The following is a 56,614-nucleotide window of genomic DNA, read 5'->3' as shown; positions in this document are numbered from 1 at the left end:
AAGACAACAACGAACGGGATGCGTTGCGGGCTTTGTCGTAAGACTTCACCGCGTCTGTGAGATTGCCATTAGCAGCTTCCCGATCACCTTTTGCGAGCAAGGCATCTACAGAACCAAGGTTAAAAGCGTCGCTCGATTGGGCTGCAGCCGTAGGGCCTGCTCCCTGAGCAAGGCTGCTGCCTTGAGTAAGGGGCAACGCAAAACCAACCACCAAGCCTGAAAGCAGCAATAAACGACGCATAAAAGCCAACAGAAATCTTCAATACATAAACTTTATTTGGTTATTGAAGAATTACCCACCCAAGTGCGGGCCGCTTCCTCAGCTGAACGCATTTCTCTCGCTAACCGTATTGAAAGTTCAGCGGCAGCTTTTTTACCTGTACCCGCAATTAATAGAGGTGCTCCAAAACAAAGAGCCGCCCGGTCGCGAAAGCGTGGTATTTGATGGCTATAAGCCAAACCCACTGGCACCACAGGCACCTCCAGGCCTTTTATCTGCGCCAAACTGGCAAGGCGGGGTAAGCCAGGTTCCAGCTCCAGCTCCTCTTGATCGCGGCTGATTTTGCCTTCCGGAAATACAACTACCTGTTCGCCATGGGCCAATAAATCCAAGGCGTAGCGCAGGCTGCCGGTGCCTGGATGGCCTTGATCAATCCCAAAACAACCCAAACGCTGCAAAAACCAACCCTGCAGCCCTTGCATTTCAGTGGTGGTAACCATGAATCGACAATCGCGGCCATGAATGCGCCGCCCTGCTGCCAGCGGCAACATCAAGGCATCCCAGCGAGCCCGATGGGTGGGGGCAAGCAATACCGGCCCACCCCGCGGTAAATGTTCAGCGCCCAGCACTTTTGTTGCCTTGAAATAGCAACGCAAAGCAAGATCTTGAGTGGCCCACATCGCAGCTGGCGCAAGCCAGGGGGCCACAACACTACTGATTGGATTGGCCATTGGAGAACCATATCCAGCGGTTGGGTTCCTAGGATCAATAACTGGACAGCAATTGCGATGGCCAGTCTCGGCGTCAATATCGATCACATTGCCACCGTGCGCCAAGCTCGCCGCACGGTGGAACCAAATCCAGCGAGTTTTGCTCTACTAGCTGAACTGGGTGGTGCCGATGGCATCACCGTGCATTTAAGAGAAGATCGCAGACACATCCAAGACCGTGATGTGGAATTGCTAAAAGCCACCGTGCGCAGCCGCTTAAATCTGGAAATGGCGGCCACCACTGAGATGATCGGGATCGCACAAATGCTTAAACCAGCGATGGTTACGCTCGTGCCAGAACGGCGCGAAGAGGTAACAACTGAAGGGGGCTTGGATGTGGTTTCTATGGGCACCTTGTTAAAGCAGCAGGTGCAAAGCCTTCAAGGCACAGGAATTCCTGTGAGTTTGTTTGTGGATGCCAATTCAGAACAACTACGGGCCTGCCGCGACAGCGGGGCCCTCTGGGTGGAACTGCACACCGGCTGTTACGCCGATGCCCCATGGGGAGCAAAGCAAGCCCAAGAACTAGCCAAGTTGATTGAGGCCACCCAGCACTGCCGTGAAATGGGGTTAAGGGTTAATGCTGGCCATGGCCTCACATATCAAAACGTGGAGGCAATTGCTGCTATTCCTGGAATTGAGGAACTGAACATCGGCCACACAATTATCGCGAGGGCATTAGCAGTGGGCCTTGAGCAGGCAGTACGCGATATGAAAGCTTTAGTGGTGAATCCACGCCCGCTAGAGCAGAATCCAGGCATCGGCAAAGAATTTATCTAATGAGCACCTATTACTTCGTAGCGGCAAGCGAAGCCTTCTTAACTAAAGAAGAACCGCTTGCAGAAGTTCTTTCAGAACGGCGCCGCAATTACGCGGAGAATAATAAAGAAATCGATTTTTGGTTAATTTTAAATCCAACCTTCTTGGATTCTTCTCAGTTTGCAAATCAAGCGACTTCTGTGCCGAGACCAGCTGCAGCCGTAATTTCAACCGATCGTAGTTTTATTGATTTTATGAAGTTGCGATTGGAATTCGTTTTTAAGGGCGAGTTTGAAGCGCCATCCGCAGCAATTCCCGACCCCCTTGCACACGGGGCTTGAGCTCTTCATGGAGCGCTTGGAATTCAAGGGATTCCCCCTGGACCTGCTTAGAAAGCAGCTGTTGAAGGCGCTCAAGCTCATCAGGATGAAGCTCTCCGTTATCCCTCCATTGAAGATCTGTGGTCAAGGTGCTTTTTATAAGTATCCAGATTGTGTCAGGGAATCAACGCGGATAGCGGCATTGATAACCAAAAAAACCTTGAAAAAAGCTAAAGATCGGCAGAAAGAATTATTCGTTGCTTTGCGGCCTTGTTTCGCTTAATCCAAAGCAACAGCATTGAAAGCCTGGCTGAGGCTTTGGCCCAACAGCTAAAGGCCAACACACCAAAAGACCCCTTTTGCGCCCAAAAGGTACTGGTGAGCACCAATGCGATGGGCCGTTGGCTTGCTCTTGCCCTTAGTGAGCAGCTTGGGATTTGCGCTGGCATTGATTTTGATTTCGGTGGTCGCTATTTCCGCAACCTGGTGCGGCAGTTAGCAGCACAACCAAACCACTGCATTGATCCCTGGGAGCCTGATGCCATGCGTTGGCGCTTGGCTCAATTACTTTTTCAGCTGCCTCAAAATGCCATCTACAACCCCCTGCATCTTTATTGGCAGGCGGATAAAAATAAAACAGATAAAAACAGGCCCAAGCTGAATCGCCAGCAGTTGCAATTCCTTTTGCAGCTAACAGATACCTTCGATCAATACGGGCTTTATCGAGCCGCCGCAATGCGGCGCTGGCTAGCAGAAGAAGATCTTGATTTTCAAGGCCAACCACTGCCGGCAGATCAATTGTGGCAACCACACTTATTAAGGGAATTACACAGCCAAGCCAAGCTGTTGGGTTTTAATCACCCCAGCGAACGCTTGCTGGCGGCACCCCAGCAGATAGCAAATGCAACATCTTTAAAAGAGCAATGGCATGAAGAAGGACCATTGCAGGTGTTTGGTTTATCGAGCTTGCCGCCCGCCTTTTTAGATCTATTGGCAACGATTGCAAGCCAAGGGCCACGGGAGGTGGTGCTCTATTTGCTTAGCCCCTGCGATTGCCCCTGGGGCGCTACGCCTGCCCCTATCGATAAAAACGACAGCAGTGTGGAACAGCTAGAAAAAATGCTGCTCCATGAAGGGCATCCGTTATTGGCAAATTTGGGGCGCACCCTGCGGGATTTTGATTGGCAACTGGAACTGATATCCACCAACCTCGAAGAAAATTTCCACAGGCTTTCACTAACGCCTGCCCCGATCGCAAAAGAGTTGAATCTGCTCGATCAACTGAAGCTGGATCTCGCCACTGGAAAGCGCCGCTCCCCTTTGAACGGCCAGAGGCAACCATTGCTAATAACAACTGCACAGCTGAACTTGCAGGTAATCCATTGCCATGGCGATCGCCGCCAGGTAGAGGAAGCCCATGATGCAGTGCTCGCCTTAATGGCTAGCGATCCCAGCCTGCAACCCCGTGAAATATTGCTGCTCACAACCGATGTAGCCCGCTTTGCCCCCCTTGTGCTGGCCAGTTTCGAAAGACCCGGCGGTATCAGTGATCCGCGCCACTTACCAATACGAGTTACCGATCGCACCTTGCGCCAACGCAACGCAAAAATCGATCTCCTGTTTCGCTTGCTTGCCCTTGCCGGCAGCCGCTATGAGCTGGAGGCAGTGCTCGATTTGCTACTGCTGCCGCCAGTGGCCGAGGCGTTGCAGCTAAATGAACTTGAAGCTCAGCAATGGCTGCGTTCAATTCAAGCGCTTGGCGTTACCTGGGGGCGTGATGCCGAGCACCGCCAAAAATGGGGTTATCCCATTTGCAGCCAATACAGCTGGCAGTGGGGTCTTGATCGGCTGCTGCTGGGCTTATTGCTGGAAGATCCTTTTCCAATTGGCAACCCAGCCGATGGGGAATGGCAAGGTTTAGCTGCCCATGGCGATCCCATGCTCACGCCGGCATTAGTGCTGGCCTTGATCGCGGCCTGTGAATCCCTTTTCAGGTTTTTAAGGCCCCTTGAAAGTGCGCAAACTCCTGAAGCTTGGGTGGTTGCTCTAACAAATGCAGTGCAAGGGCTTAGCGGCAGCGGAGGGCCTAATAACTGGCAAACACCTGAACTATTTGAACTGCTCAAACCTTTACGAGCAGCACCTGAAAATGCACCTGCCCTTGAACGCGAAGCAGTAGTACTACTGCTGGAGGAAGCAGAAGCCCAGGAGCAAGGGCGTTATGGCCATGTGAGCGGCGCCGTTACCCTCAGCGCCCTTGAACCGATGCGCTCAATTCCCCATCGCGTGGTGGTGCTGCTCGGAATGGATGAGGAACGGTTGCCGCGGCCTGATCACTCCCCTCAATACAACTTAATTGCAGCAAAGCCATGGCGGGGTGATCGCAGCAGGCGGCAAGAAGATCGAGCGATCCTGCTGGAAACATTGCAGGCCAGCCGCCACCATTGGATTGCCACCTTCACAGGCACAGATCCATGCACCGGTGAGCAACGCAATCCGGCAGGTCCCCTTGCCGATCTAATTAGTTGCTTAGCAAGCGAATACCGCAGCAGTGCCGGCAAACCAATAACTGATCTGTTGTTGCGATATGCAGCGCCGCTGCGGCAACTTCCAGCAAACCCAAAATTACCTTTAGAAGCGATCTGGCCGCCAACTTTAAATTGGCCAAAAAGTGATACAAAAACCATTGAACTTGCTAGTTCAGAAGAATTGCAGCAGTTTTTTAATGATCCTGCCAAACAGCTACTGCAAGCCCATGGCATTCAGCTGCAAAGAAAACCAGAGCAACAATTTGATCCAGAGGAAACAGAATTAAATGGCCTCAGGCGCTGGGAACTGGGGGAACATTTTTTAAATCACGGTTCTGAAGATTTGCAGCTCGCTGCCCTGCAACGCAGGGGGTTATTGCCTGCTGGTCCTGCGGCTCCAGTTGTTAGCGCAGATCTAGCGCGGCGCAGCCTCCAGTTGCTGGAAATACAACAGCAACTGGAAGAAAGCCACCCCACTGGCTTGTGTTTAACCGGCAGTGGCCAGCTAAAGCCAAAAAGACTGCTGCAAGGCTGGATTAACCATCTTTTTGCAAATCAAATAGCTCCGCGTTACACCCATTTAATTGGCCCTCAAGGCAGCGGTGAAAAAGAAAAACTGCTGGCCGTTGCACTCGCGCCTTTAGAGCAACCAACAGCGATAGAACACCTGGAATTGCTGCAACATTTGCGCCGCGAAGGTCTTTGCCGCCTTTTGCCTTTTGAACCCCAGCTGAGCTGGTGGTTGCTGCAAGAAAAGCAAAATCCCGGAGGGAATAAAGCAGATATTGAGCGGCTGCAGTGGCCAGATTCAATAATTCAAATCAATGCTGGAGAACCACCAGAACTTGAAATCTGGTGGGCTCAGGCTGAATGTTGGAGCTTGGTGGAACAGATCCTGCTGCCCCTTGCAGCAGCGATCGCAAAAGATGAACTTACAAGAGAAGAAATGGCGTGAAAAACATCATTGAATCAAGTGAAAATCTGGTTGAGCTTGATTTAAACGGGCCGTTAATTAATGGCACAGAAGTGCTTGAAGCTAGTGCTGGCACCGGTAAAACCTATGCCCTAAGCCATCGGGTTTTGCGGGCTATCGCCGAGCAAGGGCGAACGGTGGATTCAATTTTGGTAGTTACTTTTACACGCGCTGCTGCAGCTGAAATCCGCCGCCGCATCCGCGCTCGCTTGGATCTTGCCGCTACGGCCCTTGCCATGGCCATCGGCGAAAACATTGAAGCAGCTCCCCCCCTCGATCCCACCTTGGCGGCCTTGGTTGCTAGCTGGCATCAAAGCCCAGATCCCTATCAACCTCTACTGCGTTTGTTGGTGGCCCTTGATCAAATGGATCTTGCCCCAATCCACACAATTCACGGCTTCATAAACAACCTGATTCGCGATAACAGTTCACTCCTAAATATTGATTCCCAGGTGGGATTGCAGGAAAACAACCAGGAATTGCTCTTAAAACTTGTTACCGATTGGCGACGCTGCCACATATCCCATAGCCCTAGCCCCTGGCAAGCCTGGGTGCAAAGCCACAGTGATCTAAGGGCTGAACCGCTGTTGCAGCTAGCCCAGTTGGTAGACGACGACAGGGATATGCAACTGCAATCCAATTCAATAAATATCGAACCAGCCAGCCATTGGGCTGAACTAGAGCAGCGTTTCTTTACTGCTTTTTGCATACATGGAGATGAGGCGGCAGCATTATTAGTTGCCCTATGCAAAGGCAAAGGCAACGAAACACCAACAAAATTATTAGCAAAAACCAGGCTCGCAGAATTACCAGCCCTGCTCAAAACAGCGCGGCAGCAGTTTTTTGAAGCGCCATCCCAAACCACTGCAAAAACCTACCGACTGCTGTGCCAAGCACTTGCCACCAGTCGTTTGCGCCAGGTGCTGGCCGATCCCGATCAAGCGCCCCAAGCTGGCCTCCATCAATTAGCAGAAGAGCTTTGCTATGGGCCGGCAGAAGTTTTTACTCAGCATTTTTGTGAGGATCTAAAACAACAGACGAGCAGCCAAAGGCAAGCGGAAAATCTGCTCAGCTTCTCCGATTTACTCGAGCAAGTAGATCCAGCAAAACTGCAATCAGCACAATTAGAAGCTCTACAAAATTGGGCTAAATGCAAATTTAGTTGTTGCTTAATCGATGAATTTCAAGACACCGATCCAATCCAATGGCGTTTATTTGCAGCCCTATTTGATGGGGTGATGCCAGTTACTTTGATCGGTGATCCCAAACAGGCCATCTATCGCTTTCGTGGCGGCGATATCCGCACATACCGCCTTGCCACCAGCGGCAACGATCGCCTGCGGGCTGGCCTTAATACCAATCGTCGTAGTGATCCCCAGCTACTTGCGGTGCTGAACCGTTTATTTAGTGGTGGCGATACTTTTGGCACCGCAAAGATTTCGTATCGCGCTGTGCATCCGCCCGCCGATACCCCCCAATTTCAATTGCGCACTAGCGCCGCTAAAACCGCAGTAGCACCAGTTCGCCTGCGTTGGATCACCAATGGGGATAAACCAAGCGCCACTGGCACTTTGGTAAGTGCGATGGCAGCCAGTGTTGCCAGCGATCTCCAGAATTGCCTTGATCAAGCTCTTGAAAAACTCGATCAAGGCCACTGGCGGGCAATTCATCCGGGTGATCTTGCGGTATTGGTGAGCCGCAACGCTGAAGCCCTTGCTGTTCAAAGGGAACTACTCAGCCGCGGCATCCCTGCACGCATCGGCAGGGGCGGCAATATCTGGTGCACTGCAGAAGCTGGCAGTGTGGCAATTGCGCTTGGGGCTCTCGCCGCTGAGGGTCGCCAGCCGGCAGCCCTTGCTTTAGCACTTTCCCCCCTTGGTGGATTCAACGCAAGGGAGCTATCGGAGTGGCAAGATTTTGAGCAGGGGTTATGGATGCAGAAGCTGCATAAAGCCCGCCAGCGATATTTGCAGCTTGGGCCCTTACCAGCGCTGGAGGTGTTGATAAACGATGGGCCTGGGCTTTCTCGCCTTAACGCATGCCTCGGCGGCCCCCAACGGGTGAGCGATTTATTGCAACTAGGCGAATTACTTCAAGAAAACTGGCAAAACCAAGGGCAACCTTCCGCCGCACGCCTGGGGATCTGGCTTGCCCAAAAGCGTTGCAGCAGCGAAGGCGATAACAACAGCCAACAACGCCTAGTGGCGGCAGGAGAGATGGCTTGCATCAGCACAGTCCATGCAAGTAAAGGCTTGGAGTTCCCCTTGGTTTGGTGTCCCACCCTCTGGCACAGCAGTGGGGGACCCGGAGCAGAAAAACCGTTCAGGGCTTGGGATCAAAGCCTGGGTGGGCGGGTATTGGAAGCAAGCCGCCGTGATGGCAGCAGCCCTCGGCTGGAAAGACGCCAGGAGGCAGAGCTGGAGGCGTGGCAGGAGGGCTTGCGCTTGGGCTATGTGGGGATTACCCGTGCTTGCCATCAGCTGAGCTTTGATTGGGGCCGAATCCGTGACAGCGCAGCCAGTTTGCCCGCCTGGTTGCTACATCCCGAACTGCGGCGTATGGGGGCTCAGCAGCCCTGGGAAGCGATCGCTAAAGCGATTAAAGAAGATTCTTCGCTGCAACAGGTGGTGCAGCGCCGTTGCCTTGAACTTGGCATTGAATTTGAGCTGGTGCCTCCTCAAAATGCAAAAACAAGCTCGCCGCTCACCAAAAAACAAAAACAGACAAAGCCAATTTCTGTAGTTATTTCACCAGCAATACGGCAAAAATCAAATAAGTGGGATTGGGGGCGCTGGAGCTATAGCCGCTTGGTAGAGGCGAGTTCAAACAAAGGTGAATACAGCAAAGCTGAATACAGCACAAGTGAATACGGCAGAGAGGAGGAAGGTTTTGATCCTGATAAAAGTAGTTCCAGTGAGGAGGTTGGCGCTGCAGAAAGCCCCCTCTGGAGTGCCTTACCTGCTGGTGCAGCATTTGGCACCCTTGTGCACGAGGTGCTGGAAAAGCTGGATTTTGATGCGGATCTCAATGGTTCAGAAGCGCAACTAATCCTGCGTAACGCCGTGGCTGGTTCTGGCTTCAACGCAAACCTAGCGCTGCAGCTAGTGCCAGCCCTTGAGGAATTGTTGCAGCGCCCCCTTGGCGGTCCGCTTGAAAAGCTACAACTCAACCAAATCAAACGCCACAACACCCTGCGGGAATTGCCTTTTGATCTGCCCCTCAGCGGATTTAAGAATGGCCCGCCCCAAGATGTGCTGGGCCAGGCCCTAAAGGAACTCGCTCAACATCCCAACAGCAACTTGCGTAACTACGCGCAAAAACGTATTGAGCAGCGCATTCCCCAATGGCGAGCTGGTTTTTTAAACGGTGTGATCGATTTGGTGTTTAGGGCTCCAGATACAAGCGGGCAACTGCAATGGGTGGTGCTGGATTGGAAAACAAATCGCCTTAGCCAAACGGTGCAAAGCCTGATGGCAGCGAAGGATTACTGGCTCCAAGCGCAGCTTTATCGCCGCGCCATAAAAATATGGCTTGGTTTGCGGCTTGGTTTAGATCCACAGGATGAATGCCAGGTGCATGCCCTGATGCTGTTCACCCGCAATGGTGAAACCGCCTGGCTGCTTGATCAAGGCACAAATCCATGAGCGCCGAGCGTTTGATCGCCCTGGCACCTGCTTTGGTGCAACAACAAGCAGCAGCGCTTAAGCCGTTGCTAGAGAATTTTTTCAGCAACCTGGCCTTAGCCAAAGAACCGTTGGAACTTGAGGCCAGCAGCCTTGATCCAGAACTGATTTGCGCCCTTAGAGCACTGCCGTTTGTGCTTGAAAACTCTCCAAATGGAGGATTCCGGCTCTGGAGTTGCAAGGGCCATCGCATGCAAAAAGAGGTGCTTGCTGAACTTTGCGAACGGCTGCAAAGCCAAGGGGGGCTGCTGGTAACAGGTGGTGCGGGAAGCGGTAAAACCAGCCTGGTAAAGCAACTAATACAAGAAACAAGCTCCGGCACAGCTATCGCCTTAATGGCCCCCACAGGCAAGGCCGCTGCCCGGCTGCGGGAAGCGCTAACGCCCCTGGCGCAAGGAATCAACTGTGGCACGATCCACCGCTGGCTTGAAGCCAGTGGTGACGGGCAGTTTCGCCGGGGCCCGAGGAAACCACTGGAACTAGACACCGTGGTGATTGATGAATTTTCAATGGTGGACACAGCCCTGCTAGCTGCTTTGCTATCGGCGTTGCCCACTCATACAAGGCTGCTGCTGCTTGGGGATCCAGGCCAATTGCCGCCGATTGCAGGAATAGGAGCATTGGCCCCTTTAGAAATAATGCTGGCGGTGCAAGCGCCGCAATGCTTGATCAAACTCAAGGGCTCTCATCGCTTTAATGAACACACAAGCTTGGGGCAATTTGTACAACAGCTAAGGCTTTCAGAAGCAATGCTAAATACCAAAATATTTCACAACTTATTAATAAATATATCAAAATCAGATAATTTAAACTGGCACAATCTAAGCATTGGCTGGCCTAAAGAAATAATTGAAAGGCTGCGAAAACACAAGCAAAACCTGCAATTAGCTGCAGAAAATCAAAATTTAGCCGATCAAGAAGCCCTTAATGAACTTTTGGAGCTCATGCTATTAGCGCCAAGAAGAAAAGGGCGCCACGGGGTAGATCAGCTAAATGAACGCTGGCTTGATTTAGATAAAAACAACCCCTTCAGTTGGCCCATCGGAACACCTTTATTAATTAACCGCAATAACAACGAGCGCGGCTTATCAAATGGTGATTTAGGCCTGATTCGACCAGATTTTAGCGGCGGCAAAGTAGCGGTTATCGCCAGTGGTGATGGGCCCCAACGCCTTCCGCTGGAGTTGCTTGGAGGGGTGGAGCCCGCCTTTGCAATTACGGTGCACAAGAGCCAGGGAAGCCAAGCGAAACAGGTGATCGTGGTGATTAATGAGCTGGAAGGCCTTGATCCAAAGCTGCTATACACAGCTCTCACCCGCGCCCAGACAAGGGCAGACCTTCTTTACCTTGAAGATCCAATTTAATTTCTTAACAAAACCGCAGCTAAGCCCCGTTAGCACTAATGCTGTAGTTGCACTGGTTTCAAACATTGGAGATTCCCCCTTTTATCGGCGTACCACTAACCCCCACCCCACCCGCGATGTATCGCGATTGCATGCGCACTCAATTAGGTATCGATGAATGGTTAAGTGGACCGGGCGCCCTTGAGGAAGAACTTCCTGTTCCTCCAGGTCTAACTGCCCAACAAATTTATATCGCCCAACTTTTCTGCGAATCAATTGGCGATGATGGAGGTTAGTTTTCCAGCCTCTGATCATGGGGCGCCCCAATCAGCAACCCGCACAGATCGCCCCTGGGGCTGGTTTGAAACCTTGGCGGTAGGGGAGGGTTATTTAATAAAAAGGCTGTGGATCGCTCCGGGCCTGCGTATTTCGCTGCAACGCCACAGCCATCGCAGCGAACATTGGTATGTAGCCCTTGGCGGAGGCTATGTAACTATTGACAGCCAGCAATTAGAAGCTCAAGTTGACAGCACATTTGCTGTGCCCTGCGGAGCTATCCATCGCGCCCAAGCAGGATCTGAAGGGATGTTGATTGTTGAAATCCAAAGGGGAAGCCTTCTCATCGAAACCGATATTGAACGCTTTGCCGATGATTACGGCCGCTGCGCATCAAGCGCTAGGTGATACATTGGAAATGTTGAAAGTCCATCTGGTGAAGGCAAGGCAGATCAAAAAGTGGGTTCTGCCGGCCTGAAGCAAGGAATTTCAGGCCCCCCTGCGGCGACATTCGCCTTTTCTCCCGTGACAACCACGCCTCAATTTCCGCTGTCTAGCGAACTGAATCCTGAGGATTCAGACACTGCAACAAACATCGCAATTTCCATCGAAACAATTTCTCAGATCACTGCTGAGAACACTATTCAGGATCCTGATAAAATTTCAGAATTAATAGCTGAAATTCAGTCTTCCGAAAATCAGCCTTCTGAAAAACAAGTCGTTGCCAAAAAGGCTTCTACAAAAAAATTAAAAGCAGAAGAAGCTCAATTGCAACAGGCCGCTGAGAATCCTGAATTAGTTGCAGCACCAGCTTCTGGTTTTGCACTATTTGGTTTACCTCAAAATCTGCTTGAAGCCCTAGAACGCTGCGGCTATCAAGAACCATCACCAATTCAGGCGGCGGCAATTCCTGAATTAATGCTGGGTAGAGACTTAATCGGCCAAGCCCAAACCGGTACCGGCAAAACCGCAGCTTTTGCCCTGCCGCTTTTGGCCAGGCTTGATATTGAAGCGCGTCATCCCCAAGTATTGGTGCTGGCTCCAACCCGCGAGCTTGCTATTCAAGTAAGCGAAGCCTTCCAGCGTTATGCCTCCTGCAGTCCGGGAGTGCATGTTTTAGCCCTCTACGGCGGCACTGATTTCCGCGATCAAATTCAGAAGTTACGCCGCGGTGTACATGTAATTGTTGGCACCCCAGGCAGGGTGATGGATCACATGCGTCAAGGCACACTTGATGTTTCCAAGTTGCAAACATTAGTGCTTGATGAAGCCGACGAAATGTTGCGAATGGGCTTCATCGACGACGTTCAGTGGGTGCTAGAGCAACTACCAACTAAGCGGCAAGTGGTGTTATTTTCTGCCACCATGCCAAATGAGATTAGGCGGATTTGTCAACAGCATCAAAAGCAACCAGCTGAGATCACAATTCGCACTCGCCCAGCTGATGCTAGCCGCATTCGTCATCGCTTTATTAGTGTTCCCCATCACCAAAAACTACCTGCACTGCAGCGGGTATTAGAAGCCCATGGCCGTGGTGGCGTCATCATTTTTGCCCGCACCAAAGCAGTAACGGTGGTAGTGGCGGAAGCCCTTGAAGCCTGCGGCACCGCCTGCGCTGTGCTTAATGGTGATATTCCACAAGCCCTAAGAGAACGCACAATTGAACGCCTTAAAGATGGCAAGGTTGACGTACTTGTAGCCACCGATGTGGCAGCCCGCGGGCTTGATGTGGAACGGATTGGCCTTGTCGTTAACTACGACGTTCCATTCGACAGTGAAGCCTATGTTCACCGCATTGGCCGCACCGGTAGAGCCGGCCGTGAGGGGGATGCAATTTTATTCCTATCTCCGCGGGAACGCCGCTTGCTCTACGGGCTTGAAAGGGCAGTGGGTTGCGCAATTGAACCAATGGAAGTGCCATCTGATTCAGAAATAAATCAACAACGTTTGGATCAATTACAAGAAAAACTAACCAAACTTCTCACTGAACCTGTAGCTAACGAAAGGCAACAAGAAGTTGCTCTAATGGCTGAAATAATTCAGCGTTTAAGCCGCGAAACCGAGGCAACCCCTGAGCAATTAGCTCTTGCAGCTTTACGTTTATCTCAAGGAGATCAACCTTTATTGGTGGTTACGCAACCGCAAAATTCAGTGTCCCGTATGGGTCGCAGCGATAGACCAGATCGGCCAGAAAGAGGGGAGCGGGTTGAGCGGCGCGGCGCACCAGGAGGTGGCCGTGGCTCAGACGTACCCGAATCTCACATGGAACGGTTTCGGGTGGAAGTTGGCTGGCGTGATCGCATCAAACCCGGTCATATCGTTGGCGCAATTGCCAACGAGACTGGTTTAGAAGGTAAAAAAATTGGTCGGATCAACATTTTTGATGATCACAGCACCATCGATCTGCCAAAGGGCATGCCCCCGGAATTAATGCGAACCCTTAGCCGCGTGAAGGTAATGCAAAAGGAACTGCAAATCAGCCGATTAGCAGTGGGCTGATTCGCACCTGCCCCCTCACAGCAGACAAAACGGCTCTGATGGCTTTATATCAATTGGTATAAAGCCACACAGCTATGGGCGCACTAAAAATTTTGATAAGTGCCTGCATCAGCACATTTACAATTTCTACGGCTCCAACAGCAGTAAGCGCTGCACCTTTTAGCGAAGAAACAGCCATCCAAAACCTTTGCCTAATCGGTTTTCAAACGGCATTTGCCCAAGCAGGCCAAACGCCACCTGAAGGAATGGGTGCATTTACCTGTCGATGTTTGATTCAACGGCTGCAAGGTGGGGAATCCTTAAACCCCGCCCGGGAAAGCTGCAAGCTGGAAGCCAGCCGACGTTTTCGGATCTTGCCCAAGGGCTAATACCTAAATGATTTATGGGCACTGAACAGGCTTTTTCTAAAACCGGTTCACTCAGCAATAAATCCATCTGATCGTGCACTTCTAGTTCTCCATTGTCATCCCAGGTGAGAACCCAGGGCAGGGGAGCCCGTGATGTCATGGCCACCTCCATTTGTTTGTTTGAGTTTGCTGACAATGGCAGCGATTTCCCCTGGTTTTGCTCCCTTACTTATTTACTTCCAACTGCAGCAACGAAACTTCATGAGTACCCCATTTTTGCAGAAATTTTTTATTGGTTTTATCGCTTTAATCAGCTGCCAAGTATCTCCCTGCCTAGCAAATTCTGTTACAGCTGAATCGATTTGGGATAAGGCCAATGCAGAAGAGAGAGCCCGCAGCCAGATCCCTGCCAATGCCACAGTTACAAGTACTAACTGCGAAAGCTTTCAAGTACGCAACGACCTGCGTTATCGCTGCACCCTGGAATACAACCAATGAGCTTGCAACTGCCACCTTTTGAACCCATACCAGCTCCAAAAAAGGAGTGCCAATTAATCGAAGTAGCGGTGGCAAGCCTGCATCCCACCCAAATGTGTGTGGGCTTAGCAGAAGTGCTGCACAGGCGCGAAGATTTTGCCGCTGATTCCATCGAAAAACGGCGCAAATACTTAAAAAGTAAACCGGTACCAATGGTGCTTAGCGGCGGTGGCGAATATTGGATGGTGGATCGCCATCACCGTTTGCGAGGTTTATTGGAACTCGATCCAGCCGCCACAGCTTGGGGCTATGTGGCCTTGGAGCTCACCTGCAAGCAACCCGAACAAGTGCTGGCGGCTTTGCAGCAAAAAGGTTGGCTTTATCTTTACAACGGCCGCGGGCTAGGACCGCAGCCGTTATCAGCCTTGCCAAGTGGTTTGAGCGGCCTTCAAGACGACCCCTTTCGCAGCCTGGTTTGGAAGCTGAAGCAGGAGGGCGTAATTGAGGCAGCTCCTTTGATTCCATTTCATGAATTCCGCTGGGGGGCCTGGTTAAGGCGCAAATCGCTACCGCCATTTAGCTCTAAGCAGCTTGATCCCGCCTTACCGGCTGCCAGGGCCTACGCAAGATCAGCTGCAGCTTCGAGGCTTTCAGGCTGGAAAGGCTGATTATATTTGTTAAATTTGGGTAAAGAGGCTTAAGAAGTGCCTAAAGCGGGTGCTAATCAACCAGCAAAACGACCACTCGTATTTTTGAGCTTGGCTACGGCCATGGCAGGAGGCTTAGCTTTTGGCGCCTTTTTGCTCGAACCAACCCTTAATGCACTCAGGGGCTTGGATCCAGGTGCGGCGATGCCGCACCTATTTTTGCGACCACCTCAAGATGTGTTGGTTTTGGGCACCGATGGCTCTGGGGTTCTTACTGATGTGATGGCAACTCTGCATCCCACCCAGAAGGGATTGCACTTAATGCAAATTCCCCGTGATACCTACATCAATTCTCCAATTCACGGAGAGATAAAAGCAAATGCATTATTTGCACTCGGGGGGATTGAAGAAACTGAACGCGAAGTATCAAATCTCCTAGGAAGGCCCCTGCAGCACCATATTTTGATCAATTTAAAAGCGATTAATAAAATGGGCGATGCTGTTGGCGGGCTGGAGCTAAACGTACCAAAAGCGATGTACTACAACGACTCAAGCCAAAATCTAAGTATTGCTCTTGAACCAGGCTTGCAAACTTTAAAAGGTAAGGATCTTGAGGGGTTTATACGCTTTCGCCACGATAAACTGGGCGATATTGGCCGCATGGAGCGCCAAAAATTAGTTATTACAGCTCTGCTAAAAAAACTTGCAACTCCTGAAATTCTTGCCCGCTTACCGCAATTAATTTATGTGCTGGGATCTGATATTAAAACTGATCTCAACCCAATTCAAATGGCCAGTTTGGCAACAGCAGTAGCAGGTAAGCCTCTAATTTCTGCAAGGCTGCCAGGTACCCCCGGTTACCACAACAACATCAGCTATTGGTTTGTGGGCTCTCCCCCCCAGAACTAGCAAACATCCGGAAAGCGGAAAACAACAAAGCCATCCCAAACAAGGTGCCGATCACCCAAACGGTATCCGACGGCCATTCCACAAGCACCATGCCACCAAGCAGGCAAGTAATAATCCCGTCAAGAAGCACTAAATTACGAGCGGGGCCAGCAGCAGCGGCGGCGGCAGCTAGTTCCATTACCCCTTCCACCACAAGCAAAACACCTAAGAAAAGCGTAATGCTGAAGGTGCTATCCACTGGGAAAAGTAAAACATAAATACCACCCACCACATAAAGCAAAGCTGATAGGAGGCGAAAAATCTTTGCCCCCAAATCAGAGGCAGCGCCAAAACGCAGCAGCTGGCTAACTCCAGCCGCCATGGCTACAGCACCAAATACAAGCGTTACTGCCGCAGCAGATAAAAACGGAAAAACAATCGAAGCTGCTCCAGCAACTAATAAAAGCAGTGCAGTAACGATGCGCAGTCCATTCGAAGAGGGAACGGCCATTTCATTAAGCTTTGAACTAATCCTAAACCACTTGAACTGGCAGGCCATGTCCACCTTTTCACAGAACCAAGCTATGGATGAATCTTTAAAGCGCAAATTAAAGAAGATGCCTAAAAGTGCCCCACCACAGCCAGGCTTGGAAGGCGAAATCCAAATAAATCAAGCAGAAGAAGTAACTCTTTCAGAGGAGCTTGAATTGCGTGGTCAAAATATGAGAGGAGAACAGTAAAAAAGATGCTGTCGCAAGATTTGCGCTCCATCTTGAAACTCTGCCTTGCTGCACTCCTGGCAGGCAGTTTTTCTCTCGCAACATCAGGTATTAGTTACGTGTGGTACCCGTTGTTAGCAGTAGTTTTATGCACTGATGATACAGATTCTCAAGTACTTAACAACATCAAAGGCAGGGTACTTGGCACAGTTTTAGGCGGTGTGGTGAGCGGATTTATTCACACTGTTAGCCACGGCTGGTGGGGGTTAACCATTGCTATGGTCGTATTGATTCCATTATTAAGACTATTAAATTGGCAATCGGGGTTAAGCTCAGCGGTGGTAGTTAGCTCAATGTTATTCTTAGTGGAAGATTACTCATTAATGGGCTGGGGATATGTATTTGCTCGCACCTTAGATACCTTAGCCGGTATTTTAGCAGTGATAATCGTAACTTTATTATTTTGGCGCATTGACAGACCCAAAAACTTATTAAATCAAGAGAAAAACTTAAAAAATTTACTTTGCAATCGTCTAGATCAAACCAAACAATGGTTAACAAGCTCTAATAAAATTGACCTAGATATAATGCCATTAAAAGGCTCTCAACTATGCCGAAAATTCAACGCCATGGCAGGGGAAGAGCTGCGAGCTCACCCCAAAAACCATCGGAGCCATTGGCGCCAACGGGCCTTGCTTTGGGATCAACTAAATCATCACAGCATGGAATTCATTCTACTGGCAGCCCAAATGCCAGCAGGTTGCTTGGTTGGGCAGAACTGGCTTGGTCGTGATGTAGTAGATCGTGAGCAACTTAGGCAATTAGGCTATGAATTAGCAAAAAAATATATGTTATCGCCATTGTTAATCCTTGCCCTCCAAGATGAGTATAAACGTGTTAAATGCACGATCCATAGCCTCAAACTAGCCAGCCAAGCTGATTCAACATGGCACTAAAACACTATCTAATGTTGCGTACTGATTTGCGCATGGCCATAAGCATTGGGCTTTCAGCTGGTTTAATAATTGCCCTTGGCTTACCAGATTCCATTTATGGTCCATTAGCTGTATCTGCAAGCCTTGGTGGCACCGTTGGCAACAGCTGGCGACTGGCACTACAAAGGATTTATGGCACTCTCATTGGTGCTGCGGCAGTGGCATTGTGTTATCACACCCTTTATCAAGCTGTACCAATACCAGTGGGGGTAGCGATCACCCTTGGACTGACGGGCTTGACATGTAAATACCTGGGCCTGCAAGTGGGTTACAGGGTGGGGGGATTAGTGGTGGTAATGGGATACACAGCCCATGCCATGGAAATCAACCTTTGGATTCCCATGCGCATCATTACCACCTTGATTGGCCTAGGGGTTGCATTATTTGCGATCAATTGCTTTTGGCCGAACCGCGCATTGGCTCAACACCAACTTCAATCAAAACTAATTTGGGCCCAATTAGCAACCGCTTTTCGAGAACGGGCCCACTTACTTAGCAACAACATTGAACTAAATGCCCAGGAGCGAAACACATATCGCGATCTGTTACTACAAAAAATGATCACGTTGCAAAATCTCCGCCCGGATGCAGCAGCAGAACTAGGAACCGATCGGGTTGGCCGTCTACGGCTCCAAGTTTGGGATTTGGAAGATCTGGTGTTTAGCCAATTTCTTAGTGCCTACTCCACATTGATGCGTCTACCGATGTTGCCCATGCAAGGAGCAGGGTTACAACGACTCCTCGCTGCCGAACTTGCGGTGCTGGAGGCCCTTGCTCAACGCTGTGAAATCTGGCGGCAGCAATGGCCCTGGGGCAAGGGCTTAGGGCAAACTATTAATGGGCTGTTGCCTTTAGAGGCAGAAAAAAATGAACTTCTGGCGGCAGAACAGGGATTATTTGATGATGAACTTGCCCAACATGTATTGGTAAGCTCCACCGGTGGCAGGCGAGCCAGCCTCTGCTTGCAACTAATCAGCAACGCTCAGCAATTTGAAGCAGCTTGGGCTGAAATTCATTAAACAAATTTGACGATCAAACCACTTAAACTAAGTTTCAAATGATGCAATTGATGCCACTGAGAAAGTGGGTTGCCATGGGCCTGCTGCTGGTTCTCACACCAGCTATTGCCCATGGATCTCCAGCGGTGGAACCATCAATTCCGTTGCTTGAGCGTTCCTGGGAAGAATTAAATCGCTCCTTAAATGCTTTGGATCGCTTGCTACCAGCCGATCCCAGCTTGCCAGCGAATGAAATCAATATCGTGCCTGCCATACCCGCAACCTTGCTAGATGCAAATCGCAACAATGGCACCACTGCCCTCAGCCTCAAGGAAGCCCTAATAATTGGGTTTAACCAAAACCCCAATCTGCAAACGCAACGGCTTGCCGTTGCTGCAACCCTAGACAATCTCCAAGTACAACTAGGCAGCTATTGGCCCCGCATTTTGGCGGCGGCAGGGGCTGGCTACAGCCAATTCAATCAAGGTTTTGATGTACCGGCAGGAACCACACTTTTTCCAACTAACAGTGTGTTTTATGTGCCCACTGGGGCACAAGCCACCTTGTCCGAAGGGCAGCGCAACCTAGAGGCAGGCCTTGAACTCAACTATGCCCTGATTGATTTTGCTCGCACCCCTGCTGTACAAGCAGCTCGGGCCCGGTTACAGCAAGCCCGCCAAAACTATGCCAATAGCCAAAGGGAATTGCAGCTGCGCATAAGTGAGGCTTACTACGAGCTACAACGCAGCGACCAGCTGGTGAGAATTCGTGATGCTGATCTGCGTAACGACCTTGTGGTCCTTAAAGATGTATTGGCCTTAAAACAAGCTGGCCTAGTGCCGAGGCTTGATTTGCTGCGCCGGCAAAGCATTGAGGCAACTGCCCAGGAATTATTAGTGCAAGCGCTGGCCGATAGGGCAGTGGCAAGACGCAAATTAGCGGTGGTGTTAAACCTTGCCCCTGAGCTCACACCAGTTGCTGCTGATCCAATTCAGCTTCAACCGCGTTGGCCCTTCAATTTAGAAACCAGCCTGCTGGAGGCCTACCGAGACAATCCCGAATTAGAAGCTCTTCTTGCCACTCGAGAGGCACTACTTAGAGACCGCGATCAAAGCGCCGCCCAACTTCTACCAAAGCTAAGTTTTAAGGCCAGCGGCGGTGCCGGCAGCCAACAAACATCACAATTCAACGTGAGCGGTAATTGTTGCGGCACAACAGTTATCCCCTCCCTAAATAACAATTACAACAACTGGTCCCTCGGCTTGAGTTTCCGTTGGTTACTTTTTGATGCCGGAAGCACTGCAGCCCAGGTGCGTTTATTAGGGCGGCAGGCGGAGATTCAAGGCCAACTTTTAGTGGCACAACGCAACGATATCCGCCTAAGACTTGAAACCGCCTTCTTTAACCATGAAGCCAGCCTGGCTAAATTAGTTTCGGCGCGGCGGGCCGTTGCCGCAAGTTTAGAAGGCTTCCGCGATGCCAAATTGCGTTATCAAACCGGCCTTGCCAACGAGGTAACCCTTTCCCTTACGCAAGATCAATTGGTGCGTGATTTAGTGCGCCGGCTCGATGCCACTATCGATGTAAATATCAGCTATGCAAAATTACTTAGGGAATTACTACCTGTGAGTCGAGACCCCGCTGAAGTGATCACACCGCAGTTAAGTATCAAGCCTTAATTAATATCTATTAAGAATCAGAGCCCGTTTGTAAAAATCTTTCGACTCTATAACCAAGTATCACTAGTAATACAACCAACCAAAACCAAAGTTCTGGAGCATTGGCATTTAACAAGACAACTAAAAGCACAACTTCAGCCACTAGCCAAGGCAGCTCACGGCGCAATAATGAATTAGTTGAGATACCAGCCATCACCAATTCACCTCACCATTATCAACTGAACCACTGCGATAACCACCAGTAATTGAACGCAGTGCCGGCACAAGATATGAAATAGGCGTGCGCCATTCCACATAGGCATGGGTTGTCATAGTTAGGCCCGAACGAATTGGAAATACACGGCTACCTTTTGAAAGGGTCCAAAGAAAACCATCGAGGCTGCGGGGATTGCGCAAGAGTTGTAATTCTGTTCGCATCACCGGGCCACTACTAACAAGATCTTTAGCAAATTGGGGATTACCTGTGGTGGTACTTATATCTTCCTCTGTAGCAGGCAGGGTATTAACAAATTTAACCTTGGCTACCAAACCACCAAAACGGCTGCGCTCCTTCCAATCCGGCACCACTTCCACCCGTAATGTTTCCGGCAATCGACGGGCATCAGCAGGCTGAAAATAGGCCACGGCCCCTAAGGCTGATGAACCATCACTGCGACCGATAGTGCCAAGTCTGCCTCCCAGCTTTACCGTTTGCCCAGAGATCACCTGCAGATCAAGTAATTGGCCGTCACGGTCTGCTAGCACCTTTCCATCGTAGGCAAGCCGAGCTTCTGTTACTTCAAGCGAACGGCGCAAATCATCAATCTGCATTCTTCTTTCTAAGGACTGAGTTTCAATTTGGAGCTTTACTTTTTGATAATCTGTAAGGATAGACTTCTCGCGAATTTTAACCTCATCTAAGCTCACATCAGTATCTACAAAACCCTTTTCGGCCTGCACGAGCTCCTGGGCCAACGGCGCCACAACTTCCCGCTTACTAAGCCATCTAAGATTCTTTAGCTTACTTGCATATAGTGCTCGTAATTCGCCATATCTTTGGCGATCACTACTTAATTTAGTTAGTGCCACCTCCACCGACTTTTGCTCAGTATCCAACCTTAATTTATCCCTTATATCTAAGAGTTTGTTGTGGGCTTTTAGTTCTACTAAATTTAATCGTTGGCGTTGCAATTGCTTCTCAAGCACAGGTAAATACAATTCCATTAATACTTGCCCCTTGCGCAGCCGATCACCTCTTGATACATAGATTTTCTTTACTTGACCCTCAGCCCTAGCATTAAGCAAGCCGGCATTATTGGGCCTTAAAAACACACCGCGACCGATCACTTCAGTGGGAATTCGCCAAAACAAGGCCCACGCCAATACACCAAAACCAACCAGCCCTAAGGCAACTGCCAGCTGCTGCCGTTGGCTGAGCTTGCGCCAATCAGGAATCAAGCCATTAGCCAAGGGCCCAATCATCATTACGGACTAAACCGTAAATGTCAGCTGGGGCAGGGGCGGTTCGCCAGCAGCCCCAAACGCTCAAGATTGCCCCAATTGTTATCCAACAAAGCCTGGGCAAAAAACGGCATCAGGGCAGGCACCAAAGCAAAAGCCGTGCTGAAGCCAGCGCACACGCTCAAAGCTTTTTCTTGCTGAAACGCACCGGCCTTGAGCGCACCGAGCAATGGCAAGCCATCGCGGCTAAAGCTCACAGGGCGTTGCAGCCACAGGCTATTGCTTTGATCAGCCTCAGTTATCGATGGCAAAAGCAAATCAAAAGCAGCGGCAAGCACCCTGCGATCTTGCTGTTCAGTTGGGGCAGCATTTATCTGGCATTCAAACCAGGAGGTTTGCCCCACCAATAAACCCTCTCCCCCCGGCGCGGGTGCTAAGCCAACATCAAGCAAAGCTGTGGGGCCTGCCTGCCACTGGATTTGCTCCTTCTCCCTACGCCTACTTTGCAAGGGCATCACAACCCGCTGGCCCTTTAGGCAGTGGCCTGGGAGCTGTAGTGCCCCCGCCCAGCTCAGCTGCAATAGAGCAGGCAACGGCAAGTTCATGTGCTCAAGCAGTTCGGCCGTTTTGGCACCAGCACACACCACCGTGTGATCAGCACCTGCAATAGCCTCCACCAGGGGCTCTCCATAAAGGCTGCCCCTGCGTTTAATACCCAACTGCCCGTAGCAGCTTTCCAAACCGCGCAGCAACTTCAAAGGATCCAGCCGCAGATAAGGCAAAACAACAGCGCCACCGAGGGCAGCCCCCGCCAGTAGCGGTTCATATTCCTGCAATTCAGCCCCTGAAAGCCGATGCAAGCCTTGGGGAATAACAGCTAATGCTTGCTGTAGTGCAGCTTCCCCAAGGGCCGCATGCCAATGGAGCAAAAGCTCCGCTTTGTGCAACCCCAAATCGCCATAGCGTTGCTCCAGCCTTTGCCATTGCTCCGGCGCTTGTTTTTGAAGCAAACCCAGCTCAGTTTTGGCGCCAGCCCACCAAGGCACACCTCCGTAGCTGATGGCGGTGGCGCTGCTGCTGGGCCCTGCACCTGAAAGAACAACCTCGGCCCCCTGTTCAGCGAGGGCGATCGCCAACAATCCCCCCACCAGCCCTGCCCCCAACAGCAGAAAGCGGCTCCCCTTAGCCACTTCAGGCCTCCCTAATAATTAAGCGTGAAGGAGGTAACAACACTGCGAAACATCGCTGAAACCCTTTCCCAGCGAGCCTCATTTGTGCTAGCAGCAAGGGTGTATAGCTTTCCTTTATCAGCAACCACCGTGGCAAATTCATGGCGATCGCGATCGGCCAGGTGCACTTTGTATTCAAGGTCGTAGAAGGTGCGGCCCTGGTCGGCCCGTTCGCTTGCTTCCACTAAATCCGCCTCACGGCCGCTGCCTACAGGGGCGATAACGGTGCGGCCAAGTTTTTCTCCCACCGCCACCGCGCTACCTAAATCCTCAAGGCGTTTATCTGGATCCACCGGTGCGATTACCAAACTAAGGGTTTCATCGCTGTTGATTAGGTCGTGGAAAACCACCTCAGGGCCATCACTAATCGCTACCCGAATCCAGCCGGTGGGATAAAGGAAGGCGTAGCGCCCATCAGAACTGCTGTAGCGATTTAAGCCAGCTGCTGCTGCAGAACAACCCACCAGCAACACCAGTAACAACAAGCAAATAAGGCGGGGGATGCCACGAAACAAAGCCGAAACCTTCATGGGAGAGCCAAGCAACAGCAAGATGCTGCCATTCTTGCGCCGAACACTACCTAGATTCGAATTAATTGTTTTAAAGCACTGTCTGCCTTCACCCGCCCCCTGGCTCGGCTGATTGAGCAGTTCGAGCGGCTGCCTGGTATTGGGCCCCGCAGCGCTCAAAGATTGGCGCTTTATTTATTGCGCCAACCAGAAGAGCAAAGCCAAGCATTTGCTGAGGCATTGCTGGCGGCGCGCCAACAGGTGGGCCAATGCCTGCGATGCGGCCACCTTTCTGCCGAGAGCTATTGCAATATTTGTGTAAATCAAGAACGCAATATCGGGATAATTTGCGTGGTTGCAGATTCTCGCGATCTTCTGGCCATTGAGCGCACCAGGGAATTCAAAGGCAACTACCACGTATTAGGTGGCTTAATTTCGCCAATGGATGGCGTTGGGCCGGAAACACTAATGATTCAAGCTTTAATAAAACGCCTCGATCCAGAAGTGGTGCAGGAAGTGATCCTTGCTCTCACCCCAAGCGTTGAAGGCGACACCACAAGCCTTTATCTTGCCCGCCTACTGCGGCCTTTTTGCAAGGTAACTCGCATCGCCTATGGCCTTCCGATGGGCAGCGAATTGGAATTTGCCGATGAGATCACTCTGGCAAGGGCGCTAGAGGGTAGAAGAACCTTTGAATGAAATAACCAATATGGAAAAACAAAAACTAAGCCGCTACAGCGCGATACCACCAAAGCAACGTTTACCTAGCTGGCTACAACGACCAATTGGTAATGCCTCCCAATTAGAAGCGGTACAAGCGGTGGTAAAGCAGCAACGGCTGCATACGATTTGCGAGGAGGGCCGCTGCCCAAATCGCGCCGAATGTTATGCAGCAGGCACAGCTACTTTTTTATTAGGAGGACCCATCTGCACCCGCAGTTGTGCATTTTGCCAAGTAGAAAAAGGCAGTGCCCCTAAACCAGTAGATCTCAAAGAAGCAGAGCGCGTTGCTGAGGCAGTAGAGGTTTTACAACTTAAATACGTTGTTCTCACTGCTGTTGCTAGAGATGATTTAGATGATCATGGTGCAGGATTATTTACAAATACAATCACAGCAATTCGGCGCAGAATGCCTGAAATTGCAATTGAAGTTCTCACCCCCGATTTCTGGGGTGGCCATAAAGATTTCAATGAGTCTTTAAAAAGACAACGGCAAAGGTTGCAACAGGTATTAGATGCAAAACCAGTGTGTTTTAACCATAATTTAGAAACTGTTTATCGGCTGCAAGGGGAGGTGCGCCGCGGAGCCACCTGGGAAAGATCTTTGGGATTATTGGCAGCCAGCGCTGAACTTGCCCCTGATATTCCTACCAAAAGTGGCTTAATGCTGGGCTTAGGGGAAACAAATGATGAAGTGATTGCGGCATTGCAAGCATTGCGGCGGGTTAATTGCGCAAGGGTCACTATCGGTCAATATCTACGCCCTTCCCTTGCCCATATTCCCGTGGAGCGTTATTGCAGCCTTGAAGAATATAAAGAGCTTGAGATTATTGCCAAAGATCTAGGTTTTAGCCAAGTTCGTAGTGGTCCATTAGTGCGAAGCAGTTATCATGCCGCCTAGAAGAAAATTTTACGGCCACCTCAGGGCCATATTGATGAGATGTGTAGCCATTATCTAAACTTGCCCCATTATTCCAAGTTTGACCAAAACAACGCATTGAAATATTTAAACTTGTATTATTTTCAACGGCATCAAAACCCTTGACCGTAGTGCTGGAATCCGCCTATGGGATGAGTGCATAAAATTCGGCCGTAGCTGCCCAATTAGAATTTGGAGCTGCTACCGCAGGGGGAAGATCCGTTACAGCTTGAAAATATCAAGACCCAATACACCCAACACACATCTAAGCCAATCGAATCAATCACCAAAGCGTCCAAATGCAAGCGAAATAAATGCTTAATCTTTCTAGAATTCGAATTATAACAATTGGCAAACAACGGCCAGGCTGGTGGCAAGAAGCTGCCTCAATGTATTCCAAGCGTCTTCCAGGTCTAGAAATCATTGAGCTGAAAGATACGACTGTTGAAAAAGAAGGAATCGCAATTATGAATTGCCTTAAAAACAACGAAAAGCTATTACTTTTAAGTGAAGAGGGTGCTCAATATAATTCGCGTGAATTCGCCCAAAAGTTAAATAACCTTACGGTTAATCGAATCGCAATCGCAATCGGTGGCGCCGATGGCCATAGCAAAAGCTTGAAGGAGAAAGCAAATTTGATTATTAGTTTATCTACTCTTACTTTTCCCCATGAATTGGCAAGATTAATTTTGCTTGAACAGATTTATAGATCGAGCACAATTTTGCAAGGCGGGCCATACCATCGCGATTAAAAATATAATTAGGCCCTCTAAAAACCCAAACGGCGAGTACTGATGGCATAACCCTCAGCGCAATCAGCCATCATTAACAATCCAGAGCCACCCCACACAATCCGCAAGGGCAAATCGAATAAACCAGCACCCAACTCACGCGATGGGCTAAAACCGAGCTTTCGAAAATAACGTAACAACTTGCGATGTTGCTGTTCATTATCGCGAATTGCCAAGATCTGGGCTCTACGGCATGGGGTTTGCTCTAGCGCCCAGGCAAAAGTAGCAGCCCAAATAAGGTTGCCAACCCCCTGGGTTTGAGTACCTTGCACCCGCATCGTATCTAACTGCAATCCCGAACCAATAGGTATAGACCAACCTTTCAACTCTCCAAGTAGCAGCATGCGATCCCCTTCCCTGCGGGCCACCCCAACCCGCAATGTTTTCAGGCCTCCAAAACCACCAATCTGCAACCGCAACAGCAAACCAAGCTGGGCTCCGTAGCTTTCTAAGGCGGCGAGATCAGGCATTATTTCTTACCAATATGCCTTTCATTGCGGGCTGCTGATAATTGCATTTGTTGTTGACGATCTGAAAACCGCTCACGATCCTTTTCATTAAAATGTTCCAGGCAATGGCAACAACTCACCCCTTTTTCATAGCTGGGCAGGGAGCGATCTGCAGCAGCTAAAGGCATTCCACAAGCAAAGCAAAGGCTATATTCACCAGGGTTAAGTTGATGATTTAAGGCCACCCGCTGATCAAACACAAAACAATCCCCTTGCCAACTGCTTTGCTCGGGTGATACTCGCTCCAGATATTTAAGAATTCCCCCCTCTAAGTGGTGAACATCTGTAAAACCTTCAGCTAACAAATGGGCAGTTGCTTTCTCACAGCGAATACCGCCGGTGCAAAATAAAGCTAGCTTTTCAGCCTTGTGCTGCTCCATTAAGGGCTTTAGATGCCGCTCCACCCAAGCTGGAAAATTGCGGAAATTTTCAAGTTCTGGATTAATTGCACCTGGAAAAGTGCCAATACCAATTTCATAACTATTACGTGTATCAATAACTAACGTGTTGGGTTGGTTAATAAGTTCATCCCACTGCTCAGGCGCCACATATGCGCCCACCTGCTGCTGAGGATTCACTTCAGAGAGACCAATTGTAACGATCTCCTGTTTAATTCGCAATTTAAGGCGATGGAAACATTGACTCACACTCCAACTATATTTAACTTCTAAATCTTTAAATTCTTTTTCTTCTTGCAGTAAACAAATGAATTCTTTTATGCCAACTTCTGGACCGCACAATGTGGCATTTATTCCCTCTGGCGCCAAGAGTAAAGTTCCTTGTAAATGTTCTAGCTCTGCTTTATCAAGCAAGCGCTTGCGCAGGCTCTCTAACTGGTTGAGGGCTGTGAATTTATAAAATGCGGCTACTAGGTAAGTCAAGGATTAATCAAGCAAGGATGAAGGGCTGCACCCCTGCGGCGGCAAGCAGGGCCCGATCGGTTTCCACCTTTGGATTAGAGGTGGTGAGCAAAGTATCACCATAAAAGATAGAATCTGCCCCCGCCAATAAGCAAAGAATCTGAGCTTCTTGGCTTAATTGTTCCCTACCAGCACTCAACCTCACTCGGCTGTAGGGCATCAAAATACGAGCGACTGCCACCATACGCAACAAATCAAGATTTTCATAGGGTTGCTGGTGCTCCAAGGGGGTGCCTTCAACAGCTACCAAGCCGTTTATCGGCACGCTTTCAGGGTGAGGATTAAGGCTTGCTAAAACTTGCAACAACGAGGCACGATCCCTGAATGTTTCGCCCATGCCGATAATACCTCCGCAGCAAAGGTTGATCCCTGCCTGCCGCACTAATTGCAAAGTATCTAAGCGTTCTTGATAGGTGCGGGTGGTTATTATTTCGCCGTAATGTTCAGGGCTGGTATCAAGGTTGTGGTTATAAGAAGTGAGCCCTGCTTCAGCCAACCTATGGGCTTGATCAGCGTTCAACATGCCCGCGGTAACGCAAGCCTCCATCCCAAGCTTTCGCACCCCCTTCACCATTTCAAGCATTGCTTCAAAGGGGGCTCCAGCGCGAATTTCCCGCCAGGCCCAACCCATACAAAATCTTTGCGCCCCTGCTTGTTTTGCTGCTTCTGCCCGCTCAAGAACAGCTGCCACCTGCAGCTCTAGCTCCGGCCGACCACTCACATCACTGCTGTTGTGCATCGATTGAGGGCAATAGGCACAATCTTCTTCGCAACCGCCAGTGCGCACACTTAACAGGGAAGCCAGCTGCACTCGATAGCCTGGATTTGCTTCACGGTGCACCTGCTGGGCTTGCCAAAGCAAATCCACCAACGGCAATGAAAGCAAAGCTTCAATTTCACTCAAGCTCCAGTTGTGGCGTATTTCAACTGTCATGGCTTCACCTCTAATACCCCGCCGAAACGACGTCGCCTGCCTTGATAATCCCGCAAAGCTGCTTCTAAAGCAGCCCCATCAAAATCAGGCCAAAGCACTTCCGTAACGTGAAACTCAGCGTAGGCGAGCTGCCAAAGCAGGAAATTACTTAGGCGATATTCACCACTTGTGCGAATTAGTAAATCGGGATCACGATCTCCTGCTGTATGCAATTCCTGGCCCAGTAAATGTTCATTAATCGCTTCTGGATCCAATTCGCCTCGCTTAACGCGGCGAGCTAGGGCCCTAGCTGCTTGTACTAATTCATCTCTACTGCCGTAGTTAGTGCACACATTGAAGTGAATGCCGCTGTTGTTTTGTGTTTTAGCTGAGGCGGCAGCGATTAGATCCTGCAAGCCTTCTGGCAATGCGGTGAGATCACCTAGAAAGCGAATCCGTACCTGTTCATTTTGTAAAGCTTCCAATTCCTTAGCAAGCACTCGTTCAAACAAGGTCATTAGGAAACTCACCTCTTCCCCAGGCCTAGCCCAATTTTCGGTGGAAAAGGCGTAAGCGGTGAGGGTGCCGATGCCCCAGTTGTTGCAGAGCCTCAGAGTGGTTTTCAAAGCCTCTACCCCCTTGCGATGGCCCATTACCCGCGGCAAACCGCGCTGACAGGCCCAGCGGCCATTGCCATCCATGATCACCGCTACATGAGCTGGCAAGCGGAGGGGATCTAAGCCTTCAGGCAAGAAAGTTTGTTTGTTGGGGCATGGCACCACCACCAGGGGCCGGCTCATTGGGAATTCCTGGGAACAGATTCGGCTAGTTCAGCGCCGGATTTTGATTTTGAAAGCGTACGCGCCTGGCGCCTACGCCGATCACTCGACTGCAGTTGCAATGCCTCTCCCAATAAAGCCCGCAACCTTTCTCTAGTAATAGGGCGTTCAAACTTACCTTGGCAGGCAAGTGAAATTGTGCCTGATTCTTCACTCACCACCACGCATAAACAACGCTCGTGCCTTTCTGTTAAACCCAGGGCAGCCAGATGACGGGTGCCGTGGCGGGTAATGCTTTGGCGGGAAAGGGGCAAGATCACACCTGCTGATGCAATGCGATTGGCCTGAATTAATACCGCACCATCATGTAAAGGGGTTTCAGAAGAAAACAAATTCAGCATTAAATCAACCGAAAGAAAGGCATCGATCTGAATGCCGGGATTAAGAAAATCTTCTGGCCTGAGATCACTGCCAAGATCCAAAACCACCAAACCACCACAACGACGTTTTGAAAGTTGGCCAACCGTGTCCACCAAAATATCTACGGTGCTGGAATCTTGCTTCCCAGATTGACGGCTTCCAAGCAACACATCCAAACGTCCTGTACCGAGCAACTCCATCAGCCGCCGCAATTCCCCTTGCAATAAAATCGCCAAGGCAAGGCCGCATACCAACACCAAAGCTTCCATTAATTTGGAAGTGAGGGGAAGATCACCGAAGCGCTGCAGCAACCAACCCACAGCCACCAGCAATAGATACCCACGCAGCAGCCATAAAGTGCGTGGTTCAGTAACGCGGCCCAGTAAAAGGAATCCGAGGCTGGCAGCGAAAAGTAGGTCGATTATCAACCGCAGCCAGAGCATCTCAACCACCTCTTGTGGATAAATTTCAACTTAGCGATTTCAATCGCTCTGGCAGCACGTCGTAGCGCAGCAACTCGTCTGGCCTTTCGCGTCGCTGCACCAATTCAGCGCGGCCATCAGCCACCAACACCGCTGCAGGCCTTGGAATGCGGTTGTAATTGGAAGCCATCGAAGCGTTGTAGGCACCAGTGGCGAGCACCACCAACACATCGCCAGGCTTACTGGCAGGCAAATCAAGGTTGCGCAACAGCACATCCCCAGATTCACAGTGCTTACCAACCAAAGTAACTTTTTCCACTGCTGGGGCAGCGGCTTGATCAGCCAGGCAGGCCGTGTATTCAGATTGATAGGTAATGGGCCTGGGGTTATCACTCATGCCCCCATCTACCGCCACATATGTACTGAAACCAGCTATTTCTTTCCTGCTTCCAATTTGATAGAGCGTTATCCCGGCGCTCGCCACTAAAGAACGGCCTGGCTCACAAAGCAAGCGTGGCAAATCAAGCTCCCGCTCCTTGCAGGCCCCCGCGATTGCTTCCGCTACCACCTGAACCCAGCAATCGATGCTGGGGGGATCATCGGAGTTCACGTAACGAATACCAAGGCCACCACCCACGTTCAAATCGGTAACGTTATGGCCGAGGGAACGGGCAAGAAGCAGAGCATCAGCCAGAACCGCCGCAAGATCGCGATGGGGGGTTAATTCAAAAATTTGTGAGCCGATGTGGGCGTGCAAACCACGCAAATGGGCCCAGCTGCAGTTGGCTAAGAAACGCAAAACCGTTTCCAGCTGATCGGGATCAAAGCCAAACTTGCTATCTAAATGACCAGTGCGGATGTATTCATGGGTATGGCATTCAATACCAGGGGTAAACCTCAAGAGCAGGGGAACTTTGCTGGAATGACCCTGGCAAAGCTCCTGCAACAACTCAAGATCACGCCAATTATCTACTACTACAGCCACCCCATGCTGCAGAGCTAATTGGATTTCTTCAGCTGATTTGTTGTTGCCATGCAAAACAATCCGCTCAGGTGGCATCCCCCCTTCCAAAGCGGTTAGCAATTCCCCTGCTGAAACTGCATCAAGCCCAAGACCCTCTGATGCAACAAGGGCTGTAATCGCCAAACTGCTATTTGCTTTGGATGCGTAGATAGCTAAAGAAGGGCCTGGGTAGTGGCGTAGCAGAGCCTCTCGATAAGCAGTGCAAGCCTGCCTCAGGGTTAGTTCATCAAGCACATATAAAGGTGTACCAAAACGAGTTGCTAGATCTCTAAGCAAGCAACCACCAACACGCAAACGCCCCTGGGAATCAAGCTCGCTGCTTATTGGTGCAAGATTGCGATTAGGACTTTCCAAATCAATATCCCCATCTGCCCAGGGCAGCGAAGTTTTAGGCAACCCGGGGGAACTTGCCATGCTGATCACGATGCCATCAGAACCATCAATCCATTCTTTCAGCACTTCGGCCCCAACAAAGCTTGATTTGAACGCAATCGATGCTTGTTTTGCTCTTGATCAGCGGGTTTTCGCTGGCTTTTGGACCGCAAACCAATGGCATCAGGAACTGCAATCAAAAAGCAATCTTTGCTTTGGCTATTGGTGCGTTGAGAAACCAAATCAGCTGATTGGCTTGATCTGCGGATGCGTAGTAGCAGATGAGCTTCAGATCAGCATGGTGGCTGTGGATCCAAATAAACAGCATCAGGGGCTTGGGAGCAGCCTGCTGCAGGCGTTGCTCGCATGCGCCAAAAGCATGGGTTGCAAGGAGGCCAGCCTTGAGGTTTCAGCAAAAAACAAGGCCGCGATCGCCCTATATGAGCAAGCGGGCTTCACAACCTGTGGAATCCGTAAGAGCTACTACCGAAATGGCGACAATGCATTGCTTAAGGTGAAACGTTTTTGTGAAGTTTTGACGTAGTGATTACCGGCCAAAATAATCAGTAGCAGCCAATACTTTTTATTGATTTCAGTTAAAACATTCTTCAAACCGCAGTGATCGGATTTCCCCCCACAACAACCCACTAGTTCCTGATAGGTTTGTTGCATTCGAAGGCTCAGCCTCAAACCATGTTCGAGCGGTTCACCGAAAAAGCCATCAAAGTGATCATGTTGGCCCAAGAAGAGGCCCGTCGTTTGGGCCATAACTTTGTGGGAACTGAGCAGATATTGTTAGGTTTGATCGGAGAAGGCACCGGAGTTGCCGCAAAAGTACTCAAGTCGATGGGCGTAAATCTCAAAGATGCCCGAGTGGAAGTTGAAAAAATCATCGGGCGCGGTTCTGGTTTTGTTGCTGTTGAAATACCGTTCACCCCAAGGGCAAAAAGAGTACTTGAGTTATCACTCGAGGAGGCACGTCAGTTAGGTCATAATTACATTGGTACTGAACATTTATTGCTTGGATTAATTAGAGAGGGTGAAGGCGTAGCTGCAAGAGTTCTTGAAAATTTAGGAGTAGATCTTGCAAAGGTGCGTACTCAAGTAATCCGCATGCTTGGCGAAACAGCCGAAGTGAGTGCAGGTGGCGGAAGCAAAGGTTCCACCAAAACACCCACCCTTGATGAATTTGGTAGCAACCTCACCCAATTAGCTGCAGATGGAAAGCTCGATCCGGTGGTGGGTAGACAAAATGAGATTGAACGAGTGATCCAAATACTCGGACGCCGCACTAAGAACAATCCAGTCCTAATTGGTGAACCAGGTGTTGGCAAAACAGCTATTGCGGAAGGCTTAGCTCAACGCATAATCGATGGCGAAATTCCAGATATTCTTGAGGATAAACGGGTACTTACGTTAGATATTGGTTTGCTAGTTGCTGGTACTAAATACAGAGGAGAGTTTGAGGAACGTCTTAAGAAAATAATGGAAGAGATCCGTGGTGCGGGAAATGTAATTTTAGTAATAGATGAAGTACACACTTTAATTGGTGCTGGAGCAGCTGAAGGTGCAATTGATGCTGCAAATATCTTAAAACCTGCTCTCGCTAGGGGGGAACTCCAATGTATTGGTGCAACTACTCTAGATGAATATCGTAAACACATCGAAAGGGATGCCGCATTAGAAAGAAGATTCCAGCCAGTAAATGTTGGTGAACCCTCAGTTGCTGAAACTATTGAAATTTTACAAGGCTTAAGGGAGCGCTATGAAACGCACCACAGGTTAAAGATCTCCGACGAAGCCCTCGTAGCTGCAGCAACCCTTGGTGATCGCTACATCTCCGATCGTTTCATGCCTGATAAGGCAATTGATCTAATTGATGAAGCTGGCAGCCGGGTGCGTTTACTTAATTCCAAATTGCCGCCAGCTGCAAAAGAACTAGACAAACAGTTGAGGGTTGTGCAAAAAGAAAAAGAAGTGGCCGTACGGGAACAGGACTACACCAAAGCTGGTGAATTACGCGATAAGGAGGTGGAATTGCGTGAACAAATGCGTGGTATCACCCAAGCCCGTCGTGATGAATCAACACCAGCTCCTGATGGAGAATCCACTGAATCCGATTCTCCCCAAGTTTCTTCTTTTGAGGGAACGCCAGTTGTAAGTGAAGAAGATATTGCTCAGATTGTTGCCTCATGGACCGGCGTACCGGTACAAAAACTAACTGAGACAGAATCAGTAAAATTATTAAATATGGAGGAGACCCTCCACCAACGCTTGATCGGGCAAGATGAAGCAGTTAAAGCCGTTTCAAAAGCGATTCGCAGGGCCCGAGTTGGTTTAAAGAATCCAAACCGGCCGATTGCAAGTTTTATCTTCTCTGGCCCCACTGGAGTTGGCAAAACTGAACTCACAAAAGCACTAGCTGCATATTTCTTTGGCAGTGAAGAGTCGATGATTCGCTTAGACATGAGTGAATACATGGAGCGCTTTACAGTAAGCAAGCTGATTGGTTCACCTCCTGGCTATGTGGGCTTTAACGAAGGCGGACAGCTCACAGAGGCGGTACGCCGTCGCCCTTATAGCGTTGTATTGTTCGATGAAATCGAAAAAGCTCATCCGGATGTCTTTAATCTTTTGCTTCAATTACTAGAAGACGGCCGCCTCACAGACTCCAAAGGACGAACTGTAGATTTTAAAAATACTTTAATAATAATGACCTCTAACATTGGCTCTAAAGTTATCGAAAAAGGTGGCGGCGGTTTAGGTTTTGAATTTGGTGGCGGAGATGCTCAAGATAATACATACAATCGAATTCGTTCATTGGTTAACGAAGAACTGAAGCAATATTTCCGCCCTGAATTCCTCAATCGACTAGATGAAATAATTGTATTCCGCCAACTCAACCGCGATGAGGTGAAACTAATTGCAGATATAATGCTGCTTGAAGTGTTCAAACGAATGCAAGAAAAAGGTATTAGTTTGTCGGTAACAGAATCATTTAAAGAACGTTTGGTAGAAGAGGGTTACAATCCAAGTTATGGAGCTCGTCCATTGCGTCGGGCAGTGATGCGCTTACTAGAGGATTCTCTGGCAGAGGAATTCCTTTCCGGTCGCCTTACAGAGGGTGATGCAGCCCTAGTTGATGTTAACGAAGAAAAGCAAGTTGTAATAAGACAAACCACTCTGCCCCAAGAGGAATCTGAGCTAGCAAGCGCAAACATCTAGCTTAGGGATGAGTTTAGATTCCATTAATTCCCATAATATCGCCCCTGTGCATTTACTACGGGGGCCTGGGGCTTGGCCTGAAGCACTACCTCTAATAAACGGTTTGTGTGGAAGGCCTTTACTCTTAGGTAGAAGCGCTTCTACAAGGTTAATTCGCAAACAATTAAGTGAGGATTTAAGCAATCAAAACCTTGCCGTTGAGAATGCAGAATTACATTTTGATTGCTGTGATTTAGATCTAGCACTTGTAGAAAAGCAAATTAAATTAAGCAATTGTGACGCGGTAATTGCATGCGGTGGCGGAAAAGTTCTTGATGCTGGCAAACTAATAGCTAATCATCTTGATCTTGTCTGCATCACTGTTCCTACCAGCGCGGCCACCTGCGCAGGCTGGACCGCCTTAGCCAATATTTATTCCGCAGCTGGTGCTTTTCAAGCAGATGTATCACTTAAACGTTGCCCTGATTTACTGATATTTGATCACCAACTCATCCTCACAGCGCCACCTCGCACCTTGGCCAGTGGCATCGCCGATGCAATGGCTAAATGGTACGAAGCATCAGTAAGCAGCGGCCAAAGCAGTGATGGCTTGGTGCAACAAGCTGTGCAACAAGCAAGGGTATTACGCGATCAATTGCTTTTAGAAGGGGTTGAAGCATTACAAGATCCTGGCTCTGCTCCTTGGTGCCGAGTGGCGGAAGCAAGTGGCCTCACCGCTGGTTTAATCGGGGGCCTCGGTGGCGCCCGTTGCCGCACTGTTGCAGCCCATGCCATCCACAATGGGCTAACCCAGCTAGCTGAATGCCACGGCTCCATGCATGGCGAAAAAGTTGCTTTTGGGGTGCTCGTGCAACTGCGTTTAGAAGAGCAGATTGGTGGCAGCGGTTTAGCTGCTCAAGCGCGCAGACAGCTTCTGCCTTTCTTTAAAAAATTGGGCCTGCCAGTAAATCTGCAAGAATTAGGGCTTGGTAAAGCCAGCCTTGAGCAATTGCATCAGATATGCAAATTTGCCTGCAAGCCGGGTTCTGATTTGCATCATTTGCCTTTTCCTGTTGGCGCCGATGATTTGTTGGCAGCTTTAGTTAGCAGCAGCCAAGGATGCCTAACCCGCTAAGCGCTGCTGCCCAGCAGCTGATTGATCCACAAGCCAGGGCCCTAGCTGCAAATGTGCGCTGGTTGCAGCTAAATCTCGGGGGCGCTTTAGCAAATTTGAATTGGCCAGTAGCGGTGTTAGGGGAAGGTCCGCCTTTATTAATGTTGCATGGATTTGATAGTTCTTTTTTAGAGTTTCGCCGTATTGCTCCTCTTTTAGCCTGTAACTATCAACTTTGGATTCCTGATCTTTGCGGATTTGGCTTTTGTCCGCGCCCAATCGCGGCCGCTTACGGGCCCCAGCTGGTGATCGAGCACTTGATAGCACTTATGGCTGTAATTAATGCAGAAAATCCTTCTGCATCCCTCGGCTTAATCGGTGCCTCGATGGGCGGAGCTGTTGCAATTGTTTTAGCGAGAGCATTGGAGCAGGTAAACCCCAAAAAACTGCAGCAAATATTGTTGCTGGCGCCAGCTGGATTAACCGGAAAAGCAATGCCATTGCCCCCGTTACTAGACAAACTTGGTGTTGCTTTCCTCGGCTTAGCAGCAGTGCGCAAAGGGCTGTGCCGCCAAGCATTTGCTGATCCCAAATCAAGCGTAGGGGCAGCCGAAGAGGAAATTGCCAGCCTGCATTTACAAAGCCCAGGCTGGGCCCATGCCCTTGCTTGCTTTGCCCGGAGTGGTGGTTTTGCTGGAGTTGGTGCTCCACTACCAACTGCCCCTTTAACAGTTCTGTGGGGCGCAAATGATCGCATTTTGAGGCCGCCATTGCGGCTTGCAGCAGCAGCGCTGCTTGGGGATTGCTGCACAGAATTGCAAAATTGCGGACACCTACCCCACCTCGATCAACCCGGAAAAGTGGTAACCCATTGGCTAAATTCTCAACCTAAAACGCCCGCATGAGCGGACCCCTTTTGAATTTGATCAGCCAAGGTGTGCGCCTTTGGTTATCTAGCGTTTGCGATGAATTACAACATCTAAACCTGCAATTAGAGGGTTCTGCTTTAGCCATGCTTGGGGGCAACCTTGAAGGGGCAAAACTAGAAGCAAAAGGGGTGGTATTTGAATCTTTAGCCATCGCAACGGTTGAGCTTCAAAGTGAACCTATTAGTTTTGATTTAACACAATTACTAAAAGGAAAAGATCTAAAGCTAAATAAGCGTTTTCGCATTCATGGCAAGGTGGAATTTAGCGGTGAAGGCCTTTGCAAATCCCTTGCTAATCCCCATTGGCTAAGTTTCAGCAACAACCTAGCAATAATTTTATTTGGTAATTCAAAATTAAAAAGCTACGAAATCAGTGAAAATAAACTCACCTTATATAGCGTCCAGGGCGAATTCATTAATTGCGGTTTAGAAATTAGAGATGGTGAACTCTGGCTAACGCCAATAACTGCAGCAAAAAGTAACGCGATTCAGGTGCCTCTCGATTCCGCAATTAGGCTTGAAAAGCTATCAATTAATGAGCAACACTTAACCTTATCTGGCAGCTCAATTGTTAGCGTGAAATCGGCTGAATTAAAGTAACAAAATAGAAAACAACCGCCGGCGTAAATAAATAACTATCAACACGATCTAATATTCCTCCATGGCCTGGAATCAATGCGCCGGAATCTTTTACGCCCGCATCCCGTTTCATCATCGATTCGGTTAAATCACCCACCAAAGCGAAAAGGGCCACCAAGGCGCCCAATACCGCCCCTAAAGCCCAGCCCCAATTCCATCCGAGCAGCACCCCGCCGATAGCGCCGCAAACAACACAGGCGAGCAAACCCGCCAGGGCACCTTCAACAGTTTTCTTTGGAGATATCTCAGAAAGCATCGTGCGGCCGTAGCGGCTACCCCAGAGGTATGAACCACAATCTGCCGCCCAGATCAATACAAAAGCCAAAAGGGTGATCGCCAATCCATCAGGAGCTGCCCTTAAGCGCACCCAATGGCTTGGCAAAAAGCCAAGATAAAAAAGACCAAAAATCGAAGCCGCGATATCGGAAATACTGCCGGTTACTGGTTGCAGCAACAACCAACCACAAATAACCGTACCCGCCAACGGCAACACAGCTGCCGTAAGGGGGCTGGCTTGAAATAACTGGGTGGTAATCAGCAAAAGTTGGCACACCACCAATGTGGTTTTTGTTGCTGGCCTAATTCCTTTAAATTGAGCTAATCGGAAAAATTCCAAAAGAGCAAGATGAACAATTACCCCAAGGCTGAGGGTGAACCACCATCCACCGAGCCAAATAATAATTAAGGCGAAAATTGCCGCCGCCAATCCGCTCAACCATCTATTCATATTTTCATCCCAGGCAATTTCATATCCTGCTGCCAAGCAAGCTCATTGATGGCGCTCCGCTGCGATTAAAAAGAGGGGTTCTGCTGCCCCCAATCGGGTTTGATCGCCCCGGCGTTGCATGCGGTGCACCGTTGCTTGCACCACCTGAAGATCTGTGGCTGCAAGCTGGCCAAGATGGTCGGTGGCATCAACTAATCCCTCCAAACTTGAGGTACTTATCACTAGCCTCCCCCTTAAAGCTAGGCAATCCCACACCGCCCTAAGCACATCTCCAAGAGGGCGACCCACCTCCAGCAGCACTCGATCTGGATTAGGGGCAAGCCTATGGAGATCACCCGGTGCTTGCCCCTGTAACACCTCCAGATTCTTGATCCCAAAACGGGCCCGGTTGCGCTCAAGCAACTCCACAGCCTCCGGATCGCGTTCTAACGCTTGCACCCTGCCCATGGGTAACAAACGGGCAATTTCAAGGGCAAGAGCGCCGGTTCCGCCCCCCACATCCCAAACCACTGAATCGGGCCGTGGCCGCAAATGGGCCAGCAGCATCACCCGTTGTTCCATGGGCGTGGGGCTAAAGCCAGGGGCAGCCTCAAAGGCTCCATCTGGTATCCCAGGGGTAACAAAATCCCATTGATAGGGGGCCTGGACCGACACCTAAATCAAGCCAGAACTTCAACCGTATCAGCGATCTGCCCCCCCCATAGCAACTGCTGTTGTTGCAACCACTGAATGCGGGCTGCATCAAGTTGTTCCCCTGGCAGTAATAAAGCGATACCAGGGGGATACGGACAGATGGTTTCAGCTGCAATCCGCCCTGCCGCCTCAGCTAAAGGCAGTGTTATTGAAGGCAGGCGCCATGCCTCGGCAAGGGGCACTTGTAATCCAGCCAAGCGAGGAAATGGCGGGGGATCAAGCGGTGGCAAAGATGGCACTTTTTGCTGGCAATATTTCAAACGCTCTAATTCGCGGCAGAGGCGCCGGCGCTGTGGCGCGATGGGAGCCAAACCAAGGCAAAAAGTGAGTGTTAATGCTTCCGGGCATTCCGCTACAACCCCCCTTTGCATTAAATAGTCGTCTGCGGCACTGCCGCTAAGGCCCCACTGGGCGCAATGCAATACAAAGCGCAAGGGGTCTTGGTTTTGCACCAGGGGGATACCTTTTTTTGTTAACGCAGCCCTAAGGCTTAAGGCTTGGTTTAGGCAGCGTTGCAAGTGGCGCTCACCAGCAACAGCTGAGTATCGAGCCACCGCTTGTTCTGTTGAAAGCAGCAACAAAGCACTGGGGCTACTGCTTTGAAACCAGAGCAGGGCCCGCTCCAATTGCTGGCTTTGCAACCTTTCACCTTGTAGATGAAGCAAAGCGGTTTGCCCCAAACTGCCGAGGGTTTTGTGGATCGATTGCACCACCAGATCAGCGCCAGCTGCAAGAGCCCCCCGGGGCAGGCTGGCCGCGAAATTAAAATGGGCGCCATGGGCTTCATCTACAAGCACTGGCAGCCCAACGCCATGGGCGATCGCCACCAAAGAATCCAGCTCGGCAACCAAGCCCTGATAAGTGGGGGATACAAGCACCAGCAAAGCAACAGAACCGGCCTTTTCAAGGAGTTGTTCCAGCCACTGCACCGGCAAGGGTTGGGCTAAGCCAGTGGCTTGATCAAAAGGCACATCATAAAAAAGTGGTTCCAAATTGCCAAGCAAACAGCCATGCAACAAGCTGCGGTGATGGTTGCGGGGCAATAAAACCCGTGACCCCGGTGCGGCTGCCCCCAACAAAGCTGCCTGCAATAAACCACTGGCGCCATTAACGCCATACCAGCTCTGGCTTGCGCCAAAAGAAGCGGCCAGCTGTTGCTGGGAAGCAGCTACCGCCCCCTCCCGTAGCAACGGCCCACCAAGCTCTGGCAGTTCAGGTAAATCAAGCTGCCAGGGCAACTGTTGCTGCACGCCACTACCAAGCCAAGCCCTGCCGCGGCCATGGGCTGGTAGATGCAAAAAAACCCCCTTGCGGCGAGCTTCTCGCCTAAGCGCAACTTCTAAGGGCCAGGGCTTATGGGCAGCGGCTAATGGATTCCACACCAGATCAGTGATTCAGTTTCTAGAGTTTGTTTAGTTATGAGTTCAGCCATCTATAAGCGCCCTGCTGTTCCCCTTCATCAACTGCTGGGACGCCTGCTGGTGGTGCTATGGCAACTGGGCCGATTAAGCCTCACTCTTTTAAGCCAAGGTAGTAGCAAGGATCCGCAGGTGCAGAAGCGCCTCGGCATCTTATTACTTAAGACACTTACTAACCTAGGGCCTTGTTTCATTAAATTAGGGCAGGCATTATCCACTCGTCCAGATTTAGTTAATCGCGACTGGTTAGAACAATTAACACGATTGCAAGATGATCTTCCCTCCTTTGATCACGATATAGCTCTTGCAACTATCGAGCATCAGTTAGGTGCTCCAGCGAGCAATTTATTTGCTATTTTTCCAGGTAAGCCAATTGCAGCAGCAAGCCTTGGCCAGGTTTATAAAGCGCAGATGCACGATGGGCGCTGGGTAGCCGTAAAGGTGCAAAGGCCAAAGCTGCATGCAAAGTTAGTGCTTGACCTAGCTGTAATTAGATTGTTGGCTCAATTTACAGGCCCCTTTCTACCCCTGAATTTAGGTGATGATTTAACAGCAATTGTTGATGAATTCGGTAATACATTGTTTAGAGAAATAGATTATGAATTAGAGGCTGACAATGCAGAACGTTTTGCTGCATTATTTGATGATGATCCAAGTATAGTTATACCTGGAGTTGAACGAATGTTAAGTAGCCAAAAGGTGCTTACCACCACCTGGCTCGATGGGGTTAAGTTACAGGAAAGGTCGGTGCTTGAAGAAAATCAATTGGATCCCACAACCCTTGTTAGAGCTGGGGTCATTGCAGGGTTGCGGCAACTTTTAGAGTTTGGTTATTTCCATGCAGATCCTCATCCAGGCAATTTATTCGCGCTACCTGGCGGCAGGGATGGCAATGGCCGCTTGGGATATGTTGATTTTGGCATGATGGATATGCTTAGTAATGATGATCGCTTAACCCTTACCGATGCGGTTGTTCATTTAATTAATCGTGATTTTTTATCCCTTGGCCATGATTTTGTGCGGCTGGGATTTTTGCAACCAAATACTGATTTAAGCCCAATTCTGCCTGCATTAGAAGAGGTGTTAGGCGGACAGCTTGGCGAATCGGTTGGCAGCTTTAATTTCAAAACGATCACCGATCGCTTTTCAGAGCTGATGTTTGATTATCCTTTTAGGGTGCCAGCGCGGTTTGCCTTAATAATTCGAGCAGTGGTGAGTCAGGAAGGTTTAGCTTTAAGATTAGATCCAGATTTCAGCATTATTAGGGTTGCATATCCCTACGTTGCAAAACGTTTACTCGCTGCCGATACTGAAGAATTAAGGCGAAAATTGCTTGATATTTTATTTGACAGTGAAGGAAAATTACAACTTCAAAGATTAGAAAACTTGCTTGATGTTGTGGGTCAAGACGGCAGCCCCACCGATTTGTTACCTGTGGCGGGTGCTGGATTGCGATTAATTCTTGGCCCCCAGGGCCATGATCTGCGCCAGAGGCTTCTGCTCACTCTTGTGCGGGACGGACGCCTCAACACAGATGATCTAAGTAATTTGGCAAAACTGTTGCGGCGCCGTTTTGGTCCTAAACGGCTTGCCAGCGACCTACTGGCCAAGTTGAGCTCCTAGCCTGTAGCACCCTCAAGCGGCCATTGGACTACGACAGCATTGAATTTGATCTTCCTTACGCGGTAATCCAACAGCCGCCTTTCCTGCTCAGTGGTTTTGGCCTAGCAATTGGCGTGCTTTGTGGCCTCACTTTTGCAAAACTGATCCAAAATCGCCTAGAGGCCTGGAAGCAAGATCGCTTACCCCTGCTGCCCCTTGGCAATGCAGAAACCTCCATAGCTTTTGCTGGAACTCTGATTGGAATCACCCTGTTTATCGGAGGTGCCTTGCAGGTGTTTGGCTTTGCGGCAGGGGCGGCAATGCTGGTATCAATGCTGCTTGCTCTCCTTACCGGCGGTGGCCTCTGGGTGCAGCTAGAGCGCTTGATGAAGCAGGTGGAAGCGGGTAGTTTTAAAGCGGTGGATTTCGATAACTTCGATCAGTTTTTCTGAACTGGCTAGTAAATGAGACGAGTTTGATTAAGGTTTGAAATATCACGCGATTTCTTTGTGGCGGTTAGCTCCCCCAGCCAAACCAATCCAGCCCGATTGCTTGTGGTGGAAGACGACGAAACAATTCGCGAAACCATTACTGAAGCCCTGATTAATGAAGGGTTTGTGGTGGATGCAGTAGCCACTGGCAATGGAGCCCTTGAACGTTTTAAGGGCAGCCCGGATCAGCTGCCCTTCGATTTAGTGCTACTCGATTTAATGCTGCCTGGAGTTAGCGGCCTAGATGTGTGCCGCTATGTGCGTCGCCGGGGCTTCTCAACACCGATTTTGGTTGTAAGCGCCCGCGATTCCGAAACAGACAAGGTGGTGGGGCTTGAGGTGGGGGCGGATGACTACTTAATTAAACCGTTTGGCTTGCGGGAATTGGTAGCCCGTTGCCGCTCTTTGCTTCGTCGCAGCGGCAGCAACGGCGACAGTGGAGAAAAGCAAGTATTGAGCCATGAAGATATCACCCTCTATCCGGAGGAATGTCGTGTTACCCGCGGCGGCAAAGAGCTAAATCTTTCCCCCAAGGAGTATCGCCTGCTTGAAATGTTTATGCAAAATCCCAAACGGGTTTGGAGCCGCGAGAAATTATTAGAGCGAGTTTGGGGCATTGATTTTATGGGTGATAGTAAAACTGTAGACGTACATATTCGCTGGCTAAGAGAGAAATTAGAAACCAATCCAAGCGCACCTGAATTTATACTTACTGTACGCGGTTTTGGTTATCGCTTCGGATGATATTTGGTTTGAAAAAGTTGTGGCGTAGGCCCAATTGCTTGGATGCAGAACAATTACTCAGCTGGCTTGAGGATTCACCTCAAGGGCTGTTGGTATTGGATCCATGGAACCGTTTGCAACACATAAATAGTAGAGCAAGGCGCCTCTTAAATGTACCCAACTCATCGCTACTATCAAATCGCTACCTTCTAGAAGTAGTGCGCTGCCATCAATTAGATGCTGCGGTGGCTGAAGCACGCCGCAGCAACAGCAGCCAAAGAGTTAGCTGGAATGCCACCGCCGTGAGCGCCACTCCACTCGAACCAGAAAACATCAGTTCTGAGCCCTTGGAGGCCCTCGCAATCCCAGGCGCAGGGGGCTGGATTGGTGTTTTTGTGCAAAGTTGCCAGTCTTTGCAATCCCAGCAACAACAGCAGGAGCGCTGGATTAGCGATGTAGCCCACGAATTGCGCACCCCACTCACCGCCCTATCGCTTGTAACCGAATCCCTTGCCCAAAACCCCAGCAAGAAGCATGTGGTTCAGATTGAGCGATTACAGCGAGAACTAGATCGTTTGCAACGCTTAGTTTCAGATCTGCTGGAATTAAACAAACTTGACAATCCGTCTCTAAATAACACTGAAAGCAGCATAAAGATAGTAAATATTCGTGATTTAGTTAGCAAAGTGTGGCAAACAATTACTCCATTAGCAGAGCAACACCAGATTGATCTTGTGCTCGAAAGCAGTAATGCCCACCCCGTAATGGGTAATGAAACTTTATTACACAGAGCCCTATTAAATCTGCTTGAAAATGCCTTGCGTTTCAGCCCAGATAAAACCGAAATCAAAGTTAAACTTCAACTCGAAGGCCGTTGGCAGCGCATAGAAATAAGCGACCAAGGCAATGGTTTTAGCCCGGAGGATTTGCAACATATGTTTGAACGATTTTATAGAGGCGATCCCTCCCGAGCCCGTGCCCAAAGGGTGGGCAGCGGCCTTGGTTTAGCAATAGTGCAACAGATCGCGATAGCCCATGGAGGCCATATCCGCGCCCGCAACAACAGCGGGGGTAGTGCATTGTTGGTTTTATCGTTGCCCGTGAGCCCATGAGCCGTTTACGGTTGCAAAAATTGCTTTCTGCCGCTGGGGTGTGCTCCAGGCGCCGGGCTGAGGAGCTAATGCTTCAAGGCCGCATTTTGGTAAATGGGGTGCGGGCAAAACCAGGCGACCAAGCCGATCCAGCAATTGATCGCATTGAAATAAATGGCAAGCCACTGCCTGCCAAGGCTTCCTGCTGCACCTTGCTGCTGCACAAACCAAGAGGAGTGCACAGCACCTGCCACGACCCAATGGGCAGACCCACGGTTTTAGATCTGCTGCCGCCGGATCTAGCGAGGGGGCAAGGGCTCCACCCAGTGGGGCGCTTAGATGCCTTTAGCCATGGGGCTCTGCTGCTTAGCAACGATGGTGAGATCACCCTCAGCCTCACCCACCCCCGTTTCAATCATCCCAAGCGCTATTTGGTGTGGGTAGAGGGGAACCCCAGCCCTCAGGTATTGGAGCGCTGGAGCAAAGGGGTGCCCCTTGATGGGATCGCTAGCCGTGCGGTATTTGTGGCTTTAAAGGAACATGGCAAGCGGCGCAGCTTGGTGGAAATTGAAATGAAGGAGGGGCGTCATCGTCAAATTCGCCGCACCGCGGAATTATTGGGCCATCCGGTTTTAGATCTGCAGCGTTTATCAGTGGGGCCTGTGCAATTAGGCGATCTGGAGCCTGGCGCCTGGCGATGGTTAAGTGAAAGCGAAACCACTGCCCTTGCCAAATTATTAAATCCCCCTGAACCCGATTACGAACAATCAGCAAAGCCAAAGCGTTTCCGTGGCCAAAGTTAAAAGCAACCAAAAGGTTTCCGTAAAGCAGCAACAGCAGGAAGCTGCATTGCGTTTTTTTGGCCTGCGCTTGCAGCGGGAAAGAGAACAGCAAAACCTCAGCATGCGCCAGCTAGCCATTGATACGCGCGTTAGCACCGCTGTGCTGGAAGCCCTAGAAAAAGGCTGGATTCAACGGCTGCCGGAAGCTGCTTTTCTTGGCACGATCCTGAAGAAACTGGCGGAACGCTTAGGGCTTCCAAAAACAGAAGTTGCAGAAGTAATCAAGACAGCTTTACCCCCAATCCACAAAAGCTCAGTGGGCGGAGATGATGCCTTAACTGGTTTCACCCTTGGCTCGATCGAACTATTTAGTACCTGGCAAGGCACTATTGCCTATGGAACATTGCTAATCGCGCTCATCTACGGCCTAAACCTTCAACAACAACAATTAATTAGATCCGGCAGTTTCAGCCCTGCACCGATTGCACCGCAACAAGGCCTACAAAGAGAAGCCCAACCGCTCACTAAATTGCTGCAGCTTTACCCAGAACTAAGACCTCTGCCATAAAGCTTGCCTAGTTTTTGCAGCCCCTCCAGATGGCCCCTCAAATTGGCAATTGGTTGATCCAATCGCCAATTCCAATTTCCGCTTGCAGTGCCTGGAGTATTGAAACGGGCCTGATCATCAAGGCTCATCAGATCCTGCAGCGGCACCACTGCTAAATCTGCTGTGGATGCAAGCGCTAACCGCAACAATTCCCAACTAGGGGATTCCACCGGATGACCCAAAAGATTTTGCAGTTGCTGTTTCACTGCATCTGATTGTTGCTGCCACCAGCCCCTTGCTGTGGCGTTGTCGTGGGTGCCGGTATAAACAACCCAACTACCAGTGCCAAAGTTCTGAGGTAGGTAGGCATTAGTTGGATCAGCTTCAAATGCGAATTGCAACACCTTCATGCCAGGAAGATCAAAACTTTCCCTTAGAGCGTCTACATCAGGGGTAATTACACCAAGATCCTCAGCCACGAGCGGCAAGGGGCCGGCGCAACGTCGGCTGAGCTTTTTCAGGATTGCTTGCCCAGGTGAAGGCAGCCATTCGCCAGCTTCAGCGGTGCTATCTGCACCAGCCACACTCCAAAAACCGGCAAAGGCGCGGAAGTGATCAAGCCGTAGCAAATCAAATAACTCCAGCTGCCTTTCAAGCCGCCGCAACCACCAACGGTAGCCGTTTAAACGATGACGGTTCCAGCGATATACAGGCGTAGACCAAAGCTGACCGGTAGCTGAAAAATAGTCTGGCGGTACACCACTTTGTTGAGCAAGGCTGCCATCGGGATTAAGGCTAAATAAGCCCGGCTTACTCCACACATCAGCGCTGTCATGAGCGCCATAAAAAGGTAGATCACCTAGTAATTGCACGCCGCGCTTTTGGCTGTGGGCGCGCAATGCCTGCCATTGCTGCTGCAGCTGCCACTGCTGAAGGGCCTCTTGCTGCAGCAGTGGCGCCTCCTGTTCGTCTAGTTGCTGAATTACAGCTTTATGGCGAGCGGCATAAGCCTTAGGCCACTGCCACCAGGGGGCCCCTTCAAAACGGCGGCGCAGCACCATGAAGCGGCAATGATCTTTTAACCAAAACTGCTGCTGCTTGCACCAGCCGCTGAAGCTTTGATCGAGAGCTGATTGGGGCTCCAGCAGATCGGGATCTAAAAATTGCGGATTAAGAGCAAAACCGCTAGGGGAGCTATAAGGGGATCCAGTGTTATCTGTTGGGGCAAGCGGTAAAACCTGCCACACCTTCACTTGATGATCTGCAAGAAGATCGATCCACTCAAGGGCCGCTTGGCCAAAGCAACCGCTAGATCCAGGGCCAGGCAAACTGGAAACATGCATCAATACACCGAATTGACGCCGCCCCCCCAGAAGCTCTAAGAGATTGCTCATAACTGAGGTAGGCGGTAGCGATTCACAATCTTTCGAGCAAAAGGGGGCAGATGGCTTTCCACCATGTGTGGATGATGGCGCTTTAACCACAGCGCATTTCTTGTGAAGTGGGAGTCAATAGAGAAACGCGCATACTCCAGGCCTTTAGGCCCCACTCTTTGCACAACAAAACCAACTAGTTCCGCCAGCCAACCGGGCAGTTTTAGGGCTTTGTCGTATGCCTCTATGCCCTGCTGCACCGCTTGCCTGCGGTTACCTGCACTCATCACAGGTTGGGTTTGTAATTCCTTCTCAACAAGATCCAAAAGCTGCTGGCCACGGTTGTTGCGCACCACTAACCATTGCCAGCGAAATGGCGCTCCCATGTAGCCCACCACTAAATCAGCAGAGGCATTTACGTAGTCAAAACAGCTAAGGCAACTGGGGGCAAACACCTCCTTAAGTTTTGGTGTGTCGAGGCCAAAAAAAGGCACAGTTTCTTTACTGCCATCGCTGTGGCGAAAGTGAATTCGAAAATCCTGCATAAATTCGTAGTGCACCACTGTGTCTGGGGAGCGACTACTGGAATTCAAAAAGGTTTGCAAACCAGCCCTGCTCACGTTGTCTACGCAAGGCAAACCCAACACATAGAGCTCTTCTAGGCCAAGACTGCTTTGCACCGCCCTTAGCGCCTGGGTTTGACAGCCCACACCCACCACCAGCAAGCGACGGATGCCACTGCCAGGTAGTTGTTCCAGCACCGAAAGGTTATTGGAAAGAGTTGGTTTATTTACCCGTGCTGCGCGCACCTCAGCAACGCTGCGGGCAAGCACCGGCACCGGCGTAAAACGATCATCTGGGCTTTGCTGCACGCAGATAACCGCATCAACGAGCCCCTGCTCTAGGGCTCGTTCACCGATGCTGCTAACGATGCCAGTCCACTGTGCCCCCTCCAGGCCAGGTTCAAGCCTGCCGCACAACATGCGCTGGAAAACTCCGAAATAAAGCTCATCCTCGTTATCAAGCTTGCGGCTGCGGCCATGGGCTTGGCTTTCCAGCTGATCAAATTGTTGATGTATGAAGGCGCAGGCCTGGCGCACATATGCCACCCAACGGGTATCGCAAAGGCCGCAATCACTGCAAAGCTGCTTGGCTGGCCTAACCGTGCCACGGGCCATTGGGCGGGCCCTTTCGTGGGGAGCAAATGTCAATGCACACGAACTCGCGCTCAGGCCCCAAACTATCGGGCATGGTTACCGTTTCGCCGCCTTCAAACAAACAACCTTGGCAGCAACTGCGGCGGCACAGCCAGGCGCTATGGCGGCTTGGAGTTTTAATTGCTGGGATCGGCCTGGGTTCAGTTCTGGGGGGGCAACTAATTCCTCTGAAGGCACCGAAGCCAATCGAGGATTTACAGCCGGCTATCAGCCGCCTTGCCGATCCGCCCGGCCGGTCCCAAACCCTGCTGCTACTTGGCCTTGATAGCGAAAAGATCAACGCCAAAAACCAAGCCGTAGCCCAGGTGCAGCTGTTCCTTATGGCGCGAGTGCATCCAGCAGGGGGCCTAGAGCTGCTGCAGATCCCAAGCGAATTAGCGGTGCTACTGCCGGGCCAGCAAAAATTACAACCGCTAACGGATCTCTATCGCCAGGGGGGTGTTGCCTTAATTGCAGACGTGGTGGCTCAATTGCTGGCCAATGGCGGTGACCCCGTGCTGCCAGATCGCTACCTACTGCTGCCAAGGGGTGCCATGCAGGAAGCAATTAATGGCATCGGCGGGCTGCCCTTCAATATTGAAACCGCCATGAGATATCAAGATAAAAAAAGCAAATTAAAAATTGAATTAGAGGCTGGTCAGCAATGGCTAAGGGGCGCTCAGCTAGATCAACTATTGCGCTTTCAAGGCCCTGATCAAGGAGATAGCGGCAGGCGCCAACGCCAACAGCAACTTGTGCTGCCGCTGGCAGAACGCCTGGCTGATCCCAATGTTGCGCCAAAACTCCCCGCTTTATTACTAGGTCTTCGCTCAAAGTTCGATACAAATCTGGGCCATGGGGAAATGCTCAGCCTGCTGGCCGCAGGGCTAAAAAATCCTGATTTAATCAGCCTCAGCCGGCTACCGCTTAGCAGCACATCTGGGCCTCGCCGCCTTGATCAACAACGGGCCACCCCCCTGCTCGAGCTTTGGCATCAAGGCCAAAGCCCAACTTCAGAAAATTCCTTAATAAACCTTGAAGGCGCAGAAGGAGAAAGCACCACAAAGGCCCTCGAGCTGCTTCAAGGGGCAGGTTTAATCGCGCAGCTGAGTAGCAACAGCGCAGAACAGCAACGGCAACGGCAACGCACATTGATCCTGCACGGCCGCAATCCAAAGCAGGCCCTGGCAGTGCGAAAAGTGCTCGGGGTTGGGGAACTGCAACGGGGGCCTTTGAGCCCTGGCGCAGAGGTTGAAGTGTTGCTTGGCAAAGATTGGCTCGTTAAAAAGCCCTAAGCCAAATCGAGCTGCCGCAGCCTTTGCTTCATCAGAATTGCCAATGGGGCTGTAAGAGCAAGCGCCTGGCGATCACCTGGCTGCCAATTACCTAACCAAGCCAAATTCTCTTGCCGCCGCTGTTGAGGCTCCCAATCCCCCCCCACCTGCAATAAACCCACAAGAGGTACTCCCGCCTGTTTCAGCAACGCCTGATGCAGTGCCGCCTCGCCATGCAGACGCGGCCCGCCAGGTAAAACCAAAAGTGTTGGCAGCCGATGGGCGGCAAGGGGTTCAACCCAATCCACCAATTCCTGATCATCTGGCAGCACCCAGAGGCGCTCTTCCCCAAACTGCAATTGAGGGTTTGCAGCGGAATTATTCAACCAGCGCAGAGGGCCCCAACCCATGGAGCCACAGGCCCAAGCGAAGGGGGCAACCACGGCACTGGCGTGGGGAGCGCAAATTAACAAAACATCCATTTGAGGCGGGATAGGGGGCTCGCTTCTACGATCGGGGCTAATCATCACAATCACAGCCCAAGCGCCGTGACGAGATTTTTGGCCACCGAACGCAGTATCACCAGCCTCCATCCTGGCGACGGCAATCGTTTGCGGTTGTTTAGCGGCAGCGCAAATCCAGCACTTGCCAATGAAATTGCTGCTTATTTAGGTATCCCAGACGGACCTCGGGTAAGCAAAAGCTTTGCTGATGGTGAGATTTACATCCAAATCCAGGAATCGATCCGCGGCTGCGATGTGTTCCTGGTGCAACCCACCTGTGCGCCGGTAAACGACCACTTGATGGAACTGCTGATCATGGTGGATGCCTGCCGTAGAGCGTCGGCGCGTCAAATCACAGCAGTAGTTCCCTACTACGGCTACGCAAGGGCAGATCGCAAAACAGCGGGTAGGGAATCGATTGCTGCAAAGTTGGTAGCAAATTTATTGCTTGCCTCTGGGGTTAATCGGGTGCTGGCGATGGATCTGCACTCAGCCCAAATACAAGGTTATTTTGATATTCCCTGCGATCACATCTACGGGGCACCGGTACTGGTGGATTACCTAGCCACCCGCGATCTTGGTGAGGTGGTGGTGGTATCACCCGATGTGGGTGGAGTTGCAAGAGCGCGAGCTTTTGCAAAGCGGATGGATGATGCTCCTCTAGCGATTATTGATAAACGCCGTTCTGCTCACAACGTGGCTGAAAGCCTCACAGTTATTGGTGATGTGAAAGGTAAAACGGCAGTTTTAGTAGACGACATGATCGATACCGGCGGCACGATTTCAAAAGGGGCGCAACTACTGCGGCAGAGGGGCGCTGAACGGGTAATTGCCTGCGCCACCCATGCGGTGTTTTCACCGCCAGCTATTGAGAGGCTTGCTGAACCAGGCTTATTTGAAGAGGTGTTGGTTACAAATAGCATTCCTATACCGGCAGATCAACACTTCCCACAACTGCAGGTTCTTTCTGTAGCAAATATGCTCGGTGAAGCGATTTGGCGCATCCATGAAGAGAGTTCGGTGAGTTCAATGTTTCGCTAAAAAAGATGAACTTAATCGCAAAACTATTCTCAAAAATACATATTCCAAAGCGATCCAGCCTGCTTTTACCTCTGTTCATTGGAGCTAATGCTCATTTTATAAATCCCGCCATAGCAAATTCAAACCGAGTTGGGGTATGGCTTACTAATACTCCAAGCCCGCTCTATTACGAAGCAACTCGTATTGATCGGGCCGTGAATGAGTTAGCTGATGCAGGATTTAATACTCTTTACCCAAATGTATGGAGCCGTGGCACCACCTTTCATCGCTCAAAATGGGCACCTATGGAGCCTGCCCTAGCAATGCGTTCACCTGATTTAGACCCGATCTGCCGAATGACGGCCGTAGCCCATAAAAGAGGATTACAAGTTATTCCTTGGTATGAATATGGCTTAATGGAACCGGGTGATGCAGCGGTTGTTAAACAAAATCCCGATTGGATCTTAAAGAAGATAGATGGTTCCCCTTACTACGCAATGCACGGAGCAAATTTAAAAACATCCCCTCTAAAAGATTTAAGGGTGTGGTTAAATCCAGCCCACCCTGGAGTACGAGAGCGATTTATTGGTTTAATCACTGAAATCGTAGAGCGATGCAAAGTTGATGGGATTCAGCTGGATGATCATTTTGCCTGGCCTGTAGATTTAGGTTATGACGCTTACACAGCAGCACTATATAAACAAGAAACAGGCCTTGAACCTCCAGCCGATTACACAAATCGCGCCTGGATGACCTGGCGTCGTCAAAAATTAACCGGGCTATTGGTGGAATTGCGCCAAGCCCTCCAACGCAGTAATGGCAATGGCAGGATCAGTTTATCGCCAGGTCCATTTCGCTTTTCTTACAACAAGTGGTTGCAGGATTGGGAGATCTGGTCTGTGAGGCGGTTAGTGGATGAATTGGTAGTTCAAAATTATGCATATTCAGTGCGCGGATTTGAACAAGATCTCAATCAACCAGCCCTCGATCGTGCCCGCAGCTGGGGTATCCCAATTAATATTGGCGTGCTCGCTGGTTTTGGTGGGCGCAGCACAGATATAAACACTCTGCGCAAAAAGATAGCACTTAGCGCCGAGAAAGGATTTGGTGTTATTTACTTTTATTGGGAAGGTTTATGGGGGCAATATGCTGGCAAAGAAGGGGGAGAAATACGTAAAACAGTTCTTAATCAAGTGCACCGCAGCTTATACCCAGATCTATTTCCAAACTCAAATAATCTACGCACAGTTCGATAACTTTTTTTACAACCCCAAACATTGGCGCGTAATTTCTTGGCTGTTGGCTGAATGTAAACGATCAAGAAGCCAATATAAGGTTGTTTGCATCTGATCTTTGCGTTGGGGGCCATAGTTACGCCAACCCATAAATAATTTTAAAAATCGCGATGCGGCAATTGGATTTTGCACATCGAGTGCCACTAGTTGATCAGCTAGCCAGCGATAGCCACTGCCATCTAGTTTATGAAAAGACTGAGCGCAGCGGGCAAATCCGCCTAACACCGCCCGCAAACTATTCGGTGCTTGGGGATCAAAGCGAGGATGGCTCAACAGCGCTTCTGCCCTGGCGATCGCATCACCAAAAGGAGCAGAAGCTTGCAGGGCAAACCAGTTGTCAAGAATTACAGGCCGCTCAAGCCAGCGGCTTTGAAATACTTCCATGGCATCGCTGCGCTCTGGGCAATCCCACGGCTGTAGAGCAGCAAGCGCTGCGCGGGCAAGGGTCATAGAAGAACCCTCAACATGCTGGATAAGCGAAAGCTCCGCTGGACTTAAACCACCTGCCACAAGCCAGCTCCAAGCCAACCCCAGCAGCTGCCTCTGCCCTACGCCTGCGGGCCAGAGCTGCTGAGCCGGTTGTGCTAACTGGTGGCAAAGCACCTGTAATTGTCTTGCTAATTCACGGCCAAGCCAGATCTTGCGCTCTAGCAAAGCCCGCTCTAAAGCAGGAGGATCTGGAGTTATCTCCAGCTCTAAGCAGGCGGCCTCCAATTCCTCTAAAGCAGGAGCTTGCAACAACGCCACCAGCAAGCGCGGATCAAAACTTTGTTCAGCACTAATTTGATCAGCTAGAAATTGTTTGCAGATGGCCAGCAGGCTCTCTTGCTGTTCTAGGGAGGGTTGCAAAAGACAACGCTGCCAAAGTTGTTGAGCACTATCCCAACGGCTAAATGCATCGCTTTCATACAAAAGCAGACGTTTTAAATCGTGATTAGTACGCTCAAACTGCAAACGCACCGGCGCCGAAAAACCACGCAGCACTGAAATTAAAGGGGGCTGATCGCCTGGGGGTAAACCATCGAATTGCCACTGCTTAGAAGCAGCATCTAAAACAAGCAGCTGCTCTTTAAGAAGCTCACCGCCGCCATCAATCAAGGCAATGCTCACCGGGATGGGTACCGGCTTTGTTGAGCTTTGGTTTGCAATTAACGGATACGACTGGCTCAAGAGCAGCTGCAATTGAGCGAGGTTTGAATCCCACTGCTGCTTGATTGTTAGCACTGGGGTGCCAGCTTGTTGATACCAAAGCCGAAATGAAGCCAAAGACTTAGATGAGGCCGCCTCAAGGGCCTGCAAAAACTCTTCACAGGTGGCGGCTTTACCATCATGACGCTTTAAATAAAGTGCAACCCCTGCCATAAAATTATCTTTACCCAGCAAAGTTTGCTGCATCCTTATAAGTTCAGCCCCCTTCTCATAGATGGTAGTGGTATAAAAATTATCGATAGCTATATATTGATCAGGCTGCACTGGATGGGCTGTAGGGCCGCTGTCTTCAGGGAATTGATAGGCTCTTAACATGGCCACATCTTCAATGCGCTTCATGGCACTGCCATGGAGATCAGCGCTAAATTGCTGATCTCTAAATACCGTTAGTCCCTCTTTTAATGAGAGCTGAAACCAATCGCGGCACGTAACTCGATTGCCGGTCCAATTATGAAAATATTCATGGGCTATTACGCTTTCAACACTTTCAAGTTCTGCGTCGGTTGCAGTTTCTGCATCGGCTAATACCAACTTAGAATTAAATATATTAAGGCTTTTATTTTCCATAGCGCCCATGTTGAAATGACGCACCGCAACAATATTGAACTCCTCAAGGTCGTATTCCAATCCATAAACCTGTTCATCCCAGGCCATACAACGTTTCAAGCTGGCCATTGCATGGCTGCAGAACTTTTGATCACCATTTTCCACATGAATTCGTAATCGCACCTGCTTACCAGATGCGCTCAAGAACTGATCAGCCACTTCCACTAAGGGGCCTGCTACTAAGGCAAAGAGATAACAGGGTTTAGGAAATGGATCGTGCCATTCGGCGTAATGGCGATCACCAGGTAATTCACCTGTGGCGATGCAGTTGCCATTACTTAGCAATACTGGGGCCCATTGGCGGCCAGCTTCAATTCGCACCCGATAACTACTCAACACATCGGGGCGATCAAGAAAAGGGGTGATTCGCCTAAACCCCTCAGCTTCACACTGGGTGGTGAATAAATCACCACTGGTGTAGAGCCCTTCAAGGCTGGTATTAGCCGCGGGTTGTAAACGGCTGAGGCTGCGTAAACAAAAACTTTTATGCGGCAGGATTTCAGCCTCTAAACGCAGCACACCTTCACTGTGCTGCCAATGGCAATCAGCCACTGGTAAACCGTCAATACTGAGCTCTAGCAGCTCTAGGTCTAGGGCCTGTAGTTCTAAGGGATCCCCTGGGGCTAAGCCATTGGGCGTAATGCTGAGCTGGCAATCCACCAGGGCTTTATCTGGAAACAATTGCACCAGCAATTGCACTTGCTCGATCAGCACCGTTGGGGGCTTGTAATCGATTAGACGGATCGGCACTACCGCTGCGCCAGGGGAAACCATGGTTATTTAGCTGGCTTGCCTTGCTGCTGCAGCGCCTGCTTTACTTTGTCGCGCACATCTGCTGGCATCAGATCTGGGCAAACTTGAGAAACACCCATCAATACGGAGTTGATCGAACCCTTACGCAATTCTTCTATGGGCAAAGCTTTTGGCCCTAACTGCTGAATCGCGCCACCGTTTTGACCTTGAATCACTTGGGTAAGCGTTTCACCAGCAATACCGATCGACTTATTGAAATCGACTCCGTTGGCTGCTGCGATACAAGCATTTAGAGCTGAAATCCTGGTGTAGAGGGTCATTTCTGCCTCGCTTGCCGGCTTTCTAGCCACTTGAGCTTGCACCGCAGTAATTGAGCCAAAAGTTGAAAGCGCCAGCAGTGCAGACGCGGAGATCAGCTGACGCAACACAGCAATTTTCTTACTAAGAACCAAACCATGTTGCACCATGCTCTTCATTCAGTCTCAATTGTTGTTCCGCCGCTTTCAATACGAATCTCGTGGTGCACCTCAGCAACCTCTAATTCCCCATTACGCCAGGAATAAATCGATCTGCTCCGGTAGCAATCTTGGGCTACTAAGCGGATGTGCTCAAGGATGTCCCATTCCTGGTAATGGGATTCAAAAACCAATTCGTGTTCATCCACTTGACGTATCTGGCTTTTAGTTGGAGAGCCACTAAAAAAACCACGGCTGCGACGCAACTGGTGGCCGCAAAGGAACGCCTCCATGGTGCCTGTGGGCACAAAGCGTGGTTGCTTTTCAAAAAAGTTGTGTTCCTTCTCCGGCCACCAGCTAAAGCGGTAAGCCGCATCACCCTCCACCGGCTCACTAAAAGCTTCGATCCGAAGCAGCACATCAATTTTGAGGGATTCATCATCGCCAAAAACGTATTGACGGCGAGAACGCCATAGCCCCAAATTGCGGGAAAACCAACGGCGCAGGGAGCTGTCGAGATTGATGCGGCTGGGGTCTTGCTTGATCAAACCCAAGGCCATCAAACTGTGGTTAAAGAGGAATAATGAAGCCGATTTTGCCTTTTTAGGTATGTAAATCAGATTTTTTTAATAGTGTGGGTCATATATCTGACAATTTGTAGTGCCCGGCCAGGGAGAAACAACTCAACAACAGGTCTTAAACCTGCTGCTGCTGGCGGGCCCCAACCAATTGGCGGGTGCGGATTTAAGGGCTCTGCTGGAATTTCTTGAGGAGCAAAAAGGAAATTTTGAGCTCACCCTCACCATTGCTGATCCGCAAAAGCAGCCAGAACTGCTGGAGTTGCATCGTTTGGTTGCCACCCCTGCATTAATCAAGCTAGATCCACCGCCCAAACAGGTATTTGCTGGTAATGCAATCCGGCGCCAAATGGAAAATTGGCTTCCACGTTGGCGCCAACTGGGCCTTGTAAGCGGTCTTGGCATGGGCTTGCGAACGGCGGAACCAAGTGGCGGATTGAGCCAGAGAGAATTGCAGCTGGAAGATCAGTTATTGGTGCTGCGGCAGGAAAATGAAACTCTCACCTCACGGCTTGGGGTTCAGGAACGTTTGCTGCGAATGGTGGCCCATGAATTGCGCACCCCCCTCACCGCTGCAAATTTGGCTTTGCAGAGCTACAGACGCAATCAAATTGATAGCGAACGTTTTTTTGATGTGGTGGATCGCCGTTTAGACGATATTGCGCAGCTTTCAAAAGACCTCCTGGAGGTGGGAAGCACCCGTTGGGAAGCAATGTTTAATCCTCAACGCTTACCGCTAGCGCCAATTGCTGCTGAAGCGATTCTTGAGCTGGAAAAGCTTTGGGTTAACCGTTCTTTGGAGTTGCACACCGATGTGCCAGGAGATTTACCCGATGTATACGCAGACCAAAGACGGATGCGGCAGGTTTTGTTGAACTTGATCGAAAATGCCCTCAAGTTCACCCCTGATGGGGGCCAGGTGAACCTTTCATTGCTACACCGCACCAGCCAGTGGGTGCAGGTGAGCGTTAGCGACACCGGACCCGGCATCCCAATGGAGGAGCAGCAACGAATATTTCAAGATCGGGTGCGCTTACCCCAAACGGCAGCGCAAGCTTCCGGCTTTGGGGTGGGTCTGTCGGTATGTCGCCGCATTGTGGAAGTACATGGCGGACGCATTTGGGTTGTATCTGCCCCTGGTGAAGGTGCTTGCTTTCATTTCACCGTGCCGGTGTGGCGTGGTCAAAGTGACTGAATACTTGACTCAAGGTGAGTTGCCTGTATAGGCTCAATTCTTGCCAATTAGGCCTTGCCCCCATCGTCTAGAGGCCTAGGACACCTCCCTTTCACGGAGGCGACAGGGGT

At 50.2% G+C, this 56,614-nt stretch carries 56 protein-coding genes (1 of these 56 cut by a window edge); 33 read left to right on the top strand and 23 right to left on the bottom strand.

Features of this window, described 5'->3' with window-relative positions; translation table 11 throughout:
* Both AC2JC8_RS01220 and AC2JC8_RS01215 read right to left on the bottom strand, forming a co-directional pair.
* On the bottom strand, positions 1-241 hold the 5' portion of the coding sequence (locus AC2JC8_RS01220; protein ID WP_484594061.1) for a hypothetical protein. It extends 287 nt beyond the left edge of the window; the window shows 241 of its 528 coding nt (coding positions 1-241); the start codon lies at positions 239-241; its stop codon lies off the left edge, out of view.
* A gap of 32 nt (positions 242-273) precedes the next feature.
* A complete protein-coding gene (locus AC2JC8_RS01215) occupies positions 274-951 on the bottom strand; it encodes a lysophospholipid acyltransferase family protein (RefSeq protein WP_484399759.1) in 678 nt (225 codons plus the stop codon).
* 57 nt (positions 952-1,008) lie between these two features.
* Here AC2JC8_RS01215 and AC2JC8_RS01210 point away from each other — a divergent pair, with 57 nt between their 5' ends.
* The 8 genes from AC2JC8_RS01210 (at position 1,009) to AC2JC8_RS01175 (ending at position 13,371) form a co-directional block, all read left to right on the top strand.
* Entirely contained in the window at positions 1,009-1,770 is a 762-nt protein-coding gene (locus tag AC2JC8_RS01210) for a pyridoxine 5'-phosphate synthase (RefSeq protein WP_484419778.1), read from the top strand.
* Entirely contained in the window at positions 1,770-2,090 is a 321-nt protein-coding gene (locus AC2JC8_RS01205) for an MgPME-cyclase complex family protein (RefSeq protein ID WP_484594060.1), read from the top strand. The genes AC2JC8_RS01210 and AC2JC8_RS01205 overlap by 1 nt, the downstream gene beginning before the upstream one ends.
* Positions 2,091-2,339: 249 nt before the next feature.
* Positions 2,340-5,552: an exodeoxyribonuclease V subunit gamma gene (locus tag AC2JC8_RS01200; RefSeq protein WP_484594059.1), complete on the top strand. Its 3,213-nt coding sequence runs from the start codon at positions 2,340-2,342 to the stop codon at positions 5,550-5,552.
* Positions 5,549-9,214 carry a UvrD-helicase domain-containing protein gene (locus tag AC2JC8_RS01195; protein ID WP_484594058.1) on the top strand — a complete coding sequence of 1,222 codons (3,666 nt, stop codon included), beginning with the start codon at positions 5,549-5,551 and terminating at the stop codon, positions 9,212-9,214. The genes AC2JC8_RS01200 and AC2JC8_RS01195 overlap by 4 nt, the downstream gene beginning before the upstream one ends.
* The gene (locus AC2JC8_RS01190; RefSeq protein WP_484594057.1) at positions 9,211-10,617 is read left to right on the top strand and encodes an ATP-dependent DNA helicase; all 1,407 of its coding nucleotides are present in this window, start codon (positions 9,211-9,213) and stop codon (positions 10,615-10,617) included. Before AC2JC8_RS01195 ends, AC2JC8_RS01190 begins: the two co-directional genes overlap by 4 nt.
* Before the next feature lie 47 nt (positions 10,618-10,664).
* Entirely contained in the window at positions 10,665-10,892 is a 228-nt protein-coding gene (locus tag AC2JC8_RS01185; protein ID WP_484399751.1) for a hypothetical protein, read from the top strand.
* Positions 10,879-11,280, top strand: coding sequence for a phosphomannose isomerase type II C-terminal cupin domain (locus AC2JC8_RS01180; RefSeq protein ID WP_484399750.1), 402 nt, complete (start codon positions 10,879-10,881; stop codon positions 11,278-11,280). Before AC2JC8_RS01185 ends, AC2JC8_RS01180 begins: the two co-directional genes overlap by 14 nt.
* Positions 11,281-11,640: 360 nt before the next feature.
* Positions 11,641-13,371: a DEAD/DEAH box helicase gene (locus tag AC2JC8_RS01175; protein WP_484594066.1), complete on the top strand. Its 1,731-nt coding sequence runs from the start codon at positions 11,641-11,643 to the stop codon at positions 13,369-13,371.
* Between the two features lie 255 nt (positions 13,372-13,626).
* Here the strand turns inward: AC2JC8_RS01175 and AC2JC8_RS01170 are convergent, their stop codons facing one another.
* Positions 13,627-13,878, bottom strand: coding sequence for a hypothetical protein (locus tag AC2JC8_RS01170; protein WP_484399749.1), 252 nt, complete (start codon positions 13,876-13,878; stop codon positions 13,627-13,629).
* 35 nt (positions 13,879-13,913) lie between these two features.
* Between AC2JC8_RS01170 and AC2JC8_RS01165 the strand changes: the two genes are divergently transcribed.
* From AC2JC8_RS01165 to AC2JC8_RS01155, 3 genes are all read left to right on the top strand, one after another.
* Positions 13,914-14,216 carry a hypothetical protein gene (locus AC2JC8_RS01165; RefSeq protein ID WP_484419784.1) on the top strand — a complete coding sequence of 101 codons (303 nt, stop codon included), beginning with the start codon at positions 13,914-13,916 and terminating at the stop codon, positions 14,214-14,216.
* A complete protein-coding gene (locus AC2JC8_RS01160; RefSeq protein WP_484399746.1) occupies positions 14,213-14,863 on the top strand; it encodes a ParB-like protein in 651 nt (216 codons plus the stop codon). Before AC2JC8_RS01165 ends, AC2JC8_RS01160 begins: the two co-directional genes overlap by 4 nt.
* A gap of 102 nt (positions 14,864-14,965) precedes the next feature.
* Complete coding sequence (locus AC2JC8_RS01155; RefSeq protein ID WP_484399745.1) at positions 14,966-15,751, top strand: LCP family protein; 786 nt, start codon at positions 14,966-14,968, stop codon at positions 15,749-15,751.
* On the opposite strand, the gene AC2JC8_RS01150 is transcribed toward AC2JC8_RS01155, so the two are convergent.
* Positions 15,714-16,169, bottom strand: coding sequence for an HdeD family acid-resistance protein (locus tag AC2JC8_RS01150; protein WP_484399775.1), 456 nt, complete (start codon positions 16,167-16,169; stop codon positions 15,714-15,716). The two genes, AC2JC8_RS01155 and AC2JC8_RS01150, sit on opposite strands and share 38 nt — an antisense overlap.
* Between AC2JC8_RS01150 and AC2JC8_RS01145 the strand changes: the two genes are divergently transcribed.
* From AC2JC8_RS01145 to AC2JC8_RS01130, 4 genes are all read left to right on the top strand, one after another.
* On the top strand, positions 16,111-16,470 hold the full coding sequence (locus tag AC2JC8_RS01145; RefSeq protein WP_484399779.1) for a hypothetical protein: 360 nt from the start codon (positions 16,111-16,113) through the stop codon (positions 16,468-16,470). The genes AC2JC8_RS01150 and AC2JC8_RS01145 overlap by 59 nt on opposite strands.
* 5 nt (positions 16,471-16,475) lie before the next feature.
* Positions 16,476-17,405, top strand: a complete 930-nt coding sequence (locus tag AC2JC8_RS01140) for an FUSC family protein (protein WP_484594056.1) — start codon at positions 16,476-16,478, stop codon at positions 17,403-17,405.
* A gap of 32 nt (positions 17,406-17,437) precedes the next feature.
* Positions 17,438-18,463 (top strand): FUSC family protein, encoded by a 1,026-nt coding sequence (locus AC2JC8_RS01135; protein ID WP_484419785.1) that lies wholly within the window; start codon positions 17,438-17,440, stop codon positions 18,461-18,463.
* 74 nt (positions 18,464-18,537) lie between these two features.
* Positions 18,538-20,121, top strand: a complete 1,584-nt coding sequence (locus tag AC2JC8_RS01130) for a TolC family protein (RefSeq protein WP_484594055.1) — start codon at positions 18,538-18,540, stop codon at positions 20,119-20,121.
* 10 nt (positions 20,122-20,131) lie between these two features.
* Here AC2JC8_RS01130 and AC2JC8_RS01125 read toward each other — a convergent pair whose 3' ends face one another.
* Genes AC2JC8_RS01125 through psbP form a run of 4 tightly spaced genes read right to left on the bottom strand, consistent with a single transcriptional unit; the run spans position 20,132 to position 23,320 of the window.
* Positions 20,132-20,314, bottom strand: a complete 183-nt coding sequence (locus AC2JC8_RS01125) for a hypothetical protein (protein WP_484399740.1) — start codon at positions 20,312-20,314, stop codon at positions 20,132-20,134.
* Positions 20,314-21,585: an NHLP bacteriocin system secretion protein gene (locus AC2JC8_RS01120; RefSeq protein WP_484399739.1), complete on the bottom strand. Its 1,272-nt coding sequence runs from the start codon at positions 21,583-21,585 to the stop codon at positions 20,314-20,316. The genes AC2JC8_RS01125 and AC2JC8_RS01120 overlap by 1 nt, the downstream gene beginning before the upstream one ends.
* A gap of 20 nt (positions 21,586-21,605) precedes the next feature.
* Positions 21,606-22,751 carry an FAD-dependent oxidoreductase gene (locus AC2JC8_RS01115; RefSeq protein ID WP_484399737.1) on the bottom strand — a complete coding sequence of 382 codons (1,146 nt, stop codon included), beginning with the start codon at positions 22,749-22,751 and terminating at the stop codon, positions 21,606-21,608.
* A gap of 11 nt (positions 22,752-22,762) precedes the next feature.
* Positions 22,763-23,320 carry a photosystem II reaction center PsbP gene (psbP, locus tag AC2JC8_RS01110; protein WP_484594054.1) on the bottom strand — a complete coding sequence of 186 codons (558 nt, stop codon included), beginning with the start codon at positions 23,318-23,320 and terminating at the stop codon, positions 22,763-22,765.
* A gap of 99 nt (positions 23,321-23,419) precedes the next feature.
* Between psbP and recR the strand changes: the two genes are divergently transcribed.
* The 3 genes from recR to AC2JC8_RS01095 all read left to right on the top strand — a co-directional run bounded on the left by recR (position 23,420) and on the right by AC2JC8_RS01095 (position 25,690).
* The gene (recR, locus tag AC2JC8_RS01105; protein ID WP_484594065.1) at positions 23,420-23,998 is read left to right on the top strand and encodes a recombination mediator RecR; all 579 of its coding nucleotides are present in this window, start codon (positions 23,420-23,422) and stop codon (positions 23,996-23,998) included.
* Positions 23,999-24,008: 10 nt separating this feature from the next.
* Positions 24,009-24,920, top strand: coding sequence for a lipoyl synthase (gene lipA / locus AC2JC8_RS01100; protein WP_295535238.1), 912 nt, complete (start codon positions 24,009-24,011; stop codon positions 24,918-24,920).
* A gap of 332 nt (positions 24,921-25,252) precedes the next feature.
* On the top strand, positions 25,253-25,690 hold the full coding sequence (locus AC2JC8_RS01095; RefSeq protein WP_484399710.1) for a 23S rRNA (pseudouridine(1915)-N(3))-methyltransferase RlmH: 438 nt from the start codon (positions 25,253-25,255) through the stop codon (positions 25,688-25,690).
* A gap of 17 nt (positions 25,691-25,707) precedes the next feature.
* On the opposite strand, the gene AC2JC8_RS01090 is transcribed toward AC2JC8_RS01095, so the two are convergent.
* From AC2JC8_RS01090 to lysA, 6 genes are read right to left on the bottom strand one after another with little or no spacing between them, the layout of a single operon-like run.
* A complete protein-coding gene (locus AC2JC8_RS01090) occupies positions 25,708-26,199 on the bottom strand; it encodes a hypothetical protein (RefSeq protein ID WP_484399709.1) in 492 nt (163 codons plus the stop codon).
* Complete coding sequence (gene trhO, locus AC2JC8_RS01085) at positions 26,199-27,119, bottom strand: oxygen-dependent tRNA uridine(34) hydroxylase TrhO (protein WP_484399707.1); 921 nt, start codon at positions 27,117-27,119, stop codon at positions 26,199-26,201. Before trhO ends, AC2JC8_RS01090 begins: the two co-directional genes overlap by 1 nt.
* 7 nt (positions 27,120-27,126) lie before the next feature.
* On the bottom strand, positions 27,127-28,092 hold the full coding sequence (bioB, locus tag AC2JC8_RS01080; RefSeq protein WP_484399706.1) for a biotin synthase BioB: 966 nt from the start codon (positions 28,090-28,092) through the stop codon (positions 27,127-27,129).
* The gene (locus AC2JC8_RS01075) at positions 28,089-28,871 is read right to left on the bottom strand and encodes an isoprenyl transferase (protein WP_484399705.1); all 783 of its coding nucleotides are present in this window, start codon (positions 28,869-28,871) and stop codon (positions 28,089-28,091) included. The genes bioB and AC2JC8_RS01075 overlap by 4 nt, the downstream gene beginning before the upstream one ends.
* Positions 28,868-29,713, bottom strand: coding sequence for a diadenylate cyclase CdaA (cdaA, locus tag AC2JC8_RS01070; RefSeq protein ID WP_484399704.1), 846 nt, complete (start codon positions 29,711-29,713; stop codon positions 28,868-28,870). Before cdaA ends, AC2JC8_RS01075 begins: the two co-directional genes overlap by 4 nt.
* Before the next feature lie 25 nt (positions 29,714-29,738).
* Positions 29,739-31,130: a diaminopimelate decarboxylase gene (lysA, locus tag AC2JC8_RS01065; protein WP_484594053.1), complete on the bottom strand. Its 1,392-nt coding sequence runs from the start codon at positions 31,128-31,130 to the stop codon at positions 29,739-29,741.
* Between lysA and rimI the strand changes: the two genes are divergently transcribed.
* The 5 genes from rimI to AC2JC8_RS01040 all read left to right on the top strand — a co-directional run bounded on the left by rimI (position 31,129) and on the right by AC2JC8_RS01040 (position 36,934).
* A complete protein-coding gene (rimI, locus tag AC2JC8_RS01060) occupies positions 31,129-31,632 on the top strand; it encodes a ribosomal protein S18-alanine N-acetyltransferase (protein WP_484399701.1) in 504 nt (167 codons plus the stop codon). The genes lysA and rimI overlap by 2 nt on opposite strands.
* A gap of 149 nt (positions 31,633-31,781) precedes the next feature.
* Positions 31,782-34,313 (top strand): ATP-dependent Clp protease ATP-binding subunit, encoded by a 2,532-nt coding sequence (locus AC2JC8_RS01055; RefSeq protein ID WP_484594052.1) that lies wholly within the window; start codon positions 31,782-31,784, stop codon positions 34,311-34,313.
* A 7-nt stretch (positions 34,314-34,320) separates the two neighbouring features.
* Positions 34,321-35,427 (top strand): iron-containing alcohol dehydrogenase family protein, encoded by a 1,107-nt coding sequence (locus tag AC2JC8_RS01050; protein ID WP_484594051.1) that lies wholly within the window; start codon positions 34,321-34,323, stop codon positions 35,425-35,427.
* Positions 35,412-36,311 (top strand): alpha/beta fold hydrolase, encoded by a 900-nt coding sequence (locus AC2JC8_RS01045; protein ID WP_484594050.1) that lies wholly within the window; start codon positions 35,412-35,414, stop codon positions 36,309-36,311. Before AC2JC8_RS01050 ends, AC2JC8_RS01045 begins: the two co-directional genes overlap by 16 nt.
* Positions 36,308-36,934, top strand: a complete 627-nt coding sequence (locus AC2JC8_RS01040; protein WP_484399696.1) for an LmeA family phospholipid-binding protein — start codon at positions 36,308-36,310, stop codon at positions 36,932-36,934. The genes AC2JC8_RS01045 and AC2JC8_RS01040 overlap by 4 nt, the downstream gene beginning before the upstream one ends.
* Here AC2JC8_RS01040 and AC2JC8_RS01035 read toward each other — a convergent pair.
* Genes AC2JC8_RS01035 through AC2JC8_RS01025 form a run of 3 tightly spaced genes read right to left on the bottom strand, consistent with a single transcriptional unit; the run spans position 36,906 to position 39,775 of the window.
* The gene (locus AC2JC8_RS01035; RefSeq protein WP_295459332.1) at positions 36,906-37,700 is read right to left on the bottom strand and encodes a phosphatidate cytidylyltransferase; all 795 of its coding nucleotides are present in this window, start codon (positions 37,698-37,700) and stop codon (positions 36,906-36,908) included. The genes AC2JC8_RS01040 and AC2JC8_RS01035 overlap by 29 nt on opposite strands.
* Before the next feature lie 42 nt (positions 37,701-37,742).
* The gene (gene cbiT, locus AC2JC8_RS01030; protein ID WP_255130935.1) at positions 37,743-38,354 is read right to left on the bottom strand and encodes a precorrin-6Y C5,15-methyltransferase subunit CbiT; all 612 of its coding nucleotides are present in this window, start codon (positions 38,352-38,354) and stop codon (positions 37,743-37,745) included.
* Positions 38,355-38,359: 5 nt separating this feature from the next.
* Positions 38,360-39,775: an aminotransferase class I/II-fold pyridoxal phosphate-dependent enzyme gene (locus AC2JC8_RS01025; protein WP_484594049.1), complete on the bottom strand. Its 1,416-nt coding sequence runs from the start codon at positions 39,773-39,775 to the stop codon at positions 38,360-38,362.
* Positions 39,776-39,811: 36 nt separating this feature from the next.
* Here AC2JC8_RS01025 and AC2JC8_RS01020 point away from each other — a divergent pair, with 36 nt between their 5' ends.
* From AC2JC8_RS01020 to AC2JC8_RS00995, 6 genes are read left to right on the top strand one after another with little or no spacing between them, the layout of a single operon-like run.
* Complete coding sequence (locus tag AC2JC8_RS01020; protein ID WP_484399693.1) at positions 39,812-41,434, top strand: ABC1 kinase family protein; 1,623 nt, start codon at positions 39,812-39,814, stop codon at positions 41,432-41,434.
* Between the two features lie 23 nt (positions 41,435-41,457).
* Positions 41,458-41,865, top strand: coding sequence for a hypothetical protein (locus tag AC2JC8_RS01015; RefSeq protein ID WP_484399692.1), 408 nt, complete (start codon positions 41,458-41,460; stop codon positions 41,863-41,865).
* A gap of 57 nt (positions 41,866-41,922) precedes the next feature.
* The gene (locus AC2JC8_RS01010) at positions 41,923-42,648 is read left to right on the top strand and encodes a response regulator transcription factor (protein WP_484399691.1); all 726 of its coding nucleotides are present in this window, start codon (positions 41,923-41,925) and stop codon (positions 42,646-42,648) included.
* Positions 42,645-43,739, top strand: a complete 1,095-nt coding sequence (locus AC2JC8_RS01005; protein WP_484419792.1) for a sensor histidine kinase — start codon at positions 42,645-42,647, stop codon at positions 43,737-43,739. The genes AC2JC8_RS01010 and AC2JC8_RS01005 overlap by 4 nt, the downstream gene beginning before the upstream one ends.
* Positions 43,736-44,521 carry a pseudouridine synthase gene (locus AC2JC8_RS01000; protein WP_484399688.1) on the top strand — a complete coding sequence of 262 codons (786 nt, stop codon included), beginning with the start codon at positions 43,736-43,738 and terminating at the stop codon, positions 44,519-44,521. The genes AC2JC8_RS01005 and AC2JC8_RS01000 overlap by 4 nt, the downstream gene beginning before the upstream one ends.
* The gene (locus AC2JC8_RS00995; protein ID WP_484399687.1) at positions 44,508-45,068 is read left to right on the top strand and encodes a helix-turn-helix domain-containing protein; all 561 of its coding nucleotides are present in this window, start codon (positions 44,508-44,510) and stop codon (positions 45,066-45,068) included. The genes AC2JC8_RS01000 and AC2JC8_RS00995 overlap by 14 nt, the downstream gene beginning before the upstream one ends.
* Here the strand turns inward: AC2JC8_RS00995 and malQ are convergent.
* Both malQ and AC2JC8_RS00985 read right to left on the bottom strand, forming a co-directional pair.
* Entirely contained in the window at positions 45,041-46,441 is a 1,401-nt protein-coding gene (gene malQ / locus AC2JC8_RS00990) for a 4-alpha-glucanotransferase (RefSeq protein WP_484594048.1), read from the bottom strand. The two genes, AC2JC8_RS00995 and malQ, sit on opposite strands and share 28 nt — an antisense overlap.
* The gene (locus AC2JC8_RS00985; RefSeq protein WP_484399771.1) at positions 46,438-47,598 is read right to left on the bottom strand and encodes a Coenzyme F420 hydrogenase/dehydrogenase, beta subunit C-terminal domain; all 1,161 of its coding nucleotides are present in this window, start codon (positions 47,596-47,598) and stop codon (positions 46,438-46,440) included. The genes malQ and AC2JC8_RS00985 overlap by 4 nt, the downstream gene beginning before the upstream one ends.
* Positions 47,599-47,669: 71 nt before the next feature.
* Here AC2JC8_RS00985 and AC2JC8_RS00980 point away from each other — a divergent pair, with 71 nt between their 5' ends.
* Positions 47,670-48,911: an LCP family protein gene (locus AC2JC8_RS00980; protein WP_484399684.1), complete on the top strand. Its 1,242-nt coding sequence runs from the start codon at positions 47,670-47,672 to the stop codon at positions 48,909-48,911.
* On the opposite strand, the gene AC2JC8_RS00975 is transcribed toward AC2JC8_RS00980, so the two are convergent.
* On the bottom strand, positions 48,908-49,333 hold the full coding sequence (locus AC2JC8_RS00975) for a hypothetical protein (RefSeq protein ID WP_484399683.1): 426 nt from the start codon (positions 49,331-49,333) through the stop codon (positions 48,908-48,910). The genes AC2JC8_RS00980 and AC2JC8_RS00975 overlap by 4 nt on opposite strands.
* Positions 49,334-49,438: 105 nt before the next feature.
* On the opposite strand from AC2JC8_RS00975, the gene AC2JC8_RS00970 reads away from it, so the two are divergent.
* Together AC2JC8_RS00970 and AC2JC8_RS00965 are read left to right on the top strand one after the other, a co-directional pair.
* Entirely contained in the window at positions 49,439-50,434 is a 996-nt protein-coding gene (locus tag AC2JC8_RS00970) for a ribose-phosphate pyrophosphokinase (RefSeq protein WP_484399681.1), read from the top strand.
* A gap of 5 nt (positions 50,435-50,439) precedes the next feature.
* Positions 50,440-51,669: a glycoside hydrolase family 10-like protein gene (locus tag AC2JC8_RS00965; RefSeq protein ID WP_484399680.1), complete on the top strand. Its 1,230-nt coding sequence runs from the start codon at positions 50,440-50,442 to the stop codon at positions 51,667-51,669.
* 6 nt (positions 51,670-51,675) lie between these two features.
* On the opposite strand, the gene pepN is transcribed toward AC2JC8_RS00965, so the two are convergent.
* The 3 genes from pepN to AC2JC8_RS00950 are packed head-to-tail and all read right to left on the bottom strand — an operon-like array spanning position 51,676 to position 55,291.
* Entirely contained in the window at positions 51,676-54,297 is a 2,622-nt protein-coding gene (gene pepN, locus AC2JC8_RS00960; protein ID WP_484399679.1) for an aminopeptidase N, read from the bottom strand.
* Positions 54,298-54,299: 2 nt separating this feature from the next.
* On the bottom strand, positions 54,300-54,752 hold the full coding sequence (locus AC2JC8_RS00955) for a cAMP phosphodiesterase (protein WP_484399677.1): 453 nt from the start codon (positions 54,750-54,752) through the stop codon (positions 54,300-54,302).
* Positions 54,749-55,291, bottom strand: coding sequence for a hypothetical protein (locus tag AC2JC8_RS00950; RefSeq protein WP_484594047.1), 543 nt, complete (start codon positions 55,289-55,291; stop codon positions 54,749-54,751). Before AC2JC8_RS00950 ends, AC2JC8_RS00955 begins: the two co-directional genes overlap by 4 nt.
* 100 nt (positions 55,292-55,391) lie before the next feature.
* Between AC2JC8_RS00950 and AC2JC8_RS00945 the strand changes: the two genes are divergently transcribed.
* Positions 55,392-56,504, top strand: coding sequence for a histidine kinase (locus AC2JC8_RS00945; protein WP_484399675.1), 1,113 nt, complete (start codon positions 55,392-55,394; stop codon positions 56,502-56,504).
* Positions 56,505-56,614: the final 110 nt, after the last annotated feature.

This window comes from Synechococcus sp., assembly GCF_982614295.1.
The sequence above is the reverse complement of the archived record's forward strand: the minus strand, read 5'-3'. Positions and strand labels throughout refer to the sequence as shown.

Bases quoted from the DNA above. Each gene is read 5' to 3' on its own strand.
- AC2JC8_RS01215 (WP_484399759.1), bottom strand. From the start codon at position 951: ATGGCCAATCCAATCAGTAGTGTTGTGGCCCCCTGGCTTGCGCCAGCT.
- AC2JC8_RS01210 (WP_484419778.1), top strand. From the start codon at position 1,009: ATGGCCAGTCTCGGCGTCAATATCGATCACATTGCCACCGTGCGCCAA.
- AC2JC8_RS01205 (WP_484594060.1), top strand. From the start codon at position 1,770: ATGAGCACCTATTACTTCGTAGCGGCAAGCGAAGCCTTCTTAACTAAA.
- AC2JC8_RS01190 (WP_484594057.1), top strand. From the start codon at position 9,211: ATGAGCGCCGAGCGTTTGATCGCCCTGGCACCTGCTTTGGTGCAACAA.
- AC2JC8_RS01180 (WP_484399750.1), top strand. From the start codon at position 10,879: ATGATGGAGGTTAGTTTTCCAGCCTCTGATCATGGGGCGCCCCAATCA.
- AC2JC8_RS01170 (WP_484399749.1), bottom strand. From the start codon at position 13,878: ATGACATCACGGGCTCCCCTGCCCTGGGTTCTCACCTGGGATGACAAT.
- AC2JC8_RS01165 (WP_484419784.1), top strand. From the start codon at position 13,914: ATGGCAGCGATTTCCCCTGGTTTTGCTCCCTTACTTATTTACTTCCAA.
- AC2JC8_RS01160 (WP_484399746.1), top strand. From the start codon at position 14,213: ATGAGCTTGCAACTGCCACCTTTTGAACCCATACCAGCTCCAAAAAAG.
- AC2JC8_RS01155 (WP_484399745.1), top strand. From the start codon at position 14,966: ATGGCAGGAGGCTTAGCTTTTGGCGCCTTTTTGCTCGAACCAACCCTT.
- AC2JC8_RS01145 (WP_484399779.1), top strand. From the start codon at position 16,111: ATGGCTACAGCACCAAATACAAGCGTTACTGCCGCAGCAGATAAAAAC.
- AC2JC8_RS01140 (WP_484594056.1), top strand. From the start codon at position 16,476: ATGCTGTCGCAAGATTTGCGCTCCATCTTGAAACTCTGCCTTGCTGCA.
- AC2JC8_RS01135 (WP_484419785.1), top strand. From the start codon at position 17,438: ATGGCCATAAGCATTGGGCTTTCAGCTGGTTTAATAATTGCCCTTGGC.
- AC2JC8_RS01130 (WP_484594055.1), top strand. From the start codon at position 18,538: ATGGGCCTGCTGCTGGTTCTCACACCAGCTATTGCCCATGGATCTCCA.
- AC2JC8_RS01125 (WP_484399740.1), bottom strand. From the start codon at position 20,314: ATGGCTGGTATCTCAACTAATTCATTATTGCGCCGTGAGCTGCCTTGG.
- AC2JC8_RS01120 (WP_484399739.1), bottom strand. From the start codon at position 21,585: ATGATGATTGGGCCCTTGGCTAATGGCTTGATTCCTGATTGGCGCAAG.
- psbP (WP_484594054.1), bottom strand. From the start codon at position 23,320: ATGAAGGTTTCGGCTTTGTTTCGTGGCATCCCCCGCCTTATTTGCTTG.
- lipA (WP_295535238.1), top strand. From the start codon at position 24,009: ATGGAAAAACAAAAACTAAGCCGCTACAGCGCGATACCACCAAAGCAA.
- AC2JC8_RS01095 (WP_484399710.1), top strand. From the start codon at position 25,253: ATGCTTAATCTTTCTAGAATTCGAATTATAACAATTGGCAAACAACGG.
- AC2JC8_RS01090 (WP_484399709.1), bottom strand. From the start codon at position 26,199: ATGCCTGATCTCGCCGCCTTAGAAAGCTACGGAGCCCAGCTTGGTTTG.
- bioB (WP_484399706.1), bottom strand. From the start codon at position 28,092: ATGACAGTTGAAATACGCCACAACTGGAGCTTGAGTGAAATTGAAGCT.
- AC2JC8_RS01075 (WP_484399705.1), bottom strand. From the start codon at position 28,871: ATGAGCCGGCCCCTGGTGGTGGTGCCATGCCCCAACAAACAAACTTTC.
- cdaA (WP_484399704.1), bottom strand. From the start codon at position 29,713: ATGCTCTGGCTGCGGTTGATAATCGACCTACTTTTCGCTGCCAGCCTC.
- rimI (WP_484399701.1), top strand. From the start codon at position 31,129: ATGCTGATCACGATGCCATCAGAACCATCAATCCATTCTTTCAGCACT.
- lysA (WP_484594053.1), bottom strand. From the start codon at position 31,130: ATGGCAAGTTCCCCCGGGTTGCCTAAAACTTCGCTGCCCTGGGCAGAT.
- AC2JC8_RS01055 (WP_484594052.1), top strand. From the start codon at position 31,782: ATGTTCGAGCGGTTCACCGAAAAAGCCATCAAAGTGATCATGTTGGCC.
- AC2JC8_RS01050 (WP_484594051.1), top strand. From the start codon at position 34,321: ATGAGTTTAGATTCCATTAATTCCCATAATATCGCCCCTGTGCATTTA.
- AC2JC8_RS01045 (WP_484594050.1), top strand. From the start codon at position 35,412: ATGCCTAACCCGCTAAGCGCTGCTGCCCAGCAGCTGATTGATCCACAA.
- AC2JC8_RS01040 (WP_484399696.1), top strand. From the start codon at position 36,308: ATGAGCGGACCCCTTTTGAATTTGATCAGCCAAGGTGTGCGCCTTTGG.
- AC2JC8_RS01035 (WP_295459332.1), bottom strand. From the start codon at position 37,700: ATGAATAGATGGTTGAGCGGATTGGCGGCGGCAATTTTCGCCTTAATT.
- AC2JC8_RS01020 (WP_484399693.1), top strand. From the start codon at position 39,812: ATGAGTTCAGCCATCTATAAGCGCCCTGCTGTTCCCCTTCATCAACTG.
- AC2JC8_RS01005 (WP_484419792.1), top strand. From the start codon at position 42,645: ATGATATTTGGTTTGAAAAAGTTGTGGCGTAGGCCCAATTGCTTGGAT.
- AC2JC8_RS01000 (WP_484399688.1), top strand. From the start codon at position 43,736: ATGAGCCGTTTACGGTTGCAAAAATTGCTTTCTGCCGCTGGGGTGTGC.
- malQ (WP_484594048.1), bottom strand. From the start codon at position 46,441: ATGAGCAATCTCTTAGAGCTTCTGGGGGGGCGGCGTCAATTCGGTGTA.
- AC2JC8_RS00985 (WP_484399771.1), bottom strand. From the start codon at position 47,598: ATGGCCCGTGGCACGGTTAGGCCAGCCAAGCAGCTTTGCAGTGATTGC.
- AC2JC8_RS00980 (WP_484399684.1), top strand. From the start codon at position 47,670: ATGGTTACCGTTTCGCCGCCTTCAAACAAACAACCTTGGCAGCAACTG.
- AC2JC8_RS00965 (WP_484399680.1), top strand. From the start codon at position 50,440: ATGAACTTAATCGCAAAACTATTCTCAAAAATACATATTCCAAAGCGA.
- pepN (WP_484399679.1), bottom strand. From the start codon at position 54,297: ATGGTTTCCCCTGGCGCAGCGGTAGTGCCGATCCGTCTAATCGATTAC.
- AC2JC8_RS00955 (WP_484399677.1), bottom strand. From the start codon at position 54,752: ATGAAGAGCATGGTGCAACATGGTTTGGTTCTTAGTAAGAAAATTGCT.
- AC2JC8_RS00950 (WP_484594047.1), bottom strand. From the start codon at position 55,291: ATGGCCTTGGGTTTGATCAAGCAAGACCCCAGCCGCATCAATCTCGAC.